Raw genomic sequence first — 53,679 nt, forward strand, 5'->3', positions numbered from 1 at the left:
AGCGTGCCCCCGTGGCGGAATTGGTAGACGCGCCTGACTCAAAATCAGGTTTCCTCACGGAAGTGTTGGTTCGAGTCCGACCGGGGGCACCATCGTGTGAAATGCAAGCGGGCCAGCGTTCAAGCGCTGGCCCGTTTTTCGTTCACCGGCGTCAGTCAAATCCGACCGGCAAACCCGGACTGTGGCTAAACTGCCGCCCGTCGGAATTTGGAAAGCGCAAGACGCTGAACCGAAGACAGATGCGTACTATTGATCACGGTGACGGGCGTCTGGAGCCTTGGGCAATGGCGAGCGATTCGAAGGGATAGTTGGTCATGAGGAAAGTGTCGCAAGGTCGTTCGAGTGCCTCAGCAGGCGCTGTTATCGAACTTGACGCGCTGGTGATCGGAGCGGGTTTCGCGGGCCTCTACCAGCTACTTTGCCTCCGCGATCGCCTTGGCTTGAAAGTGACGGCGTTGGAGGCCGGCGGCGGCGTGGGAGGTACATGGTACTGGAACCGCTATCCCGGCGCGCGGTGCGATTCCGAGAGCCATGTTTATTGGTACACCTTTTCTCTCGATCTGATGCGCGAGTGGGAGTGGTCTGAACGCTATCCGGGTCAGGCTGAGATCCTGCGCTATTTGAATTTCGCTGCGGACAAGTTCGATCTGAAACGCGACATTCATTTCAATACCAGAGTGACGTCGGCGCATTACGATGAAGCCGCGAACCGTTGGCGAGTCCGGACTGATCAAGACGAAACATATGTCGTCAAGTTTCTCGTCACTGCGGTGGGCTGCCTGTCCACGGCGAACGTGCCGAATTTTCCCGGCCTTAAGGATTTCAAGGGAGATTGGTATCACACCGGTGAATGGCCTCATGAGGGGGTGGACTTCACCGGCAAGCGCGTTGGCATGATTGGCACCGGATCGACCGGCATTCAGGCCGCGCCCGTGATTGCGGCCCAGGCCAAGCACCTGACGGTGTTTCAACGTACAGCCAACTACTCGGTCCCTGCGCGAAACGTGCCGCTGACACCGGACTTCAAGCAGCATGTCAAACGGCATGCGAAAGATATCAGAGCGACGACCCACGAAACGCTGAACGGCATGGGCTTCAAGATCGAGGACCGCAAGGCCGTCGAAACTTCGGCGGAGGACCGCGAGAAAATCTATGAAGCCGCTTGGGAGCGGGGCGGCCTGCAGTTCCGGGCGTCCTTCCAGGACATGCTAATGGATAAGGCGGCCAATGATACAGCCGCCGATTTCATCAAGCGCAAGATTCGGGGCATTGTGAAGGATCCGCGAACGGCGGCGCTATTGTCGGACATCGATCACCCCTACGCCGCGAAGCGCCCGCCGATCGATACCGACTACTTCGAGACCTATAATCGATCCAACGTCACGCTGGTGGACGTGAAAGCGGCGCCGATCCAGGCCATCACGGCGGCAGGCGTCCGGACTGCCGAGGCTGAGTACCCGCTGGATATCATCGTCTTTGCGACCGGCTTCGACGCCATGACGGGCCCCATGCTGCGGATGGACATTCGTGGGCGTGACGGCCTGGCTTTGACGAAGGCCTGGGAAGCGGGACCACGCAACTACCTTGGTTTACAGATTGCCGGATTCCCGAACTTGTTCACGATCACCGGCCCAGGGAGTCCATCCGTGCTTTGCAATATGCCGGTGGCGATCGAGCAGCATGTAGATTGGATCACGAACTGCATCGACTACATGCGGACGAAGGGTATGGAACGCATCGAGGCCAAGCCCGGCTCGATGGAAAAATGGGTGGCAGAGGTCAATGAGGTGGCCAACAGGACGCTGCTGCCGCAAGCGAAGCATTCCTGGTACCTGGGTGCGAACATTCCCGGCAAACCCAGCGTGTTCATGCCTTATGCCGGAGGAATGGTCCGTTATCGCGAAATTTGCCAGGAGGTTGCGGCGCGTGACTATGAGGGGTTCGACCTCTCGTAGCTTCGACGCTTAGGCCAGTGCCAGTTCCCGATATCCGTCGGCCGCCACCGCGTCGCAGCGCGCGCGGTAGGCCGGCGCGCTGCCGCTGTAGCGCGCGATCGTGCGCACCTGCTTGCCGTCGACGTTGCGATTGATCCCGGTCATCCAGGAATCGATTTCGTTCGACAGCAGGCCCTCGCCCAGCGCCTTGACGTGGTCGGTCCAGGACTTCACGCCCTCGGGCCGGGCCTCGACGCGTGTGAGGCCGTGCGCGCACATGTGGCGGATCAGGCCGGTCACCCATTCGACGTTGTATTCGATGCTGCGCGGGATGTTGCCCAATGCCGTGTGCGGTCCCATCAGCATCAGCATGTTGGGGAAGCCTTCAACCTGGACCCCGAGGTAGGTCTTCGGTCCGCCCTTCCACTTGTCCTTGAGCTTGAGGCCGCCGGCGCCCCTGATGTCGATGCGATCGAAGCTGCCGGTAATGGCGTCGAAGCCCGTGGCATAGATGATGATGTCGAATGCGTACTCGGCGGCGCTGGTCTTGATCCCTGTGGGCGTGATCCGCTCGATCGGGGTCTCATTGATGTCGACCAGCGTGACGTTGGGTTGATTGTAGACCTCGTAATACCTGGTCTCCAGCGGCACGCGGCGAGTGCCGAAGCCATGGTTCTTCGGGATCAGCTTCTCGGCCACCGCCTGGTCCTTCACCCGCTGGCGGATCTTTTTGGCGACGAAGTCGCTGATCAGGGCGTTGGCCTTGCGGTCGACCAGCATGTCGCGGAAGTTGCCCTGCCAGATGCCGAAGCCCTTCTCGGCGTAGAGCTTCTCCCAGAATGCCTCGCGCTCCTCCGGTGTCACCTCGAACGTGCCACGCGGGTCGGGCGTGTGCAGGAAGCAGGCGAAGGTCTGCTGGCAGCGCTTGAACATTTCCGGATAGCCGGCCCTGATCTCGCGCATCTCCTCCTCGCCGATCCTGCCGTTGTGCAGCGGCGCGCACCAGTTGGGCGTGCGCTGGAACACGGTGAGGTGGCCTGCGGTCTTGGCGACCTCCTGGATGGTCTGCACGCCGGTGGCGCCGGTGCCGATCACCGCCACCCGCTTGCCCTCGAAGCTCACGGGCTCATGCGGCCAGCGCGCGGTGTGGCAGGACTGGCCCTTGAAGCTCTCGACGCCGGGAATGCGTGGCATGGTCGGCGCCGAGAGGGGGCCGATGGCGGTGATCAGGAAGCGCGAGGTGAAGTGGCTGCCGTCTTCCAGCGTGACGTCCCAGCTCCGTGCCTCGTCGCTGTAGTGGGCGGCGCTGACGCGCGATCTGAACTGGATGTCGCGACGCAGGTCGAACTTGTCGGCGACGAAGTTGAGATAGCGCAGGGTCTCGGGCTGGGGCGAGAAATGCTCGGTCCAGTGCCACTCGTCCAGCAGCTCCTGCGAGAAGGAATAGCCGTAGGAGTAGCTCTCCGAATCGAAGCGCGCGCCGGGATAGCGGTTCCAGTACCAGGTGCCGCCGACGCCGGTGCCGGCCTCGAGCACCCGCACCCGCATCCCGAGCTCGCGCAGGCGGTAGAGCTGGTAGAGGCCCGAGATGCCGGCGCCGATGACGATGGCGTCGTAGTCGAGGGCCTTCGTTTCGGGTGAGGCGGCCATCTGCTGTCGCTCCTGTCTGCGGTTCAAAATCGGTCCCCGTCCGCATCTGGTCAACCTTGGCAATTGGCGGATGATCGCTCTGCGAGAGTCCCGGACGTGCCTGCACTGCCAGCACCGAAGATTCTTTAGAGGTGATTCGACGAGTTCAGCAGGAAATGATAGGGCGTTTCCTGTAGGCTGGCGGTAATGCATCGGCGCTTCCGCCGGCCGTTGAAATCAACAATGAGGCGTCCGTGCCACCGGGTCTCCCCCGGCGTGCCCCAAATGCTCTTCAGAGAGCGCCTGCGCCTGGCATGGTCCTGACCATGCCCTCGACAACGAAGAACGAGACCCAAACAGCAAACGGCGCCGACGGCGAACGTCGGCCCGGACGATCGGCTTGCGACGCGATTCCGGGCGGGATTCTGGACAGGTTTCAGGACAGAACGCGTTACATTCAGGCGTCCACAAATAATGCGAGAAGGCCGTGAAAAAACGGCATCCAACGGCCCCTTAGGCCGTGAAAAGCCATGTGGGATATGGCCGGGGACTAGGGCAGGGAGTTGGCCCGCGTCCGGCCGCCACGCGCCCGTTACCAACCGAGATCGCGGCGCAGGCGTGCCGCGGTCTCGAGATGGCGTTCGTGGTCGCCGGCGAAGCGCAGCACCAGATGGCTGGCGCCGGCATCGGCATAGCTCTTGAGCCACGCGGCGGCGCCGGCCGCCGGACCGGCGTAGGACATCTGCCGCTGGCGGAGCAGGCCGGCGGGTTGGCCGTAGTAGTGCTCGAGATAGGCGTTGAGCCGGGTGTCGGCGCGCGTCGCGTCGTCGTCGATCGCGAGCGTCAGGTACATGGCGCCGGTGAGCGTGTCGGGATCGCGCCCGGCGGCGCGCGCTGCCTGCTTCACGTCGGCCCATTGCGGGGCATATTCCGCAACGCTCGGCGAGTTGGGGAACCAGCCGTCGTACAGCCGGCCGATCCGTTCGCGGGCGGAGGCCACGGCGCCGGCGACCCAGATCGGGGGCCCACCCGGCCGATGCGGTGTCGGGCCGAGCACGCTGGACGTAACCTTCCAGCGTCCTTCTTTGCCCCCCTCGTTGCTCCGTGGCCACTCCACCGGTTTGCCGGTCCACAGCGCGCGGCAAAGCGCCAGGCCTTCGACCATCCGGCCGACCCGCTTTTCGAACGTCACGCCCGCGGCCTCGAACTCGGCGCGGATGTTCGGCAGGTCGGCGGCGATGCCGACGCCCAGGATCACGCGGCCCTCAGCGATACGGTCGAGTGTCGCCACCTGCTGGGCGAGCACGACGGGGTTGCGGAGCGCGGGCAGCAGCACCGCAGTGCCGAGTTCGACCTTGCGCGTGCGCGCCGCGACCGCGGCCAGCAAGGTCAGCGGATCATGCCTCGGTCGGGCGAGGAGCGAGTCGCCCACCCAGACCGAATCGAAGCCGAGTGCCTCGGCACGCTCGGCAAGCGCCAGCAGCGAGGCTGTCTCGGGCCGTCCCTCCATGACCCGCTCGCGGGTCGGCAGCAGGTATCCCAATCGTGGCATCGGCGTTTTCCCATCTGTTTGATCGACGATCATAGCGGAACGGATTGCCGAACGAACCTGTGACGGCGTGCGACGTCATGCGTGAATTGAATCGACCTTGACCCCTTGGATACCGACTGCCAGCATGAAATCTGGTGGTTCCCGCAAGGGATCAAAAGGGAACGCGGTGCGTGCGCTTCGGCGCACTACTCCGCGGCTGTCCCCGCAACTGTGAGCGGCGAGCCCGCGACCGAGAATACCACTGGGAACCTTCGGGTTCCTGGGAAGGTGGTCGAAGGCATTGACCCGTGAGCCAGGAGACCTGCCGCCAGCCGTTGTCACGCGCGAACGCATTGGGCGGGGTGTCCTGATGTAGACTCCAACCGGACTCCCTCCGCGTCCAGCGGCTGGGTGTCGGCTGGCTACAGTTCGCAGTGACGTGTGACGGTCGCTGCGAGTTTTCCTCTTGTCTTCTACTTCTCATGATCCCGCCGGACGCCGGCGCGAGATCGATCCGCTGGCGCTCTACGCCTCTGCGATCGACACGTCCGACTACGTGCGCCAAGTCGCGCCGCTCATTCGCGCAAGTGTGCCCGCGAACGGCGATCTCCTCGATGTTGGCGCGGGCGGCGGCCAGCTCGGCGGCGCGCTACGCGATCCGGCGGGCCGATGGACCGCGATCGAACCGTCGCCCGGCATGCGATCACGACTCGCCAGGTTGGACCATCCGCCGCAGGTGATTGCGGCCGACTGGCATCATGCCAATGAGCTGCCCGACAGCCACGACACCGTTCTGGCGGCAACCATGCCCGCGACCATGGACGAACCCGAGGCGTTCCTGGCGCGCTGCCGGAGCTGGGCGCGGCGGACCGTCGTCTGGGTTGTGCCGGCGCACGCGGGGCCGCGCGGACTGTGCTTTGCCGGCTGCCTTCCCCTGGAATGGCACGGTGAAGACGAGACGCCAGGCATAGACATCGTCCTTCGTCGCCTGTTGCCGTCGTCGATGCCGCGCGACATCTCGTTCGCCGACTGGACCTTCACCGGCATCGTTCCCGATCTCGACGAACTCGCCGCCTATCTGGCCGACCGCCTCGGCTGGCCTGCTGGCGACGATCGTCGCGCTCGAATGCGCGCGCATCTCGCCCTCAAGGCGAAGCGGAAAGCAGCCGGGTTCCGCCTCGAAATTTCCAGAAGATCTGCCGTTCTTGTGTGGGGGAAGTCATGAGCAGGCTGCATTCGTATCTCATTACCGCAAAGGCCGTCCTGATTGCGACGGCGGCAGGTCTGCCGTCCGCCTATGCGCAGGATCCCTCATCGGCGCAGGGGCCGCAGCCGGGGCAAAATCCCCAGCATTACTTCCTGCCCGAGGGCTTCATCACCGCGACCGGCCGGCTCGAACCGGTCAATCGCATCGCCGGCACGGTGCAGATCATCCATCAGGACAGGATCGAGAAATCCACGGCGCGGTCGGTTGCGGACCTTCTGGCGGAGAACGCCGTCGGCTTCATGAGCGAATGGGCGCCGGGGCAGACCTCCATCAACATCCGGGGCGCTGCGACCGAAGGCCAGGGCCGGGACTTCAAGAGTCAGGTTCTGGTGCTGATCAACAGCCATCGCGCCGGCACTGCCAACGTCTCCAAGCTGTCGGTCACCGATATCCAGCGGATCGAAATCGTCCGCGGCCCGACGTCGGTCGTCTACGGCAGCCAGAACATGGGCGGTGTGATCAATATCATCCTGAAGACCGGGCGCACCGCTCCGGGAAATCTCGTCGAAGCCAGCGTCGGCTCGTGGAACCTCTTTCAGGGCATGGTGCAGAGTGGCGGGGTGATCGACGGATTCGACTACTACCTCGGCCTCTCCGGCAGCACGCGCGACAACTACCAGGTCGGCGGCGGCCAGATCGAGGCGAACACCGGCTGGACGCGCAAGGGCGGCACGGCCGCCCTGGGCTACCAGTTCGACGCCAACAACCGCGTCGACATGACGGTGCGCACCGACGGCATCTACGATGCGGGCTTCCGCGGATCGAGCGCCAACACCTTCGCTTTCGACACGCGCTACAATCAATCGGTCGACCTCAGCTACAACGGTAAGATCGGCAATCGCGGCTTTCTCTACTGGCAGGGCTACTACGTCCAGGATGTTGACGATCTCAACAATCCGTCGCCCCGGAGTGCACTGAACGCCGTCGCCGCCCGGACGACCGTCGATCACAACAGACGGACGCTCGACATCGTCGGCTCGCGCTTCCAGCCGAGCTTCAACGTCTGGGAAGGCAACCAGCTGCTGATCGGCATCGACTGGGAGAGAAGCTGGCTGCTGTCGAACCGCAATCGCCAGGGCGGCCGCTCGGTGACCCAGCTCTCGCCACAGGACAACAATCAGACGGAGAACGTCTGGGCGTTCTATCTCGAGGACTCGCAGAGCCTGCTCAATGACAAGATGGTCGTGCGCGGCGGCGTACGTCAGACCATGGGAACGACGTCCCTGGACTGGACGCCCTTCGCCACCACGCTGCTCACCGGCACCAACAACTACACGGCCACGACCTATTCGACGGGTGCGACCTATGCCTTCACGGACTGGATGACCGGCCGTGTCGCCGCCGCCAGCGGATTTCGCGCACCGACGGCGACGGAACTCGGTGCCAACTTCACGACGACACCGATCGGCACCACGATCTTCGGCAATCCCGGCCTTTCGCCGGAGACGAGCCAGCAGTTCGAGGTTGGCACCACTTTCAACTGGCTCGGCGGTCGCCTCGATACCGTGGTCTTCCAGAACACCATCGCCAACCGGATCGCGCCCATCACCACTTCCTCGGCCGGTGGAAGGATCTCGCAGCTCCAGGTGAACAATCCCGGCAATATCGTGGTGCAGGGCGTCGAGTACCAGGCTGAAGCCGACATGATCCAGACGCTCAAGCTCGGGGCAAAGGACGCGTGGAACTGGAAGGTGTTCGGCAACGGCTACTACAACCTCAAGATGATCGACTACGGCGCCCAGGTCGGCGCCAACAGCTACATGGCCACCCGCATCAACCAGTACGGCATGGATGTCGGAACGCTGTTCGGCCAGAGCAATGTCGAGATGCCGTGGAGTTTCCAGCTGCTGGGAATCCTGCGCGGGCCGATGTGGTACAACACCGAGGAAAGTCTATCGCCGGTTTTCTTTCCCGGGCAGATTCGCAATACGACGGTCTACCAGAAGGATCCGTTCTGGATCTGGAAGGCGCGAGCCGAACTCGAGGTTCTGAAAGGCGTCAAGATGTTTGCGGCCCTGAACAACATCTTCGACGTCAACGCCCATCCGATCTTCATCGCCACGGACCAGAATCCATGCCGCGCCAACCTGGTGAACCAGAATGGCGCCTGCGGAAACTCGATGATGGGCCGCGAGTTCATCATCGGAGCCCAATTCCGGTTCTGATGCGAAGACTTTGCCTGGCCGTCATCGCGGCAGCTTGCCTGTCCGGCTCGGTACGCGCCGAGCCGGTGACGGTTCACGATGCTTTCGGTCGTTCGGTGACATTGCCCGTGCCGCCGCAGCGTATCGTGACGATCTTCGCCTCCAACACCGAGATGGTGGCGGCCCTCGGCCTGGCTGACCGCATTGTCGGTATCGAGGCCTATACGCGCTTTCCGCCCGAAGTGCTGGGCAAGCCCTTGGTCGGCGGACGGTTGGGTTTCTCGGTCGACGCTGTGGTGGCGGCGCGGCCCGATCTCGTCATCGTCACGCCGTCGCGGCAGGCCGCCAACCAGCTCGTCGATCCGATGGAGCGGCTCGGCATCCCGATCGTCGTCCTGCTGCACCGGAGCGTGGTGGAAGTTCTCGACAACATCCGCCTGCTCGGACGCCTTGGCGGCGTTGCCGAACGAGGTGAGGAATTGGCAGCGCGACTGCAGTCGCGCTTGGATCGCATCAAGCAGCGCGTCGCGGGGCTCAAGGAACCCAGCACCATCATGATCACGGGCCGGCTGGGCAACGGGCTGCTGCTGATCGCGCGGCCCGGAACCTATACCGGTGATGCCATCGTGCGAGCCGGCGGCCGCTTCGGCCTGGAAAGCGGCGCCATCGCCCAGGTCTCGCCCGAGGCGATCCTCAATGCCGACCCCGATGTGCTTCTCTTTGCTGGCAGTGAAAAGGACCTCAGGGAGCTGATCGCCCGCCCAGGCTGGAAGGACATGCGCGCGGTCAGGGACAAGCGTGCGCATGCCGTCGTCCGCGCCGAGCTGCTGATTCCGGGGCCACGCACGATCTCCGGCATCGAACGCCTGGCCGAGATTTTCCATCCGCAGGCCGCCAAATGACGGGGGCCCCGATCCGCACCGGGCTGACGTTGGGTTTGGCGCTCGTTTTGGCCATCGTGGTCGGTGTCTGCGCCGGCCACGATTGGGCGACTCCGGCCGACCTGATGCGGGCCGTGGCCGGCGACCAGGCCTTGCGCAGCCGCCTGCTGGTCGAGTGGCGCATCCCGCGTGTGCTGGCAGCCGCCCTTGTCGGCGCACTGTTGGGTCTGGGTGGCGTCGTCTTTCAGGGTGTGTTCCGAAATCCGCTGGCCGAGCCGTACCTGCTGGGGTCGGCCGGCGGCGCCGCGCTCGGTGCCACGGTCGCGCTGCTGGTGCCGCTGGCGATGCCGCAATCCATCCTGCTGCCGCTGCTGGCGTTCGCCGGCGCATGGGGGGCCACGGTCCTCGTCATCGGCATTTCGCGTGTGTCGGGCGCCGTCGATGCCGCCGGCATGCTGCTGGCGGGCGTCGCCGTGGCGGCAATCCTGGGTGCCTTGCGCTCGTTCCTGATGCTGGCGCTGTCGGACGAGACCGTCAGCCTGCAGATCGTACTGAGCTGGGTATTGGGCGGCGTGCAGACGCCGACCTGGCCGGTGCTGGGCCTGCTCACCCTGATCTCGGCCGGTTGCCTCGGTCTCACCCTGCTGCTCGCGGGCCGGCTCGATGTGCTTGGGCTTGGCGAGACCATGGCCGTTGCCTTTGGCCTCAATGTCACGCGCTTCATCGCCGTCGCCGTGCTGGCAGGCTCGGTGGTGGTGGCGGCAGCCGTGGCCTTCGGCGGCCTCGTGGCGTTCGTCGGTCTGGCGGCACCGCATATCGCGCGCTGGATGGTCGGGCCATTGCACCGGCCCCTGCTGCCGGCGTCGGCGCTGGTCGGCGCCATTATCGTCACGCTGGCAGACGCCATCGCCCGTGCCGCTCTGCCGCCCGCCGAGATCCCGCTCGGCCTGGTGACGGCCGTTGCCGGCGGCCCGTTCTTCATCATGCTGCTCGCCCGCAGGCTGCGCACATGACGAGCCTGGTGGCCGACCGTCTGGTGCTGAAGCGCGGCGGCGCGACGCTGCTCGACGATCTGTCGCTTTCGCTCGGTGCCACCGGCTCGGTGGCGATCATCGGTCCGAACGGTGCCGGCAAGTCGACGCTCCTGAAGGTACTGGCCGGAATCGAAAGGCCGCTGTCGGGAACGGTACGCGTGGGCGACCGTGACCTTGCCGCGCTGTCGAGCGCGTCACGCGCGCGCGCCATCGGCTTCCTGCCGCAGTATTTCGATCCGCACTGGGATCTCACCGTCCAGGAGCTCGTCCGGCTGGGCGCCGAGCGCAGCGATCACCTGACCGTCGATGCGGTCGACAAGGTCATCGACACGTTCGAACTCGACGGCCTCGGCCGCAGGCGCTGGTCGACGCTGTCGGGCGGCGAGCGGGCGAGGGTGCTGCTGGCCGCGGTGCTGGTGGTCGATCCGCCGGTGCTGCTGGCCGATGAGCCGGCGGCCAGCCTCGACATCCGCCATCGCCTCGACGTGATCGAAACCCTGACGCGCCGCGGCATCGACCGGCTTTCGGTCGTCGTGGTGCACGACCTCGACCTCGCCTTCCGCTTCTTCGAGCGGGTGATCATGATGGACCAGGGCCGCATCGTCGCCGACGCGCCGGCCGCTGCCCTGATCGACGATCCCCGGCTCGACGCGGTCTTCAAGGTCCGCTTCGAGCGGCTGGAGACGTCCGACGGGCCAGTGCTGCGGGCGGTAAAAGTTGCAGATTCAGCAGGTCTGGGCTAATATTTACGTCATGATGGGAGACGCTCGCAGGAGAGATTCAGCGGGCGTTTTTTATGGTCCACTTTCGTCAATTCCGGCGGCGTTTTTTTGGACATCTATCCAGCGACGCAGCGGGCGCCGGTGGCACGGTTCGTCAGGGGGAGATTGCGCTGCTGGATCAAGAGCTTGATGCCGGTTTGCAGCACAACTCATTTGACACTGCGTGGCACAACGAGGTGTGCCGAAAAATGGTCCACTTCGGCCTGGCCGAACTCTAGGCGAGGGCGGTCCCGATCCGGCTGAACGCGCCGTCATCGGCCGGCAGTCCGAACCGCAGCCACTGCGGCTCGCGGGCAAACCGCCGAACGTGAATGCCCTGCCGTCCCAGTCTGTCGGCCAATCCCGCGGCGTCGGGATGACGCGCCAGACGGAACAACGGTGTGCCGCCCAGAATGTTGCTGCCCGCCGAGACCAGGAGGGTGTCGAGTTTCTGCCGGTCAGCGGCGAGGCGGGTGGTCGCCGCCTGCAGCCAGGCCAGGTCGCCCAGCGCGCGGCGGCCGATCTCGAGGGCCGGGCCCGACACCGCCCACGGCCCGAGCTCGTCACGAATCCGATCAATGATGCGTCCTTCGGCAATGGCGAATCCCAGACGCGCGCCGGCCAGACCGTAGGCCTTGCCGAATGAGCGCAGGACGATGGTGTTGGCCGGCAGGTTGCCGGCGAGGCTTGCGCTCGGCGCCAGGAAGTCGACGAAGGCTTCATCGACGATCAGCAGACCGCGATCCTGGCGCAGCAACTCCTGCGGCAGGAGCCTGCCCGTGGGGTTGTTCGGGTTCACCACGATGGTGACGTCGGCACGTTCGAAATCCGGCACGATGGCGACGTCATGGCCGTGGCGGGCCCAGCAATGCGCATGCTCCTCGTAGGTAGGCCCCAGCACGGCGACGCGTGATCTGGCGACAAGGCGCGGCAGAATCTGGATGAGGGCTTGCGTGCCAGGTGCGGCCACGATCGTGGCCGGATCGCGCACGCCATATCTGCGGGCGGCGGCCTCGAGCAGTGCCTGTTCCTGCTGTTGCGTGGGCAGACGTGACCAGGTCTCCGCGGCCAGGTCGACGATCGGATAGGGCACCGGATTGATGCCGGTCGAGAGGTCGATCCAGGGCTCGGGTGCCTCCGGGAAACGCCGCCGGATGTTGCTGAGATCGCCACCATGTGCCAGCGGTTCCGCCGTCCCGGTCGCCGTGATAGGCAAAGCACTCATGTACGCCGACCTCGCCCTCATTGCCGTCGCGACCGAAGCGATGATCGGCTATCCCGATGCCGTCTTTCGCGTGATCGGCCATCCCGTGACCTGGATCGGGCGGCTCATAGCATGGTGCGACAAGGCGTGGAATTCCGAGACGCTCTCCGACGATGAGCGGCGCTGGCGCGGCATTTACGTGCTCGTGCTGCTGTTGGCTGTCGGCATCCTCTCGGGCCTGGCGATCACCGCGGTCTTCGAGGAATTCCTTCATGACGTGGCGGCGCTGCTGCTGTGCGGCGTGATGGGCAGTTCGATGCTGGCGCAGCGCAGCCTCCACGCGCATGTTGCCGCCGTTGCCTCGGCGCTCGAAGCCGACGGCATCGAAGCCGGCCGGCGGGCAGTATCGATGATCGTCGGCCGCGACACCACGAGCCTCGATGAGGCGGCCGTCAGCCGCGCCGCCATCGAAAGCCTCGCTGAGAATTTTTCCGATGGCGTGGTGGCACCGCTGTTCTGGATGGTCGTGGCGGGATTACCCGGCGCCATCGCCTACAAGGCAATCAACACGGCCGACAGCATGATCGGCCACAAGTCGCCGCGTCATCTCGCCTTCGGTTGGGCGTCAGCGCGCTTCGACGATCTCGTCAATCTGCCGGCGTCTCGGCTCTCGGCCTTCTGGTTCGTGCTGGCGGCGTCCCTGTCGCCGGGACTGTCGGTGCATCGGGCAATCGAGGTGCTGTTCCGCGACGCCGGCCACCACCGCTCGCCCAATGCCGGCTGGCCCGAGGCGGCGATGGCCGGCGCGCTCGGCATCCAGCTCTCCGGTCCGCGTATCTACGATGGCGTCGAGGTGGCCGAGCGCTGGGTGGGCGATGGGCGCAGTGAACTGACCGCCCGCGACATCCGCGCCGCGCTCGATCTCTATCGCGCCGCCTGCGGCCTGCAGATCGCGGTCCTGGTCCTCATCGTGCTGGTGTGCTGGATGTTTTGAGCTTGGGCTCGCGGGCGAGCGCGAGCAGGCGATCGCAGTCGAGATACTTTTCGATATGGTCGGCGAGACGGTCGAGGGTCGCGTCGACGTCGGCTTCGTAGTCCAGCGCCGAGCCCTTCACGCCGATCCTCTGCAGCCAGTGCTGTCGCTGTCGATCGTCCGACAGAAGGCCGTGGATGTAGCAGCCCGCGACGGTGCCGCCGGCGTTGATCGCGCCGTCGTGCTTGCCGTTGGCGAGGCGCAGCAGCGGGCGAAAGGTACCGGTGGTCCGCCCGATGTGCATTTCGTAGCCCTTGAACGGCACGGCGTCGGCCATGCTCTTGCCGGCGATCTCGATCAGGACCTTGTCGCCTCCAAGCACGGTGTCGGCCTCGAGCAGGCCGAGGCCCTCGACCCGGCCGGCAGGGCCTTCGATGCCGTCGGGATCGGAGATCCGCCGGCCGAGCATCTGATAGCCGCCGCAGATCCCCAAAACATGTCCGCCGCGGCGCACATGCGCCTTCAGATCGACGTCCCATCCCGCGGCACGCAGTGCGGCGAGGTCGGCGATCGTGGCCTTCGATCCCGGCAGGATGACCAGCGCGGCGTCGCCGGGGATCGGCTCGCCGGGCCGCAGAAACGCCAGATCGACGTTCTTCTCGAGGCGCAGCGGATCGAAGTCGTCGAAGTTGGCGATGCGAGGATAGGCCAGCACCACGATGCGCTGCCGCCCGTCACCCTCGGCGCTCCGGCCGGGAATCCCGAGTGCGTCCTCGGCGGGCAGCCGGTTGGCGTCCTCGAAGAACGGCACGAGGCCCAGCGATTGCCATCCCGTATGCTTGGCGACCAACTTCATGCCGTCGGCGAACAGCGAGGGATCGCCGCGGAACCGGTTGACGATGAAGCCCGCGATCATGGCGTTGTCGGCGGGATCGATCACGGCCTGGGTGCCGACGAGGCTCGCGATCACACCGCCGCGATCGATGTCGCCCACCAGCACGACGGGCACGTCGGCGGCGCGTGCAAAGCCCATGTTGGCGATGTCGGCGGCGCGGAGATTCACTTCCGAAGCCGAGCCTGCGCCTTCGACCAGGACGAGATCGGCCTCATCGGTGAGTCGACGGAAGCTGTCGAGCACGGCGCCGAGCAGCTTCGGCTTCATTGCCTGATATTCCCGCGCGCGTGCATTGCCGACGACGCGGCCTTGGACCACGACCTGTGAACCGATGTCGCTCTGGGGTTTCAGCAGCACGGGATTCATGTGGACGCTGGGCGCCACGCGCGCGGCACGCGCCTGCAGGGCCTGGGCGCGGCCGATCTCGCCGCCGTCAGAGGTGACGGCGGCGTTGTTCGACATGTTCTGCGGCTTGAACGGGCGCACCCGGAGCCCACGCCGGGTGAAGGCGCGGGCCAGTGCCGCGACCAGCAATGACTTGCCGACGTCAGAGCCCGTGCCTTGAATCATGATCGCGCGAGCGCGCATCAGAATTCGATGCCTTCCTGCGCCTTCACGCCGGCGGCAAAGTGATGCTTCACGAGAGTCATCTCGGTCACGAGGTCGGCCGCCTCGATCAACTCGGCCTTGGCGTTGCGGCCGGTGACGACGACATGCAGGTCGGGCCGGCGCGCCTTGAGTGCGGTCACAACCTCGCCGATGTCGAGATGATCGTAGCGCAGCGCGATGTTGAGCTCGTCGAGAACTATGAGGCGGATCGAGGGGGCGGCCATAAGTTCGAGCGTTTTCGCCCAGGCGCGCTTCGCCGCTTCGATGTCGCGTGTGCGGTCCTGAGTCTCCCAGGTGAAGCCCTCGCCCAGCGTGTGCCATTGGACCTGGTCGCCGAACCGTTCGATCGCGGTGCGCTCGCCCGACTGCCAGGCGCCCTTGCCGAACTGCACGACGCCGCAGCGGAAGCCACGGCCAACGGCGCGCAGCAGCAAGCCGAACGCCGCCGTGGATTTGCCCTTGCCCTTGCCGGTGTGGACGACGAGCAGGCCCTTTTCGACCGTTTTGGCCGCTAGCTTGGCGTCTTGAACAGCCTTGCGGTTGGCCATTTTGGCCCTGTGATGGGCATCGTCTTCAGGGATGGCGGGCATGGGCGTTGGAGCTTCCGGATTGGGGCGCGCAGAATGGTCGGCAAAGCCCTTGTCAGCAAGGCAGTGGGCTCGTATCAATCTGGGGACGGTGCCCTTCACGGGGCCCAAAAGGGAACACGGTACGGGGTTCGCGCCCCAAATCCGCGGCTGCCCCCGCAACTGTAGTCGGTAAGCCAACGGCCAAGATACCACTGGGAAACCGGGAAGGGGGCCTACGGCGAAGATCCGAGAGCCAGGAGACCTGCCGTCACGTGGTACATTCAAGCTGCCGGTGGGGCAGCCAAGGAGAGTTGATATGGCCAACACGACCGCATCCGTCATCAGAACGACCGAACGAAGCGAAGCCCTGCGCGCGGCTGGCATCGCCTTGATCCTGGGACTCGGCCTAGTTTTCCTGACCGGCTTTGCCTATCCTGAAGTCATTCACAACGCCGCGCACGACACGCGTCACAGCCTAAGCTTTCCTTGCCACTGACGCGGCAACAATGCTTACCCGGATTCTGTCGGTCGGCCTTTTGGCCGGGCTTTTGGCTGGCCTGCTGATTGCAGCAGTGCAGCAGGTCACGACGACACCGCTCATTCTCGCGGCTGAAACCTACGAGAAGCCGGCCGAGGTTTCGGCCGCGCCCAAGGTGCCGCATAGCCATCAGGGCACCGAGGCTCATTCGCACGACGATGGCTGGAAGCCGGCCGACGGTATGCCGCGCTTCTTCTTCACCGCAATCACGACGATCGCGACTGCGGTGGGAGTCGCGTTCGTGCTGATGGCTGTCATGGTCTTTGCCGGTGCTCCGATCGACGAACGTCGGGCACTCGCTTGGGCGATCGCCGGCTTCATCGCCTGCGGCCTGGCGCCCGCCGCCGGCCTTGCGCCCGAACTGCCGGGAAGTGCTGCCGGAGACCTGATCGCCCGGCAGCTCTGGTGGGTCGGAACGGCCATCGCGACGGCCGTGGCACTATGGGCCTTCCTGCGTGCCGATCATCATCCGGTGGTGCGTCTTGGGGCGGTCGTCCTTCTGCTCGCCCCGCATTTCATCGGCGCTCCGCATCCGCACGAACTCGAGAGCAAGGTGCCGGCCGAACTTGCCGCGCAGTTCACCGCGCTTTCGCTGGTCGTGCAGGCGTTGCTGTGGGCGTTGGTGGGGATTGGCATCGGCCTGCTCTGGCCGAAATTCGCGCCGAAGACGGCGGGCTGACCTTCCCCGCCGGTATGTCGTCGCGTTCGCGCGACGGTCAGGAGTTTGTCTGGATGGATGAAGCGACCGTGACGATCTTCGTCTGCATCTCGTGCCGGCGGAGTCTTGGCGACGCCGAGGAGTCGTTCGACCAGCCGGGTCGTGATCTGGCCGACGCATTGCGGGTCCGCTTGGGCGATCAGACGGGCGTGGCCGTGACACCGGTCGATTGCCTGGCCGTGTGCAAGCGCCCATGCACGGTCGCCCTGGCCGGTGCCGGCAAGTGGACCTACCTGATCGGCGATCTCGATCCGGACTCGCATGCCGAGGAAGTCGTTGCGGCGGCATTGAGCTTCGCGGCTTCAGAGAACGGCATCGTTGCCTGGCGGGAACGGCCCGCGTCTTTCCGCAAGGGCGTGATCGCCCGGGTTCCTCCCATCATGGTCGGCAATGCGACCCGAGATTCGGCCTTGGAGGCCATTGACCCATGACGTCACTCGCCAAGGTCCCCTGCACGATCATCACCGGCTTCCTCGGCGCCGGCAAAACCACGCTGGTCCGCCATGTTCTCGAGAATGCCGGCGGCCGCCGTCTCGCGGTGATCGTGAACGAGTTCGGCGACGTCGGCATCGACGGCGACATCCTGAAGAGCTGCGGCATCGAAAGCTGCACCGAGGACAGCATCGTCGAGCTGTCGAACGGCTGTATCTGCTGCACCGTCGCCGACGATTTCGTGCCGGCATTGAAGAGCCTGCTCGATCGTCCCAACCCGCCCGAGCACATTGTCATCGAGACATCGGGCCTCGCGTTGCCCAAGCCGCTGGTAAAAGCCTTCAACTGGCCGGAGATCGCCTCACGCGTCACCGTCGATGGCGTGGTGGCCGTCGTCGATGGCGCAGCCGTTGCCGCGGGCCGCTTTGCCGACGATCCCGAGGCGATTGCCCGCCAGCGCGCCGAGGACGACTCGCTCGATCACGACAATCCGTTGGAGGAGGTCTACGAGGACCAGCTTCTGTGCGCCGATCTCGTGGTTCTGAACAAGGCCGACCTGATGTCGGCGACGGAACTCAAGTCGGTGACCGGCGAGATCGGCAAGACACTGCCCAAGTCCGTGAAGGTGGTCGAAGTCCAGAACGGCAAGGTGTCGGTGTCCGTCCTTCTCGGACTGGGGGCCGCGGCGGAAACCGACCTCGAAAGCCGGCCCTCGCATCACGATCTCGAGGGCGAGCACGACCACGAGGATTTCGACACCTTCGTTATCGACGTGCCGTCCTTCGCGGCGCCGCAGGACCTGGTCGACCGCATCGCCAAGGCGACCGGTGCGCATGATATCCTGCGGGTGAAGGGTTTCGTGGAGATCGCGGGCAAGCCCATGCGCCTGCTGGTGCAGGGTGTGGGCGCGCGTATCCAGCACCAGTTCGACCGGCCGTGGCGGTCCGGCGAGTCCAGGCAGGGCCGCCTGGTGGTGATCGGCGAGAAGGGTTTCGACAGGGAAGCCATTCGCGCCGCCATCGCGGGATAGACCGGCATGCACGTTCTGGCGACACAGCTGGCGACTCTGGACGAGGTCGATGCCGCCATCGACCTCGGTCAATCGCCGGCCGACGTCGTCGTGCTCTCATTCTCCGACAGCGATCTTTCGGCCCTTGCCGCTGCCTGGCAGCAGGATGCGGAGTCATTGCCGACGCTTCGGCTCGCCAGCCTAAAAAAGCTCCGGCATCCGATGTCGGTCGACCTCTATGTCGAGCGCGTCGTGGCTCATGCACGCGCCGTCATCGTCCGCGGCCTGGGCGGTCTCGACTACTGGCGCTACGGCTTCGAGCGTATCGGCGACATCGCGCGTGAAAACGGCGGGCTGTTCGCCGCCCTGCCGGGCGACGACCGCACCGATCCGCGGCTGAGCTCGGTTTCGACCCTGGCGGCCGAACCGCTGGCGCGCCTGGAAGATTTCTTCCGCGAAGGCGGCATCGAGAATCTCCGCCAGGCGCTGCACTACGTCGGCGCGCTGCTGGGCCGTGGCAACGCCTGGACGCCGCCGGCGCCAGTCGGCCCGATCGCAGGCTTCACGCTCGATCGCCGCACCGTGGCCATCGCCGAGTTTTGCGAAGCGCAGGACCTTCGGCCGGCAGCGCTTGTCGTCTTCTACCGGTCCAACCTGATGGCGGCCGATGTCGAGCCGATCACCGCGCTGCTCGAGGCGTTGGATCGAGAAGGATTGGCGCCCATGGCTGTCGCCGTAAACAGCCTGAAAGATCCCGCCGTCGAAGCCGATCTCGCGCGTCTGGTGCGGGCGCGTAAACCCGCCGTCATTCTCAACACGACGGCCTTCTCGGCGCGGCGCGAGGACGACTCGACGGTGCTCGATGCCGCCGACGTGCCGGTGCTGCAGGTCGTCCTGTCAGGCAGCACGCGCGAGGGCTGGTCCGGCTCGCCGCGTGGCCTCTCGCCGGCCGACCTCGCCATGAACGTGGTGCTGCCGGAACTGGACGGACGCCTGCTTGCACGGGCGATCTCGTTCAAGGCCGAGGCGCCGGTCGATCCCCGGATCGAGTTCGCCAGCGTCCGCCATGCATCGGATCCGGATCGTGTCGACTATGTCGCCCGCCTGGCGTCGGCTTGGGCCCGCCTCGCGCGCACGGCGCGGAGGAAACGGCGCCTGGCGCTGGTTCTTTCCGACTATCCCGCCCGCGGCGGTCGCACCGGCTATGCCGTCGGACTCGATACATCGGCGAGCGCGGCGGAGATCCTGCGGCTGCTGCGGAGCGAAGGCTACGCCACCGGTACATCGGAACGGACCACGGCGGACATCGAGCGCTTCCTGCTCGATCAGACGGAACGCGTGAGGATTCCTTTGTCGATCTACCGGGCGTGGATCGCGGCTCTTCCGGAAAGTCTGCAACAGGCCATCGACAGGACCTGGGGTGATGCCGGCAGCGATCCCGCTGTCGTTGGCGGTGCGTTCGAGCTTCCCATCCTGCGCTGCGGCCATGTGCTGGTCCTGTTGCAGCCGGACCGTGGTCTCGCCGACGATCGCAAGGCGGGTTATCACGACATGTCCTGCCCGCCACGTCATGCCTATGTCGCGATGTATGCGTGGCTGCGCGAAACCGAGAAGATCGATGCGCTCATCCATCTCGGCACCCATGGCACGCTTGAATGGCTGCCGGGCAAGGCGCTGGCGCTGTCGGCGGAATGCTGGCCCGAGGCCGTTCTGGGCGCCGTGCCGGTGATCTATCCCTTCATCGTCAATAATCCGGGCGAGGCCGTGCAGGCCAAGCGCCGTCTCGGTGCCGTCACCATCGGACATCTCACGCCACCGCTCAGCGCAGCGGGACTTCATGGCGCGATGGCCGAGATGGAAGGCCTCGTCGAGGAATATGCGTCGGCCGACGGACTCGACCGGCGTCGTCTGCGCTTCCTCGAAGACGAGATCGTCGAGCGTGCCTGGAATAGCGGCCTGGCGGCAGAGTGCGGTCTCGTGCGCGACGAACCCAACCAGGCGGCCATCGCCAAGCTCGACGCCCAGCTTTGCGACATCAAGGAACTGAGCATCCGCGACGGCCTGCACATTTATGGCCAGGCCCCAGGTGCAGAAGCGCAGAGTGCGTTGACCGAAGCGATGGTTCTGGCCTCGGGAACGCAAGACACGCCCGCCATGCGGCGCGCAATCGACAGTGCCGTGGCGGCCTGCGCCCAGACCGAGCGCGCCGCGCTGTTGGCTGCACTCGATGGGCGACGCGTGGCGCCCGGTCCGGCCGGCGCGCCGACCCGCGGCCGCGCCGACGTTCTGCCGACAGGACGCAACCTCACCTCGATCGACCCGCGCGCCATTCCGACCCGCACCGCCTCGGTCATCGGCGCGCGGGCAGCCGACGAGGTGGTCCGCCGCTACCTTCAGGATCACGGCGAGTATCCGCGCGTGCTGGTCATCGACCTCTGGGCGTCGGCGTCGCTCCGCACCGGCGGCGACGATCTCGCGCAAGCGTTCGCCTATCTCGGCGTGCGGCCGACCTGGGACAAGGCGTCGAGCCGCGTCACGGGAATAGAGATCATGCCGCTGGCGGTTCTCGACCGGCCGCGCATCGACGTGACGCTCCGGATCTCGGGCCTGTTCCGCGACATCTTCGAAACCCAGATTGCGCTGTTTGACGTGGCGGTCCGGCGCGTCGCTGCGCTCGAGGAAGACGCCGCCGACAATCCGCTGGCGGAAGCGGCCCGCCGCGGTGCCGATCTGGCGCGTGTCTTTGGTGGTGCACCCGGAAGCTACGGCGCCCGCGCCGCCGATCTTGCCCTCGATGGCGCCTGGACCTCGCGCGACGAATTGGGCGAAGCGTATCTATCCTCCGCCACGCACGCTTATGGCGCCGCCGAGACCGTGCAGGCCGTGGATGGAGGATTCCGTGATCGCGTGTCGGCGGCGGATGTCCTGGTCCATCCCCAGGACGATCGCGAGCGCGATCTCCTGGATGGCGACGGCGTCGCCGACTTCGCCGGCGGCTTTGCCGCTGCGGCGACGCTGCTGGGCAACGATCCCGAACTCTACCATCTCGACACCAGCCAGCCCGCGGCGCCGAAGGCACGCAGGGTCGCAGAGGAAGTCGCACGCGTCGTGCGCGGCCGGCTCACCAACCCACGCTGGATTGCGGGCATGCTGGATCACGGCCACCGCGGCGTCGCCGAGATCGCCCAGACCGTGGATGCGCTCTACGCCTTTGCCGCGACCGCCCAGGTGGTGCCGAACCATCTGTTCGAGGCGACACACGATACGCTCATCGCGGATGGCGCGGTCCTGGCGGCGATGCGGGAGAAGAATCCGGCCGCCGTGGCGGCCATCGCCGAACGCCTCCGGGATGCCCTGGCGCGCGGCCTCTGGACGGCTCGCCGCAACGCCGTCGACGAGGAACTCGCCCAGGCAATCGGGACGGCGATCGGGGCTTGCGGACCCGCCGCGGGCGGCCGATGAAGGCCCGATCATGAGCGTTGCCGCTGCAATCGAGGTGAAGGGCTGGTGCCCGGGCGTTCTGCGACCGATGCAGAGCGGCGACGGGCTGATCGCGCGCGTGCGCCCGTGGGCCGGCGCGTTCGGCCTCGCGGAGGCAAGCGCCCTGGCCGATGCCTCGGAAGTGTTCGGCAACGGCCATATCGACCTCACCCGGCGGGCCAATCTGCAGATCCGCGGCCTCGGCGAGACGAGCCTGTCCGGGCTGCAGGACATCGTCGAGAGACATCGGCTTGTCGACCGTTCGGCTGACGCGGAAGCGGTCCGTAACATCATGGTGTCGCCCCTGGCTGGCCTGGATCCCTCGGAGCGGATCGATGTTCGTCGCCTGGCGCGGGCTCTCGAAAGCGGGTTGGCGGCCGATACGGCATTGCATAGCCTACCTTCGAAGTTCGGTTTCCTCGTCGATGGCGGCGGAAGCGTGTCGATTTCCGGCGAGCGTGCCGATGTCGCGCTCAGGGTCGTTGGTCAGGCAGTCGCCGTCGGGCTCGACACGCGCTCGGGAGCCGAGTGGATCGGAAGGACGTCGCCCGATGCCGCGGCGAAGACGGCGCTGATGGCAGCGCGCGTTTTTCTCGGCGTCCGCCGCGAGCAGCGACGCCTGCGCGACCTCGGCGATGAGGGCCTCGCACACGTTCGCTCGGTGCTGGCGCCCTTGCTCGGTCCCCTCGACGGCGATCTGCCGGTCGATCGGGATCGGCCCCTCGGCATGATCCCTCTCGGTGCCGGCCGAACCGCCGTGGGCATTGCGGCAGCCTTTGGCCGCCTCGAAGCGCATCAGCTCCGCAGTCTGTTGGCCGTTGTCGAGGACGCCGGGGCAACCGACATTCGCCCCTCGCCGTGGCGTTCGCTCTATGTCGGGGCACGCGACATTGCAGCGGCGCACCGTGTCGTTGAGGCGGCACGCGATATCGGCCTTATCGTCGAGGCGAACGATCCGATCCTCCGGATCGACGCCTGCCCGGGTGCGCCGGATTGTCGTTCGAGCAGCGTCGATGCGCGCCGCGACGCACGCCGGTTTGCCGCCCTGGGTTTTGCCGGAACGCTTCATGTCTCAGGCTGCGCCAAGGGATGCGCACGCTCCACGCCGGCCGATCTCGTACTGGTAGGAGAGCAAGGCCACTACCAGGTGGTCCGCCAGGGCACCACGCGCGACGCGCCGGAGCGCACCGTCGCGGTGGAAGAGGCGGGAACCCTGTTCCATGTCTGAGCAACGCACCTACGTGCGTGACGGCGCAGAGATCTACCGCCAGTCCTTCGGCATCATTCGCGCCGAGGCCGCGCTTGGACGCTTCACGCCAGCCGAGGAACGGGTGGCGGTGCGAATCATCCATGCCTGCGGCATGACCGAAATCGCCCGCGACATCGTGGTGTCGCCGACCTTCGCCGACAATGCGCGCTGGGCACTTGTCGCTGGTGCGCCAATCCTCTGCGATTCGAAGATGGTTGCGAATGGCATCACGCGCGCCCGGCTGCCTGCCCGCAATGACGTCATCTGTACGCTCGACGACCCCTCTGTCCCGGACCTTGCCCGCAAACTCGGCAACACGCGCAGCGCCGCTGCCTTGGAGTTGTGGCACGACAAACTCGCTGGCGCCGTCGTCGCCATCGGCAATGCGCCCACGGCACTGTTCCATCTGCTCGAGATGCTTGATGCCGGTGCCCCGCCGCCAGCGGCGGTGATCGGCCTTCCCGTGGGCTTCGTCGGCGCGCTCGAATCCAAGGACGCGCTGGCTGCCGATGGCCGCGTGCCGTTCCTGATCGTGCGCGGCCGCAGGGGCGGCAGCGCGATGGCGGTGGCCGCCGTCAATGCGCTGGCAAGCGAGGTGGAATGACGAGCCTCGATGCTCTCGGCGGATCGGCGCTCGGTGGAACGCTCTATGGCATAGGCGTGGGGCCGGGCGATGCGCGCTATCTGACACTGCGCGCTGCCGCGCTGGTGAAGGCCGTCGATGTGATCGCCTACTTCGCCAAACGCGGCCATCAGGGCAACGCACGGCGGATCGTCGATGCGCTGATGACGACTGGGCGAGCGGAACTCCGTTGCGAGTATCCGGTGACCGACGAGATCCCGGCTGAGAGCCCCGAGTATCAGCGTCAGATCGGCGATTTCTACCGCCAGACATCGGATGCGCTCGCGAAACTGCTGCGCGAGGGAAAATCCGTCGGCCTCCTGGCCGAGGGCGATCCCTTCTTCTATGGCTCGTTCATGCACATGTGGCGCCGGCTCGAGGTGGACTTTCCGGTCGAGGTTGTGCCCGGTGTCACCGGCATGTCGGGCTGCTGGACGCGCGCCAACGTGCCGATCACCTGGGGCAACGACACGCTTTCTGTACTGCCAGGAACGCTCGAGGAGCAGCAGCTCGTCGACCACCTGCGCCAGACTGACGCGGCAGTGATCATGAAGGTCGGCCGCAATCTCGGCAAAGTGCGCCGTGCCGTCGAAGCCGCTGGTCTGCTGTCGCGCGCTGTTTATGTCGAGCGCGGGACGATGGACAACGAACGCGTGCTGCCGCTTGCCGATTGCCGCGACGTCACCGGTGCCTATTTCGCGATGGTGCTGATTCCCGGCCAGGGGAGGCGGCTATGACCGGCTCCCTCATCGTGGTGGGAACGGGGCCCGGCAAGGCCGACCTCATGACTCCGGCGACGGCGGCGGCGCTCGAAAGAGCGACGGACCTCGTGGGATACGGCCCCTATCTCGATCGCATTCCGGTGACGCGAACCGATCAGTGCCGGCATGCCTCGGACAATCGCGTCGAGCTGGACCGGGCCAGGCATGCATTGTCGCTGGCGGCGTCAGGCCGGCAAGTCGTCGTGGTGTCGGGTGGTGATCCCGGCGTGTTCGCCATGGCGTCGGCTGTCTTCGAGGCGATCGAAGCTGGGGAACCGGGGTGGCGGACGCTCGACATCCGGGTCGAGCCCGGCGTCACCGCGATGTTGGCGGCGGCGGCTGAAGTTGGGGCGCCGCTAGGTGGCGATTTCTGCGCTATCTCGCTCTCCGACAATCTGAAGGCCTGGACCACGGTCGAGCGGCGCCTGAAGGCGGCGGCCGAAGGCGATTTCGTGATCGCTCTTTATAATCCGGCGTCGAAGGCGCGGCCGCATCAACTGGGACAGGCGTTCGACCTCCTGAGAGCGATCAAGGCGGCCGGGACACCGGTGCTGTTCGTTCGCGCGGCGGGTACGCCGGATGCGAAGGTCGTGACGACGACGCTTGCCGCTGCTGACGGCGCGTTGGCCGACATGCGCACTCTGGTGATCGTGGGCGCCAGCGCCACGCGGCAGATCGGACGCTGGATTTATACGCCGCGCGGCGAGCCGGGAACGCGGTCGTGAAGCCAGGCAACCGCCGCCTCGGGACTGCCCAGGATATGGCCGGCTGGCTTGTCGGGCCGTGCGATCATGATGACCGGCAGGTCGAGTTCGCGAGCGGCCTCGATTTTGGCGTAGGTGGCGTTGCCGCCGGAGTTCTTCGAGACGATGACGTCGATCTCCTCGTCGGAAAGAAGTTTCGCCTCGGAGTCATGATCAAACGGCCCGCGCGCCTGCAGGATCCTGATGTTGGGCGGCAGGGCCGCCTGTTCGGGAGCTTCGATGGTGCGAGCGAGGTAGCGATGCTGGGGCGCCGACGCGAAGGCGTGAAGGTCCTGGCGGCCGAGACTGAGAAAGACCCGAAGCGGCGTCTTTCCGAGCGCCGCCACCGCGGCCTCGGCGTTGGGCACAATCCGCCAGCTGTCGTCTTCATGTCGCTGCCAGGGCGGACGCACGATGGAGCCCAGCGGAACGTCCGTCTGCGCGCAGGCAGCGACGGCGTTGGCGGACATCCGCGCGGCGTAGGGGTGCGTGGCATCGACCACGGCGTCGATCTTCTCGTCGCGCAGCCAATGGATGAGTCCCTCGACGCCGCCGAAGCCGCCGACGCGCGTACCGAGCGGCTGGGCCTTGGGATTGGAGGTTCTGCCAGCCAGCGACAGGGTGGCGTTGAAACGCGCGTCGCCGGCCAGCAGTTTCGCCAACGCCGAGGCTTCAGTGGTGCCGCCAAGAACGAGGACGCGCATTGCGGGACCAACCCATGACAAGTGAGGCCGCAAACTGCACGGCGACACGCTGGCTGTCCATCATCGGCATCGGCGAGGACGGTATTGTTGGCCTGTCGCCGCTGGCGCAGCGGCTGATCTCTTCCGCGGAACTCGTTGTTGGGGGCAAGCGCCACCTCGATCTGGCGGGTGATCTGATCCGTGGCCGCCGGCTCGCCTGGCCGAGCCCGATTGCCGGCGCCTTGCCGGAGATCCGCAAGCACCGCGGCCGGCCGGTCGTGGTGCTGGCAAGCGGCGATCCGTTTCACTACGGCGCCGGCACGATGCTGCTGGAGCAGGTTCCCGCGGCGGAAACGCTCTGCCTGCCGCAACCCTCGGCCTTCAGCCTGGCGGCGGGCCGTCTTGGGTGGTCGTTGCAGTATGTGTCGATCGTCAGCCTGCACGGTCGCGCGCTTGAGGGAATCGTACGCTACCTGCAGCCTGGGGCGCGGATTCTGGCATTGGCTTGGGATGGCGAGACAGCGGCCAAGCTTGCGCACCTCCTCGTCGCGCGCGGCATGGGCCAATCGAAGATCGTCGTGCTCGAGAACATGGCCGGTCCGCGCGAGCGTGTACGCACTACGACGGCATCGGAATTCGATCTGGTCGATGTAGCGGCTCTCAACACCATCGCACTGGAAGTCGCAGCCTCGCCCGAAGCGACCGTTCTCCCGCTCGCGCCGGGCCTCGACGACGATCTGTTCGAGAACGACGGCCAGCTCACCAAGCGCGAGGTGCGCGCCGTCACGCTCTCGGCGCTGGCGCCGCGGCAGGGCGAACTCTTGTGGGACATCGGGCTGGGCGCGGGCTCGATTTCCATCGAATGGTTGCTGCGCCATCCGTCGCTCAGGGCCATCGGCTTCGAGGAACGCCCCGACCGCGCGGCGCGGGCGGCGCGCAATGCCGCCGCACTCGGCACACCAGATTTACAGATCGTGCAGTCGCGGGCGCCAGAGGGTTTTGCCAACCTGCCGCGACCGGATGCCGTGTTCATCGGCGGCGGCCTGTCCGATCCCGGCGTGCTGGACGCGGCATGGTCGGCCCTGAAGCCGGGCGGCCGCCTGGTCGCCAATACCGTGTCGATCGACTCGGAAGCCCGGTTGATCGAAGCCTTCCAGCGTCACGGCGGCGAGCTGGTGCGCCTGCAGGCTTCCAGGGCGCATCGCATCGGGACGATGTTTGCGTGGAGATCGGGCACGCCCGTCACCCAATGGCGTGCGAGGAAGCCATGATCGTCGCGGGTGTCGGATTCCGGCGCGACACATCGGCCGGGGAGATCGAGCGCGCGGTGCGGTTGGCGCTCGGCCTGTTCAGGCTGGCGCCAGAGCGCCTCGACGTCATCGCCACCGAGTCCGGGAAGGCCACCGAGCCTGGCCTGGTCGAGGCAGCGCGCCTGCTGTCGGTGAAGCTGGTCGGCTGCACCTTGTCGGACCTCGATCGTGTGGCGGGACAGGTCCTCACACAGTCCCTCATCGTGCTGGCGACGAAGGGTGTGCCGTCGATTGCCGAGGCGTCGGCGCTTGCTGCGGCGGGGCGCGATGCGCGATTGATGGGCACGCGGGTCGCCACTGAAAGAGCGACCTGTGCCATCGCGATTGGAGAAGGTCGATGACGGTTCACTTCATCGGCGCGGGACCGGGCGCTGCCGACCTGATCACGGTCCGTGGTCGGGACATCATCGCGCGCGCGCCGGTCTGCCTCTATGCCGGCTCGCTGGTGCCGAAAGCGCTGCTCGATCATTGCCCGCCGGGCGCGCGCATCGTCGATACTGCGCCGATGTCGCTCGACGAGATCGTGGCCGAATGCCAATGCGCGACCGACGCCGGACAAGACGTCGCCCGGCTCCATTCGGGCGATCTCTCGGTCTGGAGTGCGCTGGGCGAACAGCTTCGCCGTCTCGATGCGGTCGGTATTGCCTACACCATCACGCCCGGCGTACCGGCCTTCGCCGCCGCCGCCGCCGCGCTCGGCCAGGAACTGACCCTGCCCGAACTGGCGCAGACCGTGGTGTTGACTAGAACCTCCGGACGGGCCTCGGCGATGCCGCCCGGAGAAACGCTCGAGGCGTATGCCGCCACCGGGGCTACGCTCGCCATCCATCTGTCGATCCACGCCATCGACAAGGTCGTGGCCGCGCTCATGCCACACTACGGTGCAGACTGCCCTGTCGCCGTTGTCTATCGTGCGAGTTGGCCCGATCAGCGGATCATCCGCGCGACGCTGGGCACGATCGCGGCCGAGATCGCAAAGACTCCGATCGAGCGGACGGCCCTTATCCTGGTCGGCAAAGTGCTGGGCGCGCGCACGTTCCGCGACAGCGCGCTCTACGACGCGGGCTACCAGCGCCGCTTCCGGGGCAGGGGCACGTGAAGCTTCCCGAGAATTTTCCCGCGCTGCCTGATTTTCCATCGGGCGAAGTCTGGCTGGCGGGTGCCGGGCCTGGCGATCCGCGACTGCTTACCATGCTGGCGCTGCATGCCGTGTCGAACGCCGACACCATCGTGCACGATGCCCTGGTCGATCCGCGCGTCCTGGAGTTGGCGGACAAGGGCGCCGAGCGAATTTTTGCCGGCAAGCGTGGCGGCCGACCCTCGCCGCAGCAGCGCGATATCAACACGATCCTGATCGACCGCGCGCGGGCAGGACGGCGTGTCCTGCGCCTGAAGGGCGGCGATCCGTTCGTGTTCGGCCGTGGCTGGGACGAGGCCGCGGCGCTCACCGAGGCCGGCATTCGCTTTCGCATCATTCCCGGCATCACCTCCGGTCTCGCCGCCGCTGCACTGGCCGGCATTCCGGCCACGTCGCGTGACACCAATCATGCGGTGATCCTGGCCGCCGGCCATCGCGCGCAAGATGGAAAGTCGGCGGCGGATTGGGAGGCACTGGCCAAGGTAGGTCAGCCGATCATCCTTTATATGCCGATGGCGCAGCTCGCCGACATCACCGCGGCGCTGGCGCGGGGCGGGATGGCCTCGGACACGCCGGCGGCCATCATCCAGGGCGCGAGTACGGCGGAGGAGCGCGTCGTCGAGAGCAGCCTGGCGAATCTCGCCGACGACGCCCACCGTGAAGGGGTCGGCGCACCGGCCATCGTGGTCATCGGCAAGATCGCTGGCCTGAGGCAAGGCCTGTTGTCGTCGATGGTCGGCTGGCAATGAACCAGTCTGTTGGTCCGGGCGGCCTGGTCGTGGCGGCGCCGCGCTCGGGCGCCGGCAAGACCACTGTGACCCTCGGCCTGATGCGCGCGCTCCGCCGCCGCGGGCTTTTCGTGCAGCCGTTCAAGTGCGGTCCCGACTATATCGATCCGGCGTTTCATGCCGTGGCGGCAGGTCGGCCGAGTTACAACCTCGACACCTGGGCGATGGCCGAGGGCACCCTCTCCGAACTCGTCGCGCGCCATTCCCTTGCTGCTGACGTGACCGTCGTTGAAGGCGTCATGGGCCTGTTCGACGGCGTCGCCGATCCGGGCCAGACGGCGCGCGGCGCAACGGCCGACCTGGCGGCGCTGTTCGGCTGGCCGGTGCTGCTGGTGCTCGATGTCTCGGGACAGACCGAGACCGCCGCCGCCGTCGCCGCGGGCTGCGCCCACTATCGCAACGATGTCGGCGTCGCCGGCGTCATCCTCAACCGGGTTTCCAGCACCCGGCATCTCGCCCTGATCGCGCCGGCCTTCGACCGGATCGGCCTGAAAGTGTTCGGCGCCATCGCCAGCGATGATCAACTGGCGCTCCCTGAACGCCATCTAGGGTTGGTGCAGGCCGGTGAAACGGCCGACATCGAGCGCCGTCTCGACAGCTTCGCCGATGCGATCGAAAACGCCGTCGATCTCGACGCCATTCGCCAGGCTGCACGGTCCGCGGTGCTGCGGCCTTCGACCGGTGTCGCATCCGGCCTGAAGCCTCCCGGCCAGAGAATCGCGCTCGCGCAGGACCAGGCCTTCTCCTTCATGTATCCGCACCTGCTCGATCGCTGGCGCTCGGCCGGCGCCGAGATCGTTCCTTTCTCGCCGCTCGCCGATCAGGCACCGGATCCGGGCGCCGACGCCGTGTGGCTGCCGGGCGGCTACCCCGAGCTTCACGCCGGCGTGCTGGCGGCCGCGCAACGGTTTCACGGCGGTCTGCGCGCGCTCGCCGGCCGGTCGGTGCCGATCCATGGCGAGTGCGGCGGCTACATGGTGCTGGGCCGCGGCATCGAGGATGCGCGCGGCGTGCCCCATTCGATGGCGGGCCTGCTGAGACTTGAGACGTCGTTCGCCAAGCGCAGCCTCCATCTCGGCTACCGTCGCGCGCGCCTACTGGCCGACTGTTCGCTGGGATCGGCCGGTGTGGAGATCATGGGGCACGAGTTTCACTATGCCAGCACCCTCGCGGCCGGCGACGATCCGCTGGTCGCGTGCCGCGATGCCGCGGGAGCATCGATGTCCGAGGGCGGTGCGCGGCGCGGCTCGGTGAGCGGCACCTTCTTTCATGCCATCGACAGGAAGCAGACATGACCCCGACCTTCGACGCGGCATTCCGTGCCCGGTTCCGGGACCTCGTCCTGTGGCGGCGCGACGTGCGGCGCTTCAGGCCCGATCCCGTCGAGCCGGCGCGCATCGACGCGCTGCTCGAGGTCGCGAGCCATGCGCCGTCGGTCGGTCTCAGCCAGCCCTGGCGCTTCGTCCACGTGATTTCGCCCGATCGGCGTGCAGCAGTCGTGGCGAGCTTCACCGAAGCCAACGAGAAGGCGCTTGCCGGTTATGCTGGCGAGAAGCAGGCGATCTATGCCGGGCTGAAGCTCGCCGGGCTGAAGGAGGCGCCGGTCCATCTCGCGGTGTTCTCAGACGACAGCACCCACACCGGCAGCGGGCTTGGCCAGCAGACCATGCCGGAAACGCTGCATTACTCGGTGGTCGCCGCGATCCAGACCTTGTGGCTTGCCGCGCGCGCCGACGGGATCGGCATGGGCTGGGTCTCGATTCTGGATCCCGTCGCGGTGACGCGCGTGCTCGAGGTGCCACAAGGCTGGAGTCTGGTGGCCTATCTCTGCCTCGGCGTGCCGGCCGAGGAGCATCTCGACCCGGAGCTGGAACGCCATCACTGGGAGCAGCGGACCAACGCCGAGGCGGTGACTTTTACGCGCTAGGCGGGGGATCGCGTCTTTCAAAATCGATGCGCTCGTCGACCGGCAGTCCCAGCAGGTGACGGCGCAGGCAATCCAGGCCGAGTTCCGCCGCGCCGACGCGAACCCAGTCGCGACCGCCGATCAGGCGGGCTTGGCGTGAGACGCGGCCTCTGTCGTCGGCGATGCCGATGCAGATGGTGGCGCCGAATTCCGGCCGGTCGGCGCCTTCGTCGAGTTGCATGAGGACCGCCAGTGCATGGCTGGAGCCGCTCTCCGCCTTGAGGTTGGCCGCGCTCGCTGCGGCGTCTTCGGGCGATGTCTCGCCGGACACTTCGCGAGTGATGACGCCCCGCTTGAACACCGCCTCGGCGCCCACCAACGGCGCGAGACGGGCGGCGATGTTGCCGCCGGTGAAACTCTCCACGATGCTGAGTGTCTGCCCGGCCTCGCGCAGCTTGCCCATGATCACGCCCTCGAGCGTCTGCTCGTCCTCGGCAATGATGAAGTTGCCCAGCCGCTTGCGCACCTCGGCCTCGACGGGAGCGAGCTGCCGTTGCAGGTCGGCCTCGTCGGCGCCGCGCACCGCGAGCTTGGTCTCGAGCTGCGGATAGTGCGCCTGGAAGCCGAGCTTGATGCCGCCTTCCTGCTTGAAGGCCTCGATACCGCTCAACATCTCGTCCGCCCGTGACTCGCCGATGCCGAAAGTGTGGAAGCGCTTGAGTTTCGTCACGCCCCGGATGCCGCCCAGCGCCAGCAGGCGCGGGATCACCTGCTCGTCCAGCATGCGGCGCATCTCGCGCGGCACACCCGGGGTGAACAGGAAGCGGGCGCGGCCGATGGTGACGGCAAAGCCGCAGGCGGTGCCGATCGGGTTGTCGATGAACTCGGCGTTGGCCGGCAACATCGCCTGCTTCTTGTTGTTGGCTGGCATCACCCGCCCACGCCGGGCGTAGGACTGGGTCATGCGTTCCATCCAGTAGTCGCTCAGCACCAGCGGCACGCCGCATGCCTCGGCAGCCACTTCCTGGGAGAGGTCGTCGACTGTGGGTCCGAGGCCGCCGTTCACGATCACCGCGTCGGCCCGATCCCCGGCCTGGCGGAACGCCTGCAGCAAGCTCGCGCGGTCGTCGCCGACGGTAGTGCCCCAGTGCACGTCGAGGCCGGTATCGGCCAGGCGCCGGGCGATGTGGCTGTAATTGGTATTGACGGTCTTGCCGGTCAGGATTTCGTCGCCGGTGCAGAGAATTTCGATTTTCATCGGGCAATTATGACGGGTCGGGCGTGCGAAAGCGAACTTGGTTCGCTAACGTTGCCGTCGCGAATGAATCCGAGGGAGAGATTGAATGGCCGTCCTCACACCCGAACTGCGCGATGCGCTGGCCCGCGTCGGCACCTCGACCCTGACCGGCGTCCTGAACCGGCGCGGCTTGCGCAGCATGACGCTCTACGATGTCTGGCCGATGCGCCCGGAGCAGCCGCGCATGGTCGGCATCGCTTTCACCATGCGCTTCATCCCCTCGCGTGAAGACAAGGATGGCCCCACCTCGACCAACCGCAGCATGGTCCAGCCGCAGGCGATGGAGGAATGTCCGCCGGGGCACGTGCTGATGATCGATTCACGCGGCGATTCGCGCGCTGCCTCGGCGGGTGACCTCTATATCGGCCGGCTGAAAGCGCGCGGCGCCGCCGGCATCGTGACCGACGGTGGCTTTCGCGACACCGACGGCGTCTTCAAGACCGGCCTGCCGGCCTATCACCGTCGGCCCTCGTCGCCGCCGTCGCCGATCGTACACCGGCCGATCGACCTGCAGCTGCCGATCTCCTGCGGCGGCGTTGCCGTCTATCCCGGCGACATCGTCGTCGGCGACCGCGATGCCGTGCTGGTGATCCCGCCCGACGTCGTCGAGGCGGTGGCCGAGGAGGCGATGAAGAACTACGAGTACGAGAGCTGGGCCGAGCTCGAAGTGGCGAAGGGGCGCTCGCTCAAGGGCCTGTTCCCGGTGGCGGGCGAGGAGGCCAAGCGCGACTACGAGGAATGGAAGAAGCGTAAGCGCTAGGCCAACGTCGTCCTGATTTCGAGCCCGCCCTTCAGTGTGAGGGTGACGGGCGTGCGCTCGGCGATGTCGGCCATGCGCTTCTTCTGCGCATCGTCGACGGCGCCCTCGATGGTGAGCACGCGATCGATGCGTTGCTTGTCGCCTTCGCGGACGAAGTGGATATCCGCATGCACGGCCGTCACCGGCCATTGCTTGCGCTCGGCATACATGCGGAGCGTGATCACCGTGCAGGCACCCAGCGCCGAAGTCAGCAGGTCGTAGGGGGCGGGGCCGGTGTCCTTGCCGCCCAGTTCGGGGCCCTCGTCGACAGTGAGCTTGTGATGCCCGGTCGCAATCGCCGTGGCGTAGTTCACCGTACCGATGCTTGCTCTTGCGTGCGCCATATCGAACTCCAGGCTTATGCGAGATGAATGAACGAACGGCCTTCGGAGCGCACCTGCACCTCGCCGATGACGACGCCGTCGATGCGATCGGCCATTTCGGCCGGCACTGCCGCCAGGAGTCCACCCGCGGTCTGGGGGTCGAACAGCAGCGGCAGCTTGGGATGACCCGCATGCGCGGCCATGCCCTCGATCAGGTGGCGGGCGCGCAGGTTTTCCGGTTGCAGTGAGCTGGCGAAGCCCTGGGCGAAGAGCTCGACGGCGCCATCGAGGGCGGGCAGGGCATCGAGATGGAGATCGACCGAGACCTCGTCGCCGCGGCCGGTGGCCCGAATCATCTCGGCGAGATGGCCGGCGAGGCCGAAGCCGGTGACGTCGGTGCAGGCATGGGCGCCGGCCGCGACCAGGGCGTCGGCGGCGGCGGACGAGGGCTGGCGCATCGAGGCCAGCGCCGCCGCGATCCAGGTGCCGCGCGCGCGCCCGCGCATGGCGGCGGCGAAGATCACGCCGGTGCCGAGCGGCTTGGTGAGCACGAGCCTGTCGCCCGGCTTCAAGCCGCCCTTGCGCAAGGCGCGGGCCGGGTCGACCAGGCCGTTCACCGAAAAACCCAGCGCCGCTTCAGGGCCTTCGCCGGAATGACCGCCGATCAGGGCTGAGCCCGCATGGTCGAGGATGCGGCGTGCACCCGACAGCATCTGGAAGAGATCCTCCTCCATCAGCCGTTCGGCGGCGGCGGGGACGACCGCCAAGGCCAGCGCGCTGTGAGGTTTCGCGCCCATCGCCCAGACGTCGCCCAGCGCGTGGACCGCCGCCACTTCGCCGAAGACGAAGGGATCGTCGATGAAGGTACGGAAGAAGTCGACCGACTGGACCAGCGCTTTTCCCGCCGGCACTTCGATCATCGCGGCGTCGTCGGGTGCGTCGAGACCGATCGTGACGCTTGATCCGGGCGAGGGGCCGAGGCGGGCCAGCACGCGGGTCAGGACTCCGGCGCCGACCTTGGCGCCACAGCCGCCGCAGCGCATGCCGATGTCGGCCAGCAGGCGCCTGGCCTCGACATCGGCCAGCGCCGGGTCGGGCGGTGCCGCGCGTGCGCCCATGTCCATCGGCTTGGCCGGCGGCTCGCGATACATGCGCATCCACTTGCGGTCGATATGGTCCTTCCACCGCCAGACCCACGCACCTTCGACCGACCAGGCGCCGCGGGTCGCCAGCGCGCGGCCGTCGCCGGTGCCGATGATCGAGAGATACCGGCGTTGCGGCGTGAACGGCTCCGGTTCCTGGCCGAGCAGCGCGCGTCGCAGGTTCTTCGCGAGAGGCGGGCCCTGGCGGACCGCGAACACGCCGGCCTTGGGGCGGGGATGGGCCAACACGGTGGCGCAATCGCCGACCGCGAAGATGTTTTCGTCGCCGGTCGTGCGCAATGTGTCGTCGACGGCGAAAAAGCCGCGGCCGTCGAGCGCGAGGCCGGTCCCGGTGAACCACGGCGAGGCACTGGCCTCGGTGACGACGAAGACATCGTCGACCTCCAGCCGCTCGCCGCCCTCGAGATGGACCACGCCGCGCTCGATCGCCGTCGTCGATGACTTCTCGAGCAGCCGGATGCCGCGTGCGGCCAGGATCCTGCGCATCGCCTTCTGCGCCGAGGTGGCATTGCCGGCCAGGATGTCGCCGCGCGTGACGAGGGTGACGCTGATTGCGGCCTCGCGCGCGATCTGGCGCAGGCGATGATCGATCGCCAGCGCCAGCTCGACGCCGCCGGCACCGCCACCGATCACGACGATACGGAGCGGCGCACGCCGGTCTTTCATGCGCTCGACGAAGGCAAGCCAGCGCCGGCCGAGCTCCGCGATGGGCTTCACCGGCGTTGCGTGTTCGGCGGCGCCGGGAATGGCGTCGAGGCTGGGGGCCGCGCCGACGTCGATCGACAGCAGGTCGTAGGAGACCGGCGGGCGGTCCTTCAGCAGCACCCGGCGGTTGGCGCGATCGAGGCCGATGGCCTCGGCCTGGATCAGGCGCGCGCCGGTCCAGGCCGCGAGCCGGGCAAGATCGATGTGGCATTCGTCGAAGGAATAGTGGCCGGCGACGAAGCCCGGGATCATGCCGGAGTAGGGCGTCTCGATGTCCCGGCCGATCAGGGTCAGGCGGACCCCGGGCATCGGCGTCATGCCGAAGCTTTTCAGCACATGGACATGGGCATGGCCGCCGCCAACCAGCACGAGGTCCTTGAGGAGGGGCGCAGCCTGCATCCCGACTCGTATAACCGATCGGGCATCCTACTGGTACAATGCTAAAAAATATTGTATATCAATAGATTATATATCTTTCTTATATTGATTTCGGAGCCTCTTCATGGCCGTCACTTCCGGCCTCTCGGTTTCCCGCGACTTTCACGACGGCGCCCTCGCGGCGCTGAAGCCACGCTCGGCCTGGGCGTTGTCCTGGCCGCTCGCGCTCGGGATGGTGCTGTTCGTCTTTCTCGCCAACGCCGAGGGCCTGCCGCTGCTCGGCGATCCCGACAGTCACTGGCACATCGCGGTCGGCAACTGGATGCTGGCCCATGGGACCGTGCCGACCGTCGACACCTTCTCCTTCACCTTCGCCGGCCAGCCGTGGATCGCCAAGGAGTGGCTGTCGCAGCTCCTGATGGCGCTGGCCTTCAACATCGGCGGCTGGGGCGGCGTGACCGTCCTGTCGGCGGCGGCCATCGGCGTGAGCTTCGCGCTGCTGCTGCGCCTCCTGCTGCGCGACCTCACGCCTTTGCCCGCGGCCCTGTTCACGCTCGCGGCCATCGTGATGACGGCGCCGCATTTTCTGGCGCGGCCGCACCTGCTCGCGTTCCCCGTCATGCTGTGGTGGGTGGCCGGCCTCGTCCGCGCGGTCGAGCAACGCCGCGCGCCCGAGCCGCTGCTGCTGCTGGCGATGCTGCTGTGGGCCAACCTGCATGGCGGCTTCACCCTGGGCCTGGTGCTGTGCGGCGCCTTCGCGCTCGACGCCGTGGTCGGTGCGCGCGATGCGGTGGAGCGCAAGGCGCTGTTCGTCGCCTGGGCGAAGTTCGGCGTGGCCTCGGGGCTGGTGGCCTGCATCACGCCCTACGGCCCCGAATCGATCCTGGTGACATTGCGCATCTTCGGTCTCGGCGAGACGCTGGGCATGATCTCGGAATGGAAGTCGCCCGATTTCCAGAGCCAGCCGATGCAGGAGCTGATCCTGCTGGTGGCGCTCTATGCCGCGCTCTCGCGCGGACTCAAGTTGCCGCTGGTGCGCCTGCTGATCGTGATCGGCCTGGTCCATCTCTATCTGCGCTACGCCCGCAACGCCGAGCTGCTGGCGATGTTGCTGCCGCTCGTCGTGGCGCCGCCGCTGGCACGGCAATGGCCGTCGCTGCGGCCCGATCCCGACGCGACGGGCGGAAGCCTTCTCGTCCAGCGGATGCGGGCGCTCGCCCGTCCCGCGGGCCACGCCGCCTTGGCGCTCTGCTTCGCGGCGGTCGCGCTCTATGCCGCCGGCCTGGTCAAGCTGGGCGGCGTCACGCCGCCACCGTCGACGATGCCGCAGGCGGCGCTCGATTATGCCAGCGAGGCCGGTCTCAAGGGCCATGTGCTCAACCACTACAATTACGGCGGCTACCTGATCCGGGCCGGTGTGCCCACCTTCATCGACGGCCGTGGCGAACTCTATGGCGGCGAGTTCATCAGGCGCTTCGCCGACGTGGTGAACCTGCGCGGCGAGGAGTCCCTGGAGCAGATGCTCGAACGCCATGCGATCGAGTGGACGCTGTTTCCCAGGAACCAGCCGGCCAACAAACTGCTCGCCCGGCTGCCGGGCTGGCGGCAGGCCTACACCGACGAGTCCTCGACCATCTTCGTGCGCGACCGCTAGCTTCGCGCTAGCTCTTGAGCACGATCCAGGTGCAGTGGCCGATCGCACAGAGACGGCCCTGCTCCGTATAGAGTGCCGTGCCTGAGTAGAGCTTGCGGCCCTCGGCGCCGATGCGCCAGCCGACCACGGCGCAGCGTTCGCCGACCCTGGGCCGATCCAGCACCTTGGCCGTCATGCGACCGGTCAGCGCCGGCCGCCAGTCGTCGGGATCCTGGGCTGCCCAGGCGCCGGGACAATCGAGGGTGCCCCAGAGATACTCCGGCCCGATGCGTCCCGCCGCGTCGGCATGCGCGGCATGGGGCAGGTAGCAGGAGAGCGAGCGGCCAGGACCAGGGCCATGCGTGCCGAGCACCCGCAGCCCATCGCCGACAGCACGGCCGCGACCGCACACGAGACACCAGTGGAAGTCGCTGTCCTCGGGACTTCCACCTTCTTCGCCGCGGCGCATGACGTCTGCCCAGTCGGCGGGCGGCGGCGGCGGTTCCAGATGATCGACCGAGCCGGCGCGCGCCTCGCAGAGCAGCGTCTCGCCGTCGTGGAGCAACAGCGCGTCGCCGTCGCGGCTCACCTGGAGCGGCGTGTCGATCGGGATCGGCGCCCGCAACGTGATCTCGACGGCACCGTCGCCGCCGAAGGCCCGCGTAAACCGGCCGGCCAGCACGCCGCCGACATAGCCGCCGTTGCCCGACAGGCGCGGGCCGTTGAAGCCGGGTTCGATGATGAGTGTTTCGGTGATGAGCGTGTCGTCCACGTGCTTCCTCCGCGGCGCGGAACGTGGCGCGCACATGCGGAGAATGCAAGCCTGCCGGCCCGTCGGGCGGCTTGCGTCGGGGCGGGCGCTCGTCGAGGTTGGGTCGATGGGATCGATCATGCCTTGGGCGCTGGTGGCGCTGTGTTTTGCCCTGGGCGTCGCGAGTCGGTCGATCAGCGACACTTTCGTGGTGTTCGTGCCGGCCCTGCAGCAGGCCTTCGATGCCCACCGCGGCTCGGTCACCCTGATCTACAGTTTCGCCCTGCTGGTCGGCGGCATCGCGGCACCGATCGCCGGATGGATCGTCGATCGCTTCGGCCTGCGCACGCTTACGATCGTCGGCGTGACGGCAGCGACGCTCGCCACGGCCAGCGCCTCGCAGGCGACCGAGCTCTGGCATCTCTATCTCGGCCTCGGCGTCGTGATGGGTTTCGCCGGCGCCTCGCTCTCCGGCGTGCTGAGCTCCTCACTGCTCGGCCGCTGGTTTCCGGCCAGGCGGCTGGGCGTTGCACTGGGCGTCGCCTGGTCGGCCTCGGGCGTGGGCGCCATGGGGATGTTCCCGCTGGCGCAGCATCTGATCACGACGGAAGGCTGGCGCCACGCCTACATCGTCTTCGCCGTCATGAGCGCGCTGTTCATCCCGCTGCTGGTTTTCCTGCCGTGGGCGCGGATCGAACGCGGCGCGCCGGGCCTGGCGCCGCAGCGCGCGGCGGCCGACCGCGGCCCGACCGTCGGCGAGGCGGTGCGGGCGTGGCCTTTCTGGGCGCTCACCTCGTCGTTTGCCCTCACGTCGGTCGGTATCTTCTCGTTGGTGCCGCAGACGATGGTCTATCTGCTGGAGCGCGGCATCGACGGGCCCTATGCCGCCCGCGCGCTCGCCGTCGCAGGCCTGCTGACGCCGCTCGGCATGGTCGGCTTCAGCTGGCTCGCCGACCGTGGCGGCCGGCGCCTCGCGGCGCTGCTCGCCTATGCCTGCTCGATCGCCGGAGTTGGTGCGCTGGCGCTGGTCGACGGGCCTCAGGACGATCCCTGGCTCTGGCTCTACGTGCTGCTGTTCGGCGGCAGCATGGGCTCGCGCGGCCCGATGATCTCCACGCTGGCGACGCTGCGCTACCGCGGCGCCCACTTCGGCCGCATCTACGGCCTGATCGGCATTGGCATGGGCCTGGGTGGCTTCCTCGGCGCCTGGATCGGCGGCGTATTGCACGACCTGACCGGCGGCTATACGGCGGTCATGGTCCTGTCGGTGGCGGCCCTCGCGCTCGCCGCCGCCTCGCTCGGCTCCGAGGCCGGCGCCCGCGAACGTCTCGGTCGCTAGAGGGTCGCTCTAGAGAATGGCCGCGTGCACCAGATTCGCCACCTGGTCGAGCCGCTTGCTGTGCCAGGGATCGGGGATGCGGTTGTTGGTGATGTAGGCGAAGGACACGCCGGAATCGGGGTCGCCCCAGCAGTAGGAGGTGCCGACGCCGCCATGGCCGAAGGCGCGCGGGCTGGCGAAGCCGCCGAGGCCACGGACATTGTCGGTCGTGCCGCGCAGATGCGGCCCCAGGCCGCGATGCATGGGCATGCCCATGAACTCGTCGACCCGGTCGCCGGTGTGGTTGCGGATGGCGTATTGCAGCAGGCGCGGCGAGACGATGCGCCGGCCGGCAAGCTCGCCGCCGTTCAGCATCATCTGGTAGAGCGCGACCATCGCGCGGGCCGTGGCGTAGCCGCCGGCGCCCGGCGCGCCGCTCTTGCGCCAAGCCGCCGAGTTGTTGTCGGCGAGCGGACGTGAGCCGCCGCCAGCGGGAAGAGGCTCATGCATGTCGGCGGCGCGGCCGAATTCGCTTTCCGGCAGGCCGACATAGAGTTCGCGGCCGAGTCCCAGCTTGTCGCAGACCGTCTCGCGGATGACGTCGCGGAAATCCTTGCCGGTCAGCGCCTCGATCAGCACACCCAGCGTCCAGTGTGCGCTCTGGCCATGATAATGGACCTTCGATCCCGGCGACCATTCGAGCGGGAAGTCGCAGACGACCTCGCGCAGCCGCTTGTGGTCGGCCCAGGCATCGGGCCCGACGACGGCATTGGGATAGCCCGCCTGATGGGTGATCACCTGCAGCACGGTGATGTTGCCCTTGGCGTTCTTGGCAAACTCCGGCACGTGGTCGGCGATCCTGTCGGAGAAGGAGAACAGGCCGCGCTCGGCCAGCGTCCACAGGGCGACGGCGGTCACCACCTTGGTGTTGGAATAGAGCAGCCACAGCGTGTCATCGGCCGCGGCGCGCGGCTTGGGCTCGGTCGCGGCCTTGCCGAAGCTCTTGAACAGGCCGAGCTTGCCGTGGCGGGCGAGCGCGATCTGACAACCGGGATAATGACCCTCGGCGATGTGTCGTTCGATCAAGGCCGTCAGTCGATCGATCTGCTCCAGGCGAAAGCCCAGGGACCCGAGGTCGGCCGGCGGCAATGGAAATCCCGTCGCCGGCTGCGTGTGGATGGTGGTGTCCATAGGCTCCCCCAGAAGGTTCCCGCGTGTGGCGACTATATTATGCCTGGATGGCATGTCGATGACCGTGCCACCGACATATTGTGTTTCCGAAAAACTTTGCCACAATGCGCGCCATGTTGGACCGAATGGACTTTCCGAGTAGTCCCTGCCAACGGCCGCGGGGCTAGCCGTGACGCCGGGCCTTGAGTCCTGCCACGCGCTGGTGCTCAACGCCGATTTTCGGCCTCTTTCGTATTTTCCACTGTCTATCTGGTCGTGGCAGGACACCGTCAAGGCGGTGTTCCTCGACCGGGTCAGCGTCATCTCCGAATACGAGCGCAAGATCCACAGCCCGTCCTTCGAGATGCGGCTGCCGAGCGTCATTGCGCTGAAGGAATACGTGCCGGCGGCGCGGCGGCCGGCGTTCACGCGGTTCAACGTCTTCCTGCGCGACCGCTTCCATTGCCAGTATTGCGGTGGCGACTTCGCCACCAACGTCCTCACGTTCGACCATGTCGTGCCGAAGTCGCGCGGCGGCCGCACGAGCTGGAGCAACGTCGTCACCGCCTGCAGCCCGTGCAACCTGCTCAAGGGCAATCGCCTGCTGCAGGAGAGCGCCATGCACCTGCAGCGCCCGCCGGCCGAGCCGACGACGCAGCTGTTGCAGGAAAACGGCCGCGCCTTCCCGCCCGGCTACCTGCACGAGAGCTGGCGCGACTTTCTCTATTGGGACAGCGAACTCGATCAGAACTAAGCACGTTCATACGTGCTGGCGGGCGGCAGCGCCTTCACAGCGGCTTGGTTACAAGCCGCGAAGGCGCGGGAGCCCGCTCGCTTCAGAATGAATCTCGGTGCCTCAGACGCGCGTCGACAGCCAGATGGCCAGGCGCGAGCCTGCCTTGATGGCGGCGGTCAGCGGCCCGTAGGCCGGCGCCTGTTCGGCGCCTGCGGCCAGCGCCTCGTCCCTGTGCTCGATCTCCTCGGCGCGGAACGTTTCTATGGTGCCGCGCAGCTCGGCCTCGTCGTCGCCGAGTGCCGCGGCTTGGCCCGCGTAGTGCTCGTCGATCGTCTCCTCGACTGCCACGGTGCAGGCCATCGCGGCCTTCTCGCCCATCAGCGCCGTGGCGGCACCGAGCGCAAAACCCGCCACGCTCCACAGTGGCGTCAGGAGCGTCGGCCGCACGCGGCGCGCCACCAGCAGGCGGTCGAATTCCTTGTTGTGGCGGCGTTCGGCCCGCGCCATGGCGGCGATCTTGCGGCTGGCCTCGCCATGGCCGCGCCCGGTCCAGCGAAGGGCCGCGAGCTGGCCTTCGTAGATGCGCACGGCGCCGAATTCGCCGGCCTGGTCGACACGGATCGTGCGCTCGACGAAGGTGCGGGCGTCGGGGTCGCCGGGATTGCGGTTCTCTGCAGTCTTCTGGGCGGTCTTCATGTGCGCACGCGGCTCCAGCGGAAGACGGCCGAGCCCAGCACGAAGGCAAGGGCCGCGGACAGGAACGCATTCCAGCCGGCCATCGAGAGGCCCCACAGCGACCACACGGTCTCGTCGCAACGCACCATCCTGGCGCCGAACAGGTATTTCTTGAGCTGCTCCGTCGAGAGGCCGCGCGGGATGTTGCCCGAACAGGTTTGCGGGCCTTCCCACCAACGGTATTCGACGCCGACATGGAAGACGCCGATGGCCGAGGTGACGAGCAGGGCGGTGATCGCCGTGAGCGCGAACACCAGCGCCAGGCGCGGCCAGGCGAAGGAGGCTGCGGCAAACAGGCCGGTTGCGACGGCGACCATGTGCGGCCAGCGCTGCCAGTGGCACATCTCGCAGGGTGCCAATCCCATGCCGTACTGGAAGTACAGCGCCCCCCCCAGCAGTGCACCGCTGCCGAGCGCCGCCAGAAGACCGACCAGGCTGGGCAAGGGGAGGCGGTGGGGGGAGGCCATGGAGCTTTCTCAGAACAGGTAGCGGAAGGCGACGAAGCCGCCGATCAGGGCGAACAGGAACAGCCAGGTGAGCAGGGTCAGGCGCTTCTCGATGAAGGCCCGGATCGGCTCTCCGAATTTCCACAGCAAGGCTGCCACGAGAAAGAAGCGCAGGCCACGCGTCACGATGGACGCCCACACGAACGTGAACAGGTCGAAATGCGCCGCCCCCGAGGCGATGGTCACCAGCTTGTAGGGGATGGGGGTCAAGCCCTTGATCAGGATGATCCAGATGCCGTGTTCCTGGAAGCCGTGCCGGAAGGCATCCAGGCCGGCCTGCAGGCCATAGGTCTTCACAACCCAGGCACCGACGGTCTCGAAGAAGTAGTAGCCGATGGCATAACCCAGCAGCCCGCCGAGCACGGAGCAAACGGTGCAGACCAGCGCGATGCGGAAGGCCTTGTCGCGATTGGCCAGCACCATCGGGATCAGCATCACGTCGGGCGGGATGGGAAAGAACGAGCTTTCCAGGAACGAGACCACGCCCAGGGCGGGAATGGCACGGCGGTGACCGGCGAGGCGGATCACCCAATCGTACAGGCTACGGATCATGTGGCCGCTTCCCTAGCAGGCGGGCTTGCGGTTTGGCAAAGCAGCCGGCAATACCTTGAAGGTTATACGTCAATGACGTATATAAAGCTGTGGACTTCGAGTGGGATCCAGAGAAGAGCGAAGCAACGCTGAATAATCGCGGCTTCGATTTTCGCTTCGCGTCTTTCGTGTTTTTGGACCCCTTCAGGCTCGAACGCGAGGATTTGAGGCGCAACTACGGTGAACGGCGTTATCAGACAATAGGCGAAATTGACGGACAGACTTACTTCGTCGTGTTTACCAAGCGTGGACGTCGCACCCGGATAATTTCGGCACGGAGAGCACATGACAACGAAGATCGAGCATATCGAGCGCGTCAGGCTTGATCGCGAAGGGCGGCTTAGAAGCAACGGTCGCATTGTGCATGCACGAGTAGATCGGTCGCGACTGAATAGCCCCGCTGCTTTTGCGCCCGACAAGGATGCGCCCGTCCTGACGGCGCGCGAGATCTCTTCGTTCCGACGCGTGAAGCCCCTGAAGGCGATCGATCCGAGCGTTGTGCGTAAGCGCCTCAGAATGTCGCAGACAGCATTCGCCCATGTGTTTGGCGTCAGCGTTCGGACGGTGCAGGAATGGGAGCAGCACCGGCGCCGGCCGGCCGGCGCGGCGCGTGCTTTGCTGCAAGTGATCGACCGCGAGCCCGAAGCGGTTCGACGGGCAATCGGTCTCTAAGGCTACTCCGCCGCCTGCTTGAACCGCGTCGGCACCGTCTCGCCGGCGAACAACGCCGCCCGAGCCGCCTCATACTCGGCTTTCAGCCGGGCCACGATCTCGGCCGCCGGCGGCGCATCGAAGATCTGACCGACGCCCTGGCCCGCGCCCCAGATGTCGCGCCACGCCTTGGCCTTGGAGTTGCCGCCCGAGCCGAAGTTCATCTTGCTCTTGTCGGCTTCGGGCAGCGCGTCGGGGTCGAGGCCGGCCGCCGCGACGCTGCGCTTCAGGTAGTTGCCGTGCACGCCGGTGAAGAGGTTGGTGTACACGATCTCCTCGCCCGACGAGTCGATGATGCACTGCTTGTTGCCTTCGGTGGCGTTGCCTTCCTTGCTCGCCGTGAAGCGCGTGCCGAGGTAGGCGAGATCGGCGCCCATCGCCTGGGCCGCCAGCACCGAGGCGCCGTTGGAGATCGAGCCCGAGAGCAGGATGGTGCCGTCGTAGAACTGGCGCACTTCGGGCACCAGGGCGAAGGGCGACAGGGCGCCGGCATGGCCGCCGGCGCCGGCGCAGACCAGGATCAGCCCGTCGACACCGGCCTGCAGCGCGCGCTTGGCGTGCTTCACGTTGGTGACGTCATGGAACACCAGGCAGCCGTAGCGGTGCGCCGATTTCACCACGTCGTCGGGCGCGCGCAGCGAGGTGATCTGGATCGGCACCTTGTATTTTTCGCAGAGATCGATGTCGTGCTGCAGCCGGTCGTTCGAGCTGTGCACGATCTGGTTGACCGCGAAGGGCGCCACCTTCTTCTCGGGGTGCTTGGCCTTGTATTCGCTGAGCTCCGAGGTGATGCGCTTCAGCCACTCCTCGAGCATTTCCTTGGGCCGCGCATTGAGCGCCGGGAAGGCGCCGACGATGCCGGCCTTGCACTGCTCGATCACCAGATCGGGATTGGACACGATGAAGAGGGGCGCGCCGACCACGGGGATCGACAGGCTGTCGCGCAGCAGGGCCGGAAGGGCCATCGTTTCGCTCCTTGGAAGGACAATTCGCAGATTTGGACCGGACCTAGCACAAACCGGTCAGGGTCGTCGTCTATTTCAGGATCTCGTAGGCGCCGCCCTTTTCGACCGCGCGCTTGTAGGCCGGCCGCGCCTGGATCCGGTCGACGAAGGCCTTGAGCTTGGGCAGCCGGGCAAACAGCGGCGAGCGCGCGGCGGCGGCTTCCAGGGGAAAGCTCATCTGGATGTCGGCGGCCGAGAATTCCCTGCCGGCGAACCACTCGCGCTTGCCGAGTTCGCCTTCGAGGAAGGCGAAGTGGTTGGTGATCTGTGGGCCCAGCAGCGTCTTGTCGGCGCCCTTGGCGATGGCGCGGGCGACCGGTCGCATGAAGAAGGGCACGCGCTCCGGCAGCTTGCCGAACACCAGCTTCATGAACAGCAGCGGCATCAGCGAGCCTTCGGCATAGTGCATGAAGTAGGTGTAGTGCAGCCGCTCCGGCGTCCCGGCGGCCGGCGCGAACCTGCCGCCGCCATAGGTCTCGGCCAGGTATTCAAGGATGGCGCCTGACTCCGCCAGCGTCTTGTCGCCGTCGGTGATCACCGGTGATTTACCCAGCGGATGCACGGCACGCAGCGAGGCCGGCGCCTGCATCGAGCGCTCGCGCTCGTAGCGCTTGATCTCGTACGGCACGCCGAGCTCTTCCAGCATCCACAGGATGCGCTGCGAGCGCGAGTTGTTCAGGTGATGGACGGTGATCATGGCTTGCTCTCTCTTTCTTCTCCTCCCCCGTCATACGGGGGAGGGCAGGGAGGGGGAAGGCAACAGTCTTGATGTCGCCTTCCCCCTCCGCCCTACAGGCACCTCCCCCGTATGACGGGGGAGGAGGAGTAGGGATTACAGCGATCCCGGCCGCCAGTTGCCGTGGAAGCCCGCCGGCACGCGGCTGCTCAGATGCGCCAGCGCGATCGGGCCCTTGGCGAGGTCGGTCGCCTCGAACACCGCAAGGTCGCTGCGCTTTTCTTCGCCGCGGAACAGCACGCTCAGCAGCCAGCCGTCACCCTCGGCGGCACCGTCCGAGCGCGGCACGAAGATCGGTTCGCCGAACCGGTCGTCGGGGCCGGCGCACCAGCCCGTGCTCTTGCCGCTCTTGAGGTCGTAATGGACGAGCCCGTCCTGGCGCGGCTCGCCGGTCTTGGGATCGGTGATGTCGCCGGCCACGATCCAGCCGTGGCGGTAGTCGCTCATGCAGAAGCGCTCGTCGAAGCGCGGGAACTCGCCCGAACGATCGTCGAGCTGCTCCTCCTTCATGGTGTTGCCCCTCAGGTGACTGGGCCCGGCGAGATCGAAGGTCCAGCGGTAGAGCTTCGCCATCGGCGGTTCCTTGGTCGAGGGTGTGCCGTCGGGCAGCGGGAACAGCGGCGCCACGTCGTATTTCATGACGTCGACCACGATCTTGCCGTCGGCCGTCTCGAAATGGTTCATCGGATGGAAGACGTAGGAGGCGGGCGCCGTCACCCACTTCACGTCGGCCACCGTGCCCTTGCGCGGGATGAAGGCGATGTGCGTGCCCTTGTCGGGCTCCCAGGCGAAGGGCGGCAGGCCGCCCATGGCGCGTTCCATCGAGCTGGTGAGCGGGAAGATCGGCACCACGATCCAGTTCCTGGTCACGGCGAAGTCGTGGATCATCGAGGGGAAGGGGCCTTCCAGGATTTCGGCGCGCGTCACCTTGCCGTGCTTGTCGACGGTCTGGATGCTCACTTCCTTGGTGAAGCGGCCGCTGGCCGAGTAGCCGAAGAAGATCATCTCGCCGGTCTCGGGATCGAACTTGGGATGCGCCGTGAACGGGCCGTTGAGCTTGTTGCCGTAGGTCTCGTAGCCGCCGTCGGGACCGACCGGCATCAGGCTCGCCGGATCGAGCGAATAGGGCGCATGCGCCTCCTCGAGCGCCAGCAGGCGGCCGGCATGCCAGACGATGTTGGTGTTGGCGATGGTCGAGTTGAGCGCAAAGACGCGCGGGTCGGTGTAGCGCGGGTTGCCGAAGACGCCGGAGAGGCCTTCGCCCTCCTCGTTCTCCATTTTCCACTTGGGCGTGCGGACCCAGCGGTTCTTGTAGGAGACGTTGCCGTTCTCGATGTGGAAGGCGTGGATCATGCCGTCGCCGCCGAACCAGTGGTAGGGCCCGCGCGGCGCGAACTGCGGGTTGGGGCCGTTGCGGTAGAGCGTGCCGCAAAGCTCGCGTGGCATCTCGCCGGTGATGTGCAGGTGGCCGGCATCGGCCTCGGCGTTCACCGGGCCGTAGTAGCCGCGCAGGAAGGGATTGTCGGTCGGGAAGGCCTTGGCCATGGCGGGGTTCCTCCTGTTGAGACGTAACGGTAACGTCGTGTATCTAATCGACGCTATCAATACACACTGTTCCCCGCAAGGGGATTCTGAGGACAATAACGATATTGGGGCACCCGATCTCAGGGCGCTATACTAAGAAAGGAGGCTTGAGCAGACATGTCTAAGAAAGGTCAACACGTCGTCCCTGATGCGCGAGGCTGGAGCGTGAAGAAGGCTGGTTCTTCCAAGGCCACGAGCACGTACACAACACAAACGGCGGCGATCGAGGCAGCCACAAAGATCGCTCGGACTCAGCGAACTGAACTTTACGTTCACGGTAAGGACGGGCGAATTCGCGAACGGAATTCCTACGGCAAAGACCCACTTCCCCCAAAGGGCTGACATTGCCGCCACCGTTCGACCGGTCGGTCTTCATTAATTGCCCATTCGATGGCGAATACGCCCCAATCTTGCAGGCGATTGCGTTCTGCGTTGTCTACTTAGGATTCTATCCACGCCTTGCTCCAGAGAACGCCGATAACGCTGCGGGCCGTCTCGACCGCATTGTCGAATTGGTGCGCGGCTCGAAGTACGCAATTCATGATTTGTCTCGATGCAAATCAACAACAGCAAACGAGTTTTCTCGGATGAATATGCCCTTTGAGCTGGGCATAGATCATGCTTGCCGAAGGTTCGGGATCGGCAAACTCGCTAACAAGTCGATCTTAATCCTTGAAGAAACAAGATTCGATTACCAGAAGGTCCTGTCCGACATCTCGGGGTGGGATATTCATGCTCATGGTGGCAATCACCAGAAGGCTGTTCGGCATGTCAGGAGCTGGCTCGTAGCACAGGCAGGCGCAGTCGCTATCGGAGCGGCCCGTATTCAGGGAAAGTACATCGCCTTTCAAGAATGGTATTGGGAGCGGGAGTTAGCTGCAGGCTCCTCGCAGGAGGATATCAAAGAATATCCGACAGCTGAGATAATCCGAGCCATGCACGAGTGGATGAACGCTGGCCAGCCAGCTTAGCGGTGAGCGCTGTGTCAAATGGCCAGATTTCAGGTCATAAGAAAGACTTGACATTTCAGCAGGTTTTGGCCTATTATTTTGATAGGTTGGTGAGTCGCATGCATATGCGGGCGCCGGCCTTTTTCATTCCGGCAAGACCTGCCCGCGGCCGCCCGCGGGTTCGCGCTTAGGCGCTTGGTGCAGCCGCCGCGGGTCCTGACCTGCGGACAGAGACAACAACAAGCCCGCCTTTCCGATGGCCGTCGGAGAGGCAAGAACGCCGCCGGACTCAACCAGGCGCCCCAGGGCCACGACAGAGCGCAACGATGGAACGACGGCCGCAACGAACGCGTGAAAAGAGATCCCCGATCGCGAACGGGAGACAGGTGCGGGCCCAACTTCGGGCCCAACACTCCCACGTTTCAGGTGGGCCCGCCGAGGCCCGGGAAAGGCTGTATTTGTTGGCTTTTAGGCGGCTTAAAAGCCAAATTTCTGTAGGCCGAGTTGGGCCAGATTTGAAAAGTTGGGCCAGGGATTACGACGGCAATTTCTGCGGCCGGATTTCGACCCGCCGAAAATAGAAATGCCCGCCGATGCCCAGCGCCAGGATCAGCAGGCCGAACAGGAATTCGGTGAGGGTGGGCCCCAGCAGGTCGAAGAGCGGCGTGGCGGCGAGATTGAAGGCCAGCATCGAGCCCGCCATCACCGCGAGCCGCAGCCGGAACACGCGGGCGATCTCGGGTCCGCGATAGGCGGTCTGCAGGCGGGTGATCATGGGGATGAAGTAGAAGGGCCCGCCGAAGCCGGCGAGGAGCCCCGCCAGCATCATGGCCGGCAGCATCCACGGATTGGGCAGCAGCCAGGCCGCGACCGCGATCAGCGCGAAGCCGCCGCCCATCGCGACATAGCCCAGGAACATCGTCGACAGCGGCCGGCGAAAGCGGACGCTGCCCGCGATCAGGTTGCCGGCAACGTCGCCCGCGCCGCTGACGCCGATGATCAGGCCGAGCGCCGCCAGCCCCTCGAAGTCGAACAGGCGCGGGTCGTGCTGCTTCACCATCAGGGCGATGCAGAGTTGCAGCGCCACGCTCCACGGCCCGTTGGCCAGCGCATTCACCAGCAGCAGCGTGCCGATGGTGCGCTCGCGCCGCATCAGGCGCGCGCCGTCGAGCAGCGCGTCCCAGATGCCGTGCAGGCCGGCGCGGCCGCGCTGCGGCTGGTGGTTGCTGTCGACCAGCCGGTCGCGCACCGCCCAGATCGCGAGCCCCGAGAGGATGAAGCCGGCGGCGGTGACCGAGAGAAAGTGGATGACCGGCAGGATCGAGTTCAGCACCGCGGCCAGCATCGGCCCGATCAGGCGGGCCAGCCGCCAGGTGGCGTCGAACAGGCCGTTGATCGACTGCATGGCGTCGCGGTCGGGCACCAGCACCGGCACCGCCGACTGCAGCGCCGGCGTGAACACCATGCGCAAGGCGGCGATGCCCATCACCGCCAGCACGAGGAGCGGGATCGACACGCCCCAGACATAGGCGCCGGCGACCGGCATCAGGGCCAGCACGGCGCTCGCGTATTTGGCGCCGATCATGGCGCGGTCGGCGCGCCAGCGGTCGATCACCGAGGCGCCCAAAAGGCCGACCACGAGCATGGCGCCGTATTGCGCGGCGTTGACGTAGCCCGCGGCGTTGCCGATCTGCTCGGCGGCGATCCACACCACGGCGACACGGAACAGGTCCTCGCCGATGGTCGAGGCGGCGAGCCCCGACCACACGGTCGCGACGGCGGGATCTTTGAGCGGACGGAAGATCGGCAGCATCTTGTGCTCAGCTCAGCGCGCCCACACGCCGCCGTCCTTGTTCTTGTAGCCGAGAGACAGATAGGCGGCGTCGACCAGGGACTGGCCGCGGCCGTTCATCAGCAGGCCGGGGCCCATGCGGTTCATGGTGTAGCCGAAGGAGAGGCCGGCGGCGGGATCGGCGAAACCCAGCGAGCCGCCGGCGCCGACATGGCCGAAGGCGGCGCTGCCCAGGATGACGCTGTCGCAATCCTCGCCGAACAGTTTGGCCCCCAGGCTGCGCTTGCGGTTGTCCATCGACTTCATGAAGCCCAAGGCAAAGCGCGTCGGGATGCGCAAGGTGGCGTCGTCGTGCGTCGCCATGGAAACCTCGCCCATGCGGGCGAGCGTCTTGGCGTCCACGAGCTTGCCGCCGCCGTTTGCCAGCGGGGCGTACATGCCGGCGAGGCCACGGGCGTTGGTGACGCCGTTGGCGGCGCCGATCTCGGCGGCACGGCCGGCGCGGGTGTTGGCGCCGCCGGCCCGCCAGGCGCCGATGTTGAAGAAGAACTGGGCGGCGGGGGATTGCTTGTTGGTGCCGAGGTCGAGCAGGAAGGGCGTCTTCATGTCCTCGGTCTTGTAGACATGCGGCAGGATCGGCGCGACGCGCGGCTCGATCTCTTCCGGCAGGCCGATCCAGAAATCGAGGCCCAGCGGCTTGGCGACTTCTTCCTGGAAGAACGTGCCCAGCGACTTGCCGCTGGCCCGCCGCACCATCTCGCCCACGGTCCAGCCGAAGGTGAAGCCGTGATAGCCGTTGCGCGTGCCGGGCACCCAGAACGGCTCCTCGCCCGCCAGCCGCTCCGTCATGTAGGTCCAGTCGTAGGGCCCGTCGTCCTTCACCTTGGCGCGCAGCGCCGGCACGCCGGCGGAATGATCGAGCATCATGCGCGTGGTCACGGCCTGCTTGCCGTGCTGGCCGAACTCCGGCCACAGCTCGACCACCGGCGCATCGAGATCGAGCTGGCCGCGAGAGGCCAGGATATGCGCGCAGAGTGCCGTCGCGCCCTTGGTGCAGGAGAACACGATGCTCACCGTGTCCTGTTTCCACGGCGTCCCGCTCTTGGGCTCGGTGACGCCGCCCCACAGGTCGACCACGGTCTCGCCGCCCGCCGTCAGGCAGACCGAGGCGCCGACTTCGCCGTTCTTGACGAAGTTCGCCTCAAAAGCTTCGGCGACGCGCTCGAAGCCCGGCTTGCACGTGCCCTCAACCATTGTTCGGTATCGGCAGCTCGAAGACCTCGAGCAGGAAGCGCGCGGCATGGCTCAGTGCGGTCTGGTCGATGCCATGGCCGACGCCCTCGGCAATATGGACAGCGACGGCGACATCGTTCTGCTGCAGTGTGCCGGCGGCGCGCTCGGTCAGCACGTGCGGCAGCATGTCGTCGCTGTCGCCGTGGGCCAGCAGAATGGGCGGCCGCGACCTGATCTCGTCCTTCAGAATCTCCGGCCCGGCCAGCATGCCGGAGAAACCCACGATGCCGGCGAGCGGCCTGGCACGGCGGAGGCCAACGTGCAGCGCCATCATGGTGCCCTGGCTGAAGCCGACCAGCGCGGTCCTGGACTCGTCCAGTCCGTATTGGGCCATGGTCTCGTCGAGGAAGGCATCGACCAGGGGTGCCGCGCTGCGCACGCCGGCCAGGGTCAGCGCCGGTTCGAGGCGCGAGATGCCGAACCACTGATAGCCGAAGGGATTGCCCTCGCAAGGGTAGGGCGCGTTGGGGGCATGGAACACCACGTCGGGCATCAGCGGCGCCAGCACGGGTGCGAGACCGATCAGGTCGTTGCCGTCGGCGCCGTAGCCGTGCAACAGGATCACGAGATGGCCAGGCCTGCCGTCGCCCTGCGGGCCGTAACTGGCGCCTTCGAGCCTGGTCGTCGCGGGCTTGGTCATTTGGCCTTCTTCCCCACCTTGATGTCTTCCTTGAGGGGCTTGGGACCCCAGTCCGGCATGCTGCGGCGATAGTGCCAGAGCAGCAGCGCGGCGGCACTGCGCCACGGCCGCCATGCCTCGGCGATTTTGAGAAGCCGCTTTGCGTCGGGCCGCTTGCGCAGCCGCTTGAGGTGCTGCGCCGCCACCACCAGCCCGAGATCGAGGCCGGGCATGATGTCGGGCCGGCCGTGCGCGAACATCAGGTAGATTTCGGCCGTCCACGGGCCGATGCCCTTGGCCTGGGTCAGCATGGCGATCGCTGCCGCGTCGTCGAGATCGTCGAGGGCGGAGAAATCGATGCGGCCCTCGACGACGTCGGTGGCGAGGCTGCGGCCGTAGCGCACCTTGGCGCCACTGAGGCCGACGGCGCGGAGTTGCTCGTCGTTCTGGGCCAGGAACTCCGCCGGCTCCATCGACGGCACCGCGGCCTCGAGCCGGAGCCAGATGCTGCGCGCGGCATGGACCGAGACCTGCTGGCCCACGATCGAGCGCATCAGCCCGCCGAAGCCCGTCGGCATCTCGCGGCGCACGGGATGTCCCACCTCCTTCAGCACGCGCGCGAAATCCGCATCGGCCCGCGCAAGGTAGCGCATCGCTTTTTTGAGGTTGGCGTCGTCGAGGACGATCTTGCTCACGCGTCCGGCATAGCATGCCGTGCGAGGCCGCTGTAACGTCCGATGATGTCCCTCGTGCCGTCAGTGGTCACGCGTTTTGCCCCCAGCCCGACCGGCTTGCTTCATCTCGGCAGCGCCTATTCGGCGCTGATCGCCTGGACCAGGGCGCGCGAGGCCGGCGGCCGGTTCCTGGTGCGCATCGAGGACACCGACATTCGCCGCTGTCGACGCGAGTACGAGACCGCCATCCTCCGGGACCTGAAATGGCTCGGCCTCGACTGGGATGGCGAGGTCCGTCGTCAGTCCGATCATTTCTCCGACTACGGCCACCAACTCGGCCGGCTGAGCGGGCGCGGCCTGGTCTATCCCTGCTTCTGCAGCCGCGCCGAGATCGAACGCGAGATCGCCGCCTCCGCCGCCGCCCCGCACGGCCCCGACGGTCCGCTATACCCCGGCACCTGCCGGAACCTCACGCCCGCCGAACGCAAGCGGCGCATCGCCGCCGGTCGCGAACACTGCATCCGTCTTGATGCGGCCCGCGCGGCGGCGGCCGCCGGCCCCTACGATTTCGTCGACGAGGGCCGCGGGCGCCTGGAAGGCCAGCCGCTGCTGATGGGCGACTTCGTGATCGCCCGCAAGGACACGCCGACCAGCTACCACCTCTCGGTCACGGTCGACGACCACCTGCAGGGCGTGACCCTGGTGACGCGCGGCGAGGACATCCTGCCCTCCACCCACATCCACGTCCTGCTGCAGCGCCTGCTGGGCTATGCGACGCCGCTCTATGCCCATCACGGCCTGATCACGGACGCGACCGGCCGACGCCTGGCCAAGCGCGACAAGGACCTCACCATACGGTCGCTACGCGAAAGCGGTTTGAGCCCTGAAGAAGTGCGCCGCCGCACACTGGCGGCCGCGGCCGGGCAGGCCTAACATTCCGTCATGGACCGAAACGAAGAACTGGCCGTCGGGAGGCGGCTGCTCGGCCATATCGACGGCCGCACCACCGATCTCGCGGACTCCCTGTTCCGCAACCGCGTGATCGCCTATTCCAGCCGCGAGCGCGCGAGCCTGGAGCGCGACCGGTTGTTCCGCGACCAGCCGATCTTCATGGGACTGTCGGCGCGCCTCGCCAAACCCGGCGACTATGTCACCGAGGACGTGGCCGGCATGCCGGTGCTGATGACCCGCGGCGCCGACGGCAGCGTAAAAGCCTTCGCCAACATCTGCCGCCATCGCGGCGCGCCGGTGGCCGACGGCTGCGGCAATGCGCGGGCCTTCACCTGCCCCTATCACGGCTGGACCTACGATCTCGCCGGCAAGCTCCTGGGCACGACGGACAAGGTGGGCTTCGCCGGCGTCGATCTCGCGAGCCACGGGCTGGTGCGGCCGGAAGCCGCACC

53 protein-coding genes, 1 tRNA gene and 2 riboswitches are annotated in these 53,679 nt (G+C 66.7%); of the genes, 33 read left to right on the top strand and 21 right to left on the bottom strand.

Annotated elements, in window-relative coordinates; translation table 11 throughout:
• Positions 1-5 precede the first annotated feature (5 nt).
• Both EPO55_RS04450 and EPO55_RS04455 read left to right on the top strand, forming a co-directional pair.
• A tRNA-Leu gene (locus EPO55_RS04450) sits at positions 6-92 on the top strand.
• A 222-nt stretch (positions 93-314) separates the two neighbouring features.
• Positions 315-1,955 carry an NAD(P)/FAD-dependent oxidoreductase gene (locus EPO55_RS04455; protein WP_296335242.1) on the top strand — a complete coding sequence of 547 codons (1,641 nt, stop codon included), beginning with the start codon at positions 315-317 and terminating at the stop codon, positions 1,953-1,955.
• Positions 1,956-1,964: 9 nt separating this feature from the next.
• On the opposite strand, the gene EPO55_RS04460 is transcribed toward EPO55_RS04455, so the two are convergent.
• Both EPO55_RS04460 and EPO55_RS04465 read right to left on the bottom strand, forming a co-directional pair.
• Positions 1,965-3,584 carry an NAD(P)/FAD-dependent oxidoreductase gene (locus EPO55_RS04460; protein ID WP_296335243.1) on the bottom strand — a complete coding sequence of 540 codons (1,620 nt, stop codon included), beginning with the start codon at positions 3,582-3,584 and terminating at the stop codon, positions 1,965-1,967.
• Positions 3,585-4,155: 571 nt separating this feature from the next.
• Positions 4,156-5,115 (bottom strand): LLM class flavin-dependent oxidoreductase, encoded by a 960-nt coding sequence (locus EPO55_RS04465; RefSeq protein WP_296335244.1) that lies wholly within the window; start codon positions 5,113-5,115, stop codon positions 4,156-4,158.
• Positions 5,116-5,233: 118 nt separating this feature from the next.
• A riboswitch (cobalamin riboswitch) is annotated at positions 5,234-5,439 on the top strand.
• A gap of 121 nt (positions 5,440-5,560) precedes the next feature.
• Here EPO55_RS04465 and EPO55_RS04470 point away from each other — a divergent pair.
• Genes EPO55_RS04470 through EPO55_RS04490 form a run of 5 tightly spaced genes read left to right on the top strand, consistent with a single transcriptional unit; the run spans position 5,561 to position 11,163 of the window.
• On the top strand, positions 5,561-6,319 hold the full coding sequence (locus EPO55_RS04470; RefSeq protein WP_296335245.1) for a methyltransferase domain-containing protein: 759 nt from the start codon (positions 5,561-5,563) through the stop codon (positions 6,317-6,319).
• Complete coding sequence (locus tag EPO55_RS04475) at positions 6,316-8,526, top strand: TonB-dependent receptor (protein ID WP_296335246.1); 2,211 nt, start codon at positions 6,316-6,318, stop codon at positions 8,524-8,526. The genes EPO55_RS04470 and EPO55_RS04475 overlap by 4 nt, the downstream gene beginning before the upstream one ends.
• On the top strand, positions 8,526-9,407 hold the full coding sequence (locus EPO55_RS04480) for an ABC transporter substrate-binding protein (protein WP_296335247.1): 882 nt from the start codon (positions 8,526-8,528) through the stop codon (positions 9,405-9,407). Before EPO55_RS04475 ends, EPO55_RS04480 begins: the two co-directional genes overlap by 1 nt.
• Positions 9,404-10,399 carry an iron ABC transporter permease gene (locus tag EPO55_RS04485; RefSeq protein ID WP_296335248.1) on the top strand — a complete coding sequence of 332 codons (996 nt, stop codon included), beginning with the start codon at positions 9,404-9,406 and terminating at the stop codon, positions 10,397-10,399. The genes EPO55_RS04480 and EPO55_RS04485 overlap by 4 nt, the downstream gene beginning before the upstream one ends.
• Positions 10,396-11,163 (top strand): ABC transporter ATP-binding protein, encoded by a 768-nt coding sequence (locus EPO55_RS04490; protein ID WP_296335249.1) that lies wholly within the window; start codon positions 10,396-10,398, stop codon positions 11,161-11,163. The genes EPO55_RS04485 and EPO55_RS04490 overlap by 4 nt, the downstream gene beginning before the upstream one ends.
• A 253-nt stretch (positions 11,164-11,416) precedes the next feature.
• On the opposite strand, the gene cobD is transcribed toward EPO55_RS04490, so the two are convergent.
• Positions 11,417-12,406 carry a threonine-phosphate decarboxylase CobD gene (cobD, locus tag EPO55_RS04495; protein WP_296335250.1) on the bottom strand — a complete coding sequence of 330 codons (990 nt, stop codon included), beginning with the start codon at positions 12,404-12,406 and terminating at the stop codon, positions 11,417-11,419.
• Here cobD and cbiB point away from each other — a divergent pair.
• The gene (cbiB, locus tag EPO55_RS04500) at positions 12,405-13,379 is read left to right on the top strand and encodes an adenosylcobinamide-phosphate synthase CbiB (protein ID WP_296335251.1); all 975 of its coding nucleotides are present in this window, start codon (positions 12,405-12,407) and stop codon (positions 13,377-13,379) included. The genes cobD and cbiB overlap by 2 nt on opposite strands.
• Here cbiB and EPO55_RS04505 read toward each other — a convergent pair.
• Positions 13,351-14,841, bottom strand: coding sequence for a cobyric acid synthase (locus tag EPO55_RS04505; protein WP_296335253.1), 1,491 nt, complete (start codon positions 14,839-14,841; stop codon positions 13,351-13,353). The two genes, cbiB and EPO55_RS04505, sit on opposite strands and share 29 nt — an antisense overlap.
• A complete protein-coding gene (gene cobO, locus EPO55_RS04510) occupies positions 14,841-15,452 on the bottom strand; it encodes a cob(I)yrinic acid a,c-diamide adenosyltransferase (protein WP_296335254.1) in 612 nt (203 codons plus the stop codon). Before cobO ends, EPO55_RS04505 begins: the two co-directional genes overlap by 1 nt.
• Before the next feature lie 69 nt (positions 15,453-15,521).
• Positions 15,522-15,716: riboswitch (cobalamin riboswitch) on the top strand.
• 31 nt (positions 15,717-15,747) lie between these two features.
• Between cobO and EPO55_RS04515 the strand changes: the two genes are divergently transcribed.
• From EPO55_RS04515 to cobJ, 9 genes are read left to right on the top strand one after another with little or no spacing between them, the layout of a single operon-like run.
• A complete protein-coding gene (locus EPO55_RS04515; protein WP_296335255.1) occupies positions 15,748-15,927 on the top strand; it encodes a CbtB domain-containing protein in 180 nt (59 codons plus the stop codon).
• 10 nt (positions 15,928-15,937) lie between these two features.
• A complete protein-coding gene (locus tag EPO55_RS04520) occupies positions 15,938-16,648 on the top strand; it encodes a CbtA family protein (protein WP_296335256.1) in 711 nt (236 codons plus the stop codon).
• Between the two features lie 53 nt (positions 16,649-16,701).
• A complete protein-coding gene (locus EPO55_RS04525; RefSeq protein WP_296335259.1) occupies positions 16,702-17,118 on the top strand; it encodes a DUF1636 domain-containing protein in 417 nt (138 codons plus the stop codon).
• The gene (cobW, locus tag EPO55_RS04530) at positions 17,115-18,149 is read left to right on the top strand and encodes a cobalamin biosynthesis protein CobW (protein ID WP_296335261.1); all 1,035 of its coding nucleotides are present in this window, start codon (positions 17,115-17,117) and stop codon (positions 18,147-18,149) included. The genes EPO55_RS04525 and cobW overlap by 4 nt, the downstream gene beginning before the upstream one ends.
• A 6-nt stretch (positions 18,150-18,155) precedes the next feature.
• A complete protein-coding gene (gene cobN / locus EPO55_RS04535) occupies positions 18,156-21,590 on the top strand; it encodes a cobaltochelatase subunit CobN (RefSeq protein WP_296335262.1) in 3,435 nt (1,144 codons plus the stop codon).
• A gap of 10 nt (positions 21,591-21,600) precedes the next feature.
• Positions 21,601-22,836: a precorrin-3B synthase gene (gene cobG, locus EPO55_RS04540; RefSeq protein ID WP_296335264.1), complete on the top strand. Its 1,236-nt coding sequence runs from the start codon at positions 21,601-21,603 to the stop codon at positions 22,834-22,836.
• Entirely contained in the window at positions 22,829-23,461 is a 633-nt protein-coding gene (locus EPO55_RS04545; protein ID WP_296335265.1) for a precorrin-8X methylmutase, read from the top strand. Before cobG ends, EPO55_RS04545 begins: the two co-directional genes overlap by 8 nt.
• A complete protein-coding gene (locus EPO55_RS04550; protein WP_296335266.1) occupies positions 23,458-24,216 on the top strand; it encodes a precorrin-2 C(20)-methyltransferase in 759 nt (252 codons plus the stop codon). The genes EPO55_RS04545 and EPO55_RS04550 overlap by 4 nt, the downstream gene beginning before the upstream one ends.
• A complete protein-coding gene (gene cobJ / locus EPO55_RS04555; RefSeq protein WP_296335267.1) occupies positions 24,213-24,965 on the top strand; it encodes a precorrin-3B C(17)-methyltransferase in 753 nt (250 codons plus the stop codon). The genes EPO55_RS04550 and cobJ overlap by 4 nt, the downstream gene beginning before the upstream one ends.
• Here the strand turns inward: cobJ and EPO55_RS04560 are convergent.
• Positions 24,929-25,687, bottom strand: a complete 759-nt coding sequence (locus EPO55_RS04560) for a cobalt-precorrin-6A reductase (RefSeq protein WP_296335268.1) — start codon at positions 25,685-25,687, stop codon at positions 24,929-24,931. The genes cobJ and EPO55_RS04560 overlap by 37 nt on opposite strands.
• Positions 25,688-25,701: 14 nt before the next feature.
• On the opposite strand from EPO55_RS04560, the gene cbiE reads away from it, so the two are divergent.
• From cbiE to bluB, 6 genes are read left to right on the top strand one after another with little or no spacing between them, the layout of a single operon-like run.
• A complete protein-coding gene (gene cbiE / locus EPO55_RS04565; RefSeq protein ID WP_296335269.1) occupies positions 25,702-26,937 on the top strand; it encodes a precorrin-6y C5,15-methyltransferase (decarboxylating) subunit CbiE in 1,236 nt (411 codons plus the stop codon).
• Complete coding sequence (locus EPO55_RS04570) at positions 26,934-27,317, top strand: cobalamin biosynthesis protein (RefSeq protein ID WP_296335270.1); 384 nt, start codon at positions 26,934-26,936, stop codon at positions 27,315-27,317. Before cbiE ends, EPO55_RS04570 begins: the two co-directional genes overlap by 4 nt.
• Positions 27,314-28,075, top strand: coding sequence for a precorrin-4 C(11)-methyltransferase (cobM, locus tag EPO55_RS04575; protein WP_296335271.1), 762 nt, complete (start codon positions 27,314-27,316; stop codon positions 28,073-28,075). The genes EPO55_RS04570 and cobM overlap by 4 nt, the downstream gene beginning before the upstream one ends.
• Positions 28,072-28,863, top strand: a complete 792-nt coding sequence (cobA, locus tag EPO55_RS04580; protein WP_296335272.1) for a uroporphyrinogen-III C-methyltransferase — start codon at positions 28,072-28,074, stop codon at positions 28,861-28,863. The genes cobM and cobA overlap by 4 nt, the downstream gene beginning before the upstream one ends.
• Positions 28,860-30,197, top strand: a complete 1,338-nt coding sequence (locus EPO55_RS04585; RefSeq protein WP_296335273.1) for a cobyrinate a,c-diamide synthase — start codon at positions 28,860-28,862, stop codon at positions 30,195-30,197. The genes cobA and EPO55_RS04585 overlap by 4 nt, the downstream gene beginning before the upstream one ends.
• Complete coding sequence (gene bluB, locus EPO55_RS04590; RefSeq protein WP_296335275.1) at positions 30,194-30,829, top strand: 5,6-dimethylbenzimidazole synthase; 636 nt, start codon at positions 30,194-30,196, stop codon at positions 30,827-30,829. Before EPO55_RS04585 ends, bluB begins: the two co-directional genes overlap by 4 nt.
• Here the strand turns inward: bluB and EPO55_RS04595 are convergent.
• Positions 30,819-32,066 carry a CinA family nicotinamide mononucleotide deamidase-related protein gene (locus tag EPO55_RS04595; protein WP_296335276.1) on the bottom strand — a complete coding sequence of 416 codons (1,248 nt, stop codon included), beginning with the start codon at positions 32,064-32,066 and terminating at the stop codon, positions 30,819-30,821. The genes bluB and EPO55_RS04595 overlap by 11 nt on opposite strands.
• An 85-nt stretch (positions 32,067-32,151) precedes the next feature.
• Here EPO55_RS04595 and EPO55_RS04600 point away from each other — a divergent pair, with 85 nt between their 5' ends.
• The gene (locus EPO55_RS04600; RefSeq protein ID WP_296335277.1) at positions 32,152-32,865 is read left to right on the top strand and encodes a ribonuclease activity regulator RraA; all 714 of its coding nucleotides are present in this window, start codon (positions 32,152-32,154) and stop codon (positions 32,863-32,865) included.
• On the opposite strand, the gene EPO55_RS04605 is transcribed toward EPO55_RS04600, so the two are convergent.
• Together EPO55_RS04605 and selD are read right to left on the bottom strand one after the other, a co-directional pair.
• A complete protein-coding gene (locus tag EPO55_RS04605; RefSeq protein WP_296335278.1) occupies positions 32,862-33,248 on the bottom strand; it encodes an OsmC family protein in 387 nt (128 codons plus the stop codon). The genes EPO55_RS04600 and EPO55_RS04605 overlap by 4 nt on opposite strands.
• A 14-nt stretch (positions 33,249-33,262) precedes the next feature.
• A complete protein-coding gene (selD, locus tag EPO55_RS04610) occupies positions 33,263-35,494 on the bottom strand; it encodes a selenide, water dikinase SelD (protein WP_296335279.1) in 2,232 nt (743 codons plus the stop codon).
• A 103-nt stretch (positions 35,495-35,597) separates the two neighbouring features.
• Here selD and EPO55_RS04615 point away from each other — a divergent pair, with 103 nt between their 5' ends.
• The gene (locus EPO55_RS04615) at positions 35,598-37,127 is read left to right on the top strand and encodes a hypothetical protein (RefSeq protein ID WP_296335281.1); all 1,530 of its coding nucleotides are present in this window, start codon (positions 35,598-35,600) and stop codon (positions 37,125-37,127) included.
• A 7-nt stretch (positions 37,128-37,134) separates the two neighbouring features.
• On the opposite strand, the gene EPO55_RS04620 is transcribed toward EPO55_RS04615, so the two are convergent.
• Positions 37,135-37,878, bottom strand: a complete 744-nt coding sequence (locus EPO55_RS04620) for a hypothetical protein (protein ID WP_296335282.1) — start codon at positions 37,876-37,878, stop codon at positions 37,135-37,137.
• A 106-nt stretch (positions 37,879-37,984) separates the two neighbouring features.
• Here EPO55_RS04620 and EPO55_RS04625 point away from each other — a divergent pair, with 106 nt between their 5' ends.
• Positions 37,985-39,196 carry an MFS transporter gene (locus tag EPO55_RS04625; RefSeq protein ID WP_296335283.1) on the top strand — a complete coding sequence of 404 codons (1,212 nt, stop codon included), beginning with the start codon at positions 37,985-37,987 and terminating at the stop codon, positions 39,194-39,196.
• A gap of 9 nt (positions 39,197-39,205) precedes the next feature.
• Here the strand turns inward: EPO55_RS04625 and EPO55_RS04630 are convergent, their stop codons facing one another.
• Positions 39,206-40,366 carry a serine hydrolase domain-containing protein gene (locus EPO55_RS04630; RefSeq protein ID WP_296335284.1) on the bottom strand — a complete coding sequence of 387 codons (1,161 nt, stop codon included), beginning with the start codon at positions 40,364-40,366 and terminating at the stop codon, positions 39,206-39,208.
• 169 nt (positions 40,367-40,535) lie between these two features.
• On the opposite strand from EPO55_RS04630, the gene EPO55_RS04635 reads away from it, so the two are divergent.
• Positions 40,536-41,099, top strand: coding sequence for an HNH endonuclease (locus tag EPO55_RS04635; RefSeq protein ID WP_296335286.1), 564 nt, complete (start codon positions 40,536-40,538; stop codon positions 41,097-41,099).
• A 102-nt stretch (positions 41,100-41,201) separates the two neighbouring features.
• Here EPO55_RS04635 and EPO55_RS04640 read toward each other — a convergent pair whose 3' ends face one another.
• From EPO55_RS04640 to EPO55_RS04650, 3 genes are read right to left on the bottom strand one after another with little or no spacing between them, the layout of a single operon-like run.
• A complete protein-coding gene (locus EPO55_RS04640) occupies positions 41,202-41,777 on the bottom strand; it encodes a demethoxyubiquinone hydroxylase family protein (RefSeq protein ID WP_296335288.1) in 576 nt (191 codons plus the stop codon).
• Positions 41,774-42,283: a disulfide bond formation protein B gene (locus EPO55_RS04645; protein ID WP_296335289.1), complete on the bottom strand. Its 510-nt coding sequence runs from the start codon at positions 42,281-42,283 to the stop codon at positions 41,774-41,776. The genes EPO55_RS04640 and EPO55_RS04645 overlap by 4 nt, the downstream gene beginning before the upstream one ends.
• A gap of 9 nt (positions 42,284-42,292) precedes the next feature.
• Entirely contained in the window at positions 42,293-42,874 is a 582-nt protein-coding gene (locus tag EPO55_RS04650) for a YqaA family protein (protein WP_296335290.1), read from the bottom strand.
• Between the two features lie 89 nt (positions 42,875-42,963).
• Here EPO55_RS04650 and EPO55_RS04655 point away from each other — a divergent pair, with 89 nt between their 5' ends.
• Both EPO55_RS04655 and EPO55_RS04660 read left to right on the top strand, forming a co-directional pair.
• Positions 42,964-43,239, top strand: coding sequence for a BrnT family toxin (locus tag EPO55_RS04655; protein WP_296335291.1), 276 nt, complete (start codon positions 42,964-42,966; stop codon positions 43,237-43,239).
• Positions 43,199-43,585 carry a hypothetical protein gene (locus EPO55_RS04660; protein ID WP_296335292.1) on the top strand — a complete coding sequence of 129 codons (387 nt, stop codon included), beginning with the start codon at positions 43,199-43,201 and terminating at the stop codon, positions 43,583-43,585. Before EPO55_RS04655 ends, EPO55_RS04660 begins: the two co-directional genes overlap by 41 nt.
• 2 nt (positions 43,586-43,587) lie before the next feature.
• On the opposite strand, the gene EPO55_RS04665 is transcribed toward EPO55_RS04660, so the two are convergent.
• The 3 genes from EPO55_RS04665 to EPO55_RS04675 form a co-directional block, all read right to left on the bottom strand.
• Positions 43,588-44,589, bottom strand: coding sequence for a nitronate monooxygenase family protein (locus EPO55_RS04665; protein WP_296335293.1), 1,002 nt, complete (start codon positions 44,587-44,589; stop codon positions 43,588-43,590).
• 70 nt (positions 44,590-44,659) lie between these two features.
• The gene (locus EPO55_RS04670; protein ID WP_296335294.1) at positions 44,660-45,325 is read right to left on the bottom strand and encodes a glutathione S-transferase; all 666 of its coding nucleotides are present in this window, start codon (positions 45,323-45,325) and stop codon (positions 44,660-44,662) included.
• Between the two features lie 135 nt (positions 45,326-45,460).
• The gene (locus EPO55_RS04675) at positions 45,461-46,909 is read right to left on the bottom strand and encodes a carotenoid oxygenase family protein (protein ID WP_296335295.1); all 1,449 of its coding nucleotides are present in this window, start codon (positions 46,907-46,909) and stop codon (positions 45,461-45,463) included.
• A gap of 156 nt (positions 46,910-47,065) precedes the next feature.
• On the opposite strand from EPO55_RS04675, the gene EPO55_RS04680 reads away from it, so the two are divergent.
• Both EPO55_RS04680 and EPO55_RS04685 read left to right on the top strand, forming a co-directional pair.
• Positions 47,066-47,290: a DUF2188 domain-containing protein gene (locus tag EPO55_RS04680; protein ID WP_296335296.1), complete on the top strand. Its 225-nt coding sequence runs from the start codon at positions 47,066-47,068 to the stop codon at positions 47,288-47,290.
• 68 nt (positions 47,291-47,358) lie between these two features.
• Positions 47,359-47,919, top strand: a complete 561-nt coding sequence (locus tag EPO55_RS04685; protein WP_296335298.1) for a hypothetical protein — start codon at positions 47,359-47,361, stop codon at positions 47,917-47,919.
• Between the two features lie 514 nt (positions 47,920-48,433).
• On the opposite strand, the gene EPO55_RS04690 is transcribed toward EPO55_RS04685, so the two are convergent.
• The 4 genes from EPO55_RS04690 to EPO55_RS04705 are packed head-to-tail and all read right to left on the bottom strand — an operon-like array spanning position 48,434 to position 52,297.
• A complete protein-coding gene (locus EPO55_RS04690; RefSeq protein ID WP_296335299.1) occupies positions 48,434-49,711 on the bottom strand; it encodes an MFS transporter in 1,278 nt (425 codons plus the stop codon).
• A 12-nt stretch (positions 49,712-49,723) separates the two neighbouring features.
• Positions 49,724-50,944: a serine hydrolase domain-containing protein gene (locus EPO55_RS04695; protein WP_296335301.1), complete on the bottom strand. Its 1,221-nt coding sequence runs from the start codon at positions 50,942-50,944 to the stop codon at positions 49,724-49,726.
• On the bottom strand, positions 50,937-51,623 hold the full coding sequence (locus tag EPO55_RS04700) for a prolyl oligopeptidase family serine peptidase (protein WP_296335302.1): 687 nt from the start codon (positions 51,621-51,623) through the stop codon (positions 50,937-50,939). The genes EPO55_RS04695 and EPO55_RS04700 overlap by 8 nt, the downstream gene beginning before the upstream one ends.
• Positions 51,620-52,297: a DNA-3-methyladenine glycosylase 2 family protein gene (locus EPO55_RS04705; RefSeq protein WP_296335304.1), complete on the bottom strand. Its 678-nt coding sequence runs from the start codon at positions 52,295-52,297 to the stop codon at positions 51,620-51,622. The genes EPO55_RS04700 and EPO55_RS04705 overlap by 4 nt, the downstream gene beginning before the upstream one ends.
• Before the next feature lie 54 nt (positions 52,298-52,351).
• Here EPO55_RS04705 and gluQRS point away from each other — a divergent pair, with 54 nt between their 5' ends.
• The gene (gluQRS, locus tag EPO55_RS04710; protein WP_296335305.1) at positions 52,352-53,209 is read left to right on the top strand and encodes a tRNA glutamyl-Q(34) synthetase GluQRS; all 858 of its coding nucleotides are present in this window, start codon (positions 52,352-52,354) and stop codon (positions 53,207-53,209) included.
• Between the two features lie 9 nt (positions 53,210-53,218).
• Positions 53,219-53,679: Rieske 2Fe-2S domain-containing protein (locus EPO55_RS04715; protein WP_296335306.1), on the top strand; the 461-nt coding region annotated here is incomplete at its 3' end.

Origin of the sequence: Reyranella sp. (genome assembly GCF_004296935.1) — a bacterium.
Classification (GTDB): domain Bacteria; phylum Pseudomonadota; class Alphaproteobacteria; order Reyranellales; family Reyranellaceae; genus Reyranella.

Bases quoted from the DNA above. Each gene is read 5' to 3' on its own strand.
- EPO55_RS04455 (WP_296335242.1), top strand. From the start codon at position 315: ATGAGGAAAGTGTCGCAAGGTCGTTCGAGTGCCTCAGCAGGCGCTGTT.
- EPO55_RS04460 (WP_296335243.1), bottom strand. From the start codon at position 3,584: ATGGCCGCCTCACCCGAAACGAAGGCCCTCGACTACGACGCCATCGTC.
- EPO55_RS04465 (WP_296335244.1), bottom strand. From the start codon at position 5,115: ATGCCACGATTGGGATACCTGCTGCCGACCCGCGAGCGGGTCATGGAG.
- EPO55_RS04475 (WP_296335246.1), top strand. From the start codon at position 6,316: ATGAGCAGGCTGCATTCGTATCTCATTACCGCAAAGGCCGTCCTGATT.
- EPO55_RS04480 (WP_296335247.1), top strand. From the start codon at position 8,526: ATGCGAAGACTTTGCCTGGCCGTCATCGCGGCAGCTTGCCTGTCCGGC.
- EPO55_RS04485 (WP_296335248.1), top strand. From the start codon at position 9,404: ATGACGGGGGCCCCGATCCGCACCGGGCTGACGTTGGGTTTGGCGCTC.
- EPO55_RS04490 (WP_296335249.1), top strand. From the start codon at position 10,396: ATGACGAGCCTGGTGGCCGACCGTCTGGTGCTGAAGCGCGGCGGCGCG.
- cbiB (WP_296335251.1), top strand. From the start codon at position 12,405: ATGTACGCCGACCTCGCCCTCATTGCCGTCGCGACCGAAGCGATGATC.
- cobD (WP_296335250.1), bottom strand. From the start codon at position 12,406: ATGAGTGCTTTGCCTATCACGGCGACCGGGACGGCGGAACCGCTGGCA.
- EPO55_RS04505 (WP_296335253.1), bottom strand. From the start codon at position 14,841: ATGCGCGCTCGCGCGATCATGATTCAAGGCACGGGCTCTGACGTCGGC.
- cobO (WP_296335254.1), bottom strand. From the start codon at position 15,452: ATGCCCGCCATCCCTGAAGACGATGCCCATCACAGGGCCAAAATGGCC.
- EPO55_RS04515 (WP_296335255.1), top strand. From the start codon at position 15,748: ATGGCCAACACGACCGCATCCGTCATCAGAACGACCGAACGAAGCGAA.
- EPO55_RS04520 (WP_296335256.1), top strand. From the start codon at position 15,938: ATGCTTACCCGGATTCTGTCGGTCGGCCTTTTGGCCGGGCTTTTGGCT.
- EPO55_RS04525 (WP_296335259.1), top strand. From the start codon at position 16,702: ATGGATGAAGCGACCGTGACGATCTTCGTCTGCATCTCGTGCCGGCGG.
- cobW (WP_296335261.1), top strand. From the start codon at position 17,115: ATGACGTCACTCGCCAAGGTCCCCTGCACGATCATCACCGGCTTCCTC.
- cobN (WP_296335262.1), top strand. From the start codon at position 18,156: ATGCACGTTCTGGCGACACAGCTGGCGACTCTGGACGAGGTCGATGCC.
- cobG (WP_296335264.1), top strand. From the start codon at position 21,601: ATGAGCGTTGCCGCTGCAATCGAGGTGAAGGGCTGGTGCCCGGGCGTT.
- EPO55_RS04545 (WP_296335265.1), top strand. From the start codon at position 22,829: ATGTCTGAGCAACGCACCTACGTGCGTGACGGCGCAGAGATCTACCGC.
- EPO55_RS04550 (WP_296335266.1), top strand. From the start codon at position 23,458: ATGACGAGCCTCGATGCTCTCGGCGGATCGGCGCTCGGTGGAACGCTC.
- cobJ (WP_296335267.1), top strand. From the start codon at position 24,213: ATGACCGGCTCCCTCATCGTGGTGGGAACGGGGCCCGGCAAGGCCGAC.
- EPO55_RS04560 (WP_296335268.1), bottom strand. From the start codon at position 25,687: ATGCGCGTCCTCGTTCTTGGCGGCACCACTGAAGCCTCGGCGTTGGCG.
- cbiE (WP_296335269.1), top strand. From the start codon at position 25,702: ATGACAAGTGAGGCCGCAAACTGCACGGCGACACGCTGGCTGTCCATC.
- EPO55_RS04570 (WP_296335270.1), top strand. From the start codon at position 26,934: ATGATCGTCGCGGGTGTCGGATTCCGGCGCGACACATCGGCCGGGGAG.
- cobM (WP_296335271.1), top strand. From the start codon at position 27,314: ATGACGGTTCACTTCATCGGCGCGGGACCGGGCGCTGCCGACCTGATC.
- EPO55_RS04585 (WP_296335273.1), top strand. From the start codon at position 28,860: ATGAACCAGTCTGTTGGTCCGGGCGGCCTGGTCGTGGCGGCGCCGCGC.
- bluB (WP_296335275.1), top strand. From the start codon at position 30,194: ATGACCCCGACCTTCGACGCGGCATTCCGTGCCCGGTTCCGGGACCTC.
- EPO55_RS04595 (WP_296335276.1), bottom strand. From the start codon at position 32,066: ATGAAAATCGAAATTCTCTGCACCGGCGACGAAATCCTGACCGGCAAG.
- EPO55_RS04600 (WP_296335277.1), top strand. From the start codon at position 32,152: ATGGCCGTCCTCACACCCGAACTGCGCGATGCGCTGGCCCGCGTCGGC.
- EPO55_RS04605 (WP_296335278.1), bottom strand. From the start codon at position 33,248: ATGGCGCACGCAAGAGCAAGCATCGGTACGGTGAACTACGCCACGGCG.
- selD (WP_296335279.1), bottom strand. From the start codon at position 35,494: ATGCAGGCTGCGCCCCTCCTCAAGGACCTCGTGCTGGTTGGCGGCGGC.
- EPO55_RS04615 (WP_296335281.1), top strand. From the start codon at position 35,598: ATGGCCGTCACTTCCGGCCTCTCGGTTTCCCGCGACTTTCACGACGGC.
- EPO55_RS04625 (WP_296335283.1), top strand. From the start codon at position 37,985: ATGGGATCGATCATGCCTTGGGCGCTGGTGGCGCTGTGTTTTGCCCTG.
- EPO55_RS04630 (WP_296335284.1), bottom strand. From the start codon at position 40,366: ATGGACACCACCATCCACACGCAGCCGGCGACGGGATTTCCATTGCCG.
- EPO55_RS04640 (WP_296335288.1), bottom strand. From the start codon at position 41,777: ATGAAGACCGCCCAGAAGACTGCAGAGAACCGCAATCCCGGCGACCCC.
- EPO55_RS04645 (WP_296335289.1), bottom strand. From the start codon at position 42,283: ATGGCCTCCCCCCACCGCCTCCCCTTGCCCAGCCTGGTCGGTCTTCTG.
- EPO55_RS04650 (WP_296335290.1), bottom strand. From the start codon at position 42,874: ATGATCCGTAGCCTGTACGATTGGGTGATCCGCCTCGCCGGTCACCGC.
- EPO55_RS04660 (WP_296335292.1), top strand. From the start codon at position 43,199: ATGACAACGAAGATCGAGCATATCGAGCGCGTCAGGCTTGATCGCGAA.
- EPO55_RS04665 (WP_296335293.1), bottom strand. From the start codon at position 44,589: ATGGCCCTTCCGGCCCTGCTGCGCGACAGCCTGTCGATCCCCGTGGTC.
- EPO55_RS04670 (WP_296335294.1), bottom strand. From the start codon at position 45,325: ATGATCACCGTCCATCACCTGAACAACTCGCGCTCGCAGCGCATCCTG.
- EPO55_RS04675 (WP_296335295.1), bottom strand. From the start codon at position 46,909: ATGGCCAAGGCCTTCCCGACCGACAATCCCTTCCTGCGCGGCTACTAC.
- EPO55_RS04680 (WP_296335296.1), top strand. From the start codon at position 47,066: ATGTCTAAGAAAGGTCAACACGTCGTCCCTGATGCGCGAGGCTGGAGC.
- EPO55_RS04690 (WP_296335299.1), bottom strand. From the start codon at position 49,711: ATGCTGCCGATCTTCCGTCCGCTCAAAGATCCCGCCGTCGCGACCGTG.
- EPO55_RS04695 (WP_296335301.1), bottom strand. From the start codon at position 50,944: ATGGTTGAGGGCACGTGCAAGCCGGGCTTCGAGCGCGTCGCCGAAGCT.
- EPO55_RS04700 (WP_296335302.1), bottom strand. From the start codon at position 51,623: ATGACCAAGCCCGCGACGACCAGGCTCGAAGGCGCCAGTTACGGCCCG.